The organism is Deinococcus multiflagellatus (assembly GCF_020166415.1).
GTDB classification, from domain to species: domain Bacteria; phylum Deinococcota; class Deinococci; order Deinococcales; family Deinococcaceae; genus Deinococcus; species Deinococcus multiflagellatus.
Genome location: NZ_JAIQXV010000028.1, coordinates 1 through 44,552, shown reverse-complemented (window position 1 = coordinate 44,552; position 44,552 = coordinate 1). Strand labels below are relative to the sequence as shown.

Annotated in this window: 31 protein-coding genes; 14 read left to right on the top strand and 17 right to left on the bottom strand. The window is 68.8% G+C overall.

Annotation, left to right across the window (positions count from 1 at the left end; genetic code table 11):
- Positions 1-200 (bottom strand): hypothetical protein (locus K7W41_RS21850; protein ID WP_224612545.1); only part of this gene is annotated, 200 nt, incomplete at its 3' end.
- A gap of 204 nt (positions 201-404) precedes the next feature.
- Between K7W41_RS21850 and K7W41_RS21845 the strand changes: the two genes are divergently transcribed.
- Entirely contained in the window at positions 405-2,267 is a 1,863-nt protein-coding gene (locus tag K7W41_RS21845; protein ID WP_224612543.1) for an Ig-like domain-containing protein, read from the top strand.
- 81 nt (positions 2,268-2,348) lie between these two features.
- On the opposite strand, the gene K7W41_RS21840 is transcribed toward K7W41_RS21845, so the two are convergent.
- The 3 genes from K7W41_RS21840 to uvrA form a co-directional block, all read right to left on the bottom strand.
- On the bottom strand, positions 2,349-2,528 hold the full coding sequence (locus K7W41_RS21840; RefSeq protein WP_224612541.1) for a hypothetical protein: 180 nt from the start codon (positions 2,526-2,528) through the stop codon (positions 2,349-2,351).
- A gap of 58 nt (positions 2,529-2,586) precedes the next feature.
- The gene (locus K7W41_RS21835) at positions 2,587-3,252 is read right to left on the bottom strand and encodes a phosphoribosyltransferase (protein ID WP_224612539.1); all 666 of its coding nucleotides are present in this window, start codon (positions 3,250-3,252) and stop codon (positions 2,587-2,589) included.
- Between the two features lie 689 nt (positions 3,253-3,941).
- Positions 3,942-6,458, bottom strand: a complete 2,517-nt coding sequence (gene uvrA / locus K7W41_RS21830; protein WP_224612537.1) for an excinuclease ABC subunit UvrA — start codon at positions 6,456-6,458, stop codon at positions 3,942-3,944.
- Between the two features lie 128 nt (positions 6,459-6,586).
- Here uvrA and K7W41_RS21825 point away from each other — a divergent pair, with 128 nt between their 5' ends.
- Positions 6,587-7,714: a M42 family metallopeptidase gene (locus tag K7W41_RS21825; protein WP_224612535.1), complete on the top strand. Its 1,128-nt coding sequence runs from the start codon at positions 6,587-6,589 to the stop codon at positions 7,712-7,714.
- A gap of 290 nt (positions 7,715-8,004) precedes the next feature.
- Here the strand turns inward: K7W41_RS21825 and K7W41_RS21820 are convergent, their stop codons facing one another.
- From K7W41_RS21820 to K7W41_RS21795, 6 genes are all read right to left on the bottom strand, one after another.
- Positions 8,005-9,288 carry a DUF945 family protein gene (locus K7W41_RS21820; protein ID WP_224612533.1) on the bottom strand — a complete coding sequence of 428 codons (1,284 nt, stop codon included), beginning with the start codon at positions 9,286-9,288 and terminating at the stop codon, positions 8,005-8,007.
- 94 nt (positions 9,289-9,382) lie between these two features.
- Positions 9,383-10,642: a glycerate kinase type-2 family protein gene (locus K7W41_RS21815; protein ID WP_224612531.1), complete on the bottom strand. Its 1,260-nt coding sequence runs from the start codon at positions 10,640-10,642 to the stop codon at positions 9,383-9,385.
- A gap of 329 nt (positions 10,643-10,971) precedes the next feature.
- Positions 10,972-12,207, bottom strand: coding sequence for a DUF790 family protein (locus K7W41_RS21810; RefSeq protein WP_224612530.1), 1,236 nt, complete (start codon positions 12,205-12,207; stop codon positions 10,972-10,974).
- Entirely contained in the window at positions 12,194-13,588 is a 1,395-nt protein-coding gene (locus tag K7W41_RS21805) for a DEAD/DEAH box helicase family protein (RefSeq protein ID WP_221091533.1), read from the bottom strand. The genes K7W41_RS21810 and K7W41_RS21805 overlap by 14 nt, the downstream gene beginning before the upstream one ends.
- Positions 13,589-13,652: 64 nt before the next feature.
- On the bottom strand, positions 13,653-14,816 hold the full coding sequence (locus tag K7W41_RS21800; RefSeq protein WP_224612528.1) for an acyl-CoA dehydrogenase family protein: 1,164 nt from the start codon (positions 14,814-14,816) through the stop codon (positions 13,653-13,655).
- Positions 14,813-17,989 (bottom strand): GAF domain-containing protein, encoded by a 3,177-nt coding sequence (locus K7W41_RS21795; protein ID WP_224612526.1) that lies wholly within the window; start codon positions 17,987-17,989, stop codon positions 14,813-14,815. Before K7W41_RS21795 ends, K7W41_RS21800 begins: the two co-directional genes overlap by 4 nt.
- Positions 17,990-18,441: 452 nt before the next feature.
- Here K7W41_RS21795 and K7W41_RS21790 point away from each other — a divergent pair, with 452 nt between their 5' ends.
- Positions 18,442-19,386 carry a DUF808 domain-containing protein gene (locus K7W41_RS21790; protein WP_224612524.1) on the top strand — a complete coding sequence of 315 codons (945 nt, stop codon included), beginning with the start codon at positions 18,442-18,444 and terminating at the stop codon, positions 19,384-19,386.
- Positions 19,387-19,688: 302 nt separating this feature from the next.
- Positions 19,689-20,102, top strand: a complete 414-nt coding sequence (gene trxA / locus K7W41_RS21785; RefSeq protein ID WP_224612522.1) for a thioredoxin — start codon at positions 19,689-19,691, stop codon at positions 20,100-20,102.
- An 83-nt stretch (positions 20,103-20,185) separates the two neighbouring features.
- Here trxA and K7W41_RS21780 read toward each other — a convergent pair whose 3' ends face one another.
- The gene (locus K7W41_RS21780) at positions 20,186-20,503 is read right to left on the bottom strand and encodes a GNAT family N-acetyltransferase (RefSeq protein ID WP_224612519.1); all 318 of its coding nucleotides are present in this window, start codon (positions 20,501-20,503) and stop codon (positions 20,186-20,188) included.
- A 100-nt stretch (positions 20,504-20,603) separates the two neighbouring features.
- Between K7W41_RS21780 and K7W41_RS21775 the strand changes: the two genes are divergently transcribed.
- Complete coding sequence (locus K7W41_RS21775; RefSeq protein ID WP_224612517.1) at positions 20,604-21,968, top strand: DUF2252 domain-containing protein; 1,365 nt, start codon at positions 20,604-20,606, stop codon at positions 21,966-21,968.
- 654 nt (positions 21,969-22,622) lie between these two features.
- On the opposite strand, the gene K7W41_RS21770 is transcribed toward K7W41_RS21775, so the two are convergent.
- Both K7W41_RS21770 and K7W41_RS21765 read right to left on the bottom strand, forming a co-directional pair.
- Positions 22,623-23,066 (bottom strand): MerR family transcriptional regulator, encoded by a 444-nt coding sequence (locus K7W41_RS21770; protein WP_224612515.1) that lies wholly within the window; start codon positions 23,064-23,066, stop codon positions 22,623-22,625.
- Positions 23,063-24,037, bottom strand: a complete 975-nt coding sequence (locus K7W41_RS21765) for an NADPH:quinone oxidoreductase family protein (RefSeq protein WP_224612514.1) — start codon at positions 24,035-24,037, stop codon at positions 23,063-23,065. Before K7W41_RS21765 ends, K7W41_RS21770 begins: the two co-directional genes overlap by 4 nt.
- A gap of 90 nt (positions 24,038-24,127) precedes the next feature.
- Between K7W41_RS21765 and K7W41_RS21760 the strand changes: the two genes are divergently transcribed.
- The 3 genes from K7W41_RS21760 to K7W41_RS21750 all read left to right on the top strand — a co-directional run bounded on the left by K7W41_RS21760 (position 24,128) and on the right by K7W41_RS21750 (position 28,157).
- Positions 24,128-25,924 (top strand): acyl-CoA dehydrogenase, encoded by a 1,797-nt coding sequence (locus K7W41_RS21760; RefSeq protein WP_224612511.1) that lies wholly within the window; start codon positions 24,128-24,130, stop codon positions 25,922-25,924.
- A 136-nt stretch (positions 25,925-26,060) separates the two neighbouring features.
- Positions 26,061-27,056, top strand: coding sequence for a peptidoglycan-binding domain-containing protein (locus tag K7W41_RS21755; RefSeq protein ID WP_224612509.1), 996 nt, complete (start codon positions 26,061-26,063; stop codon positions 27,054-27,056).
- Between the two features lie 9 nt (positions 27,057-27,065).
- Positions 27,066-28,157, top strand: coding sequence for a peptidoglycan recognition protein family protein (locus K7W41_RS21750; protein ID WP_224612507.1), 1,092 nt, complete (start codon positions 27,066-27,068; stop codon positions 28,155-28,157).
- Between the two features lie 334 nt (positions 28,158-28,491).
- Here the strand turns inward: K7W41_RS21750 and K7W41_RS21745 are convergent, their stop codons facing one another.
- Complete coding sequence (locus tag K7W41_RS21745) at positions 28,492-28,830, bottom strand: hypothetical protein (protein ID WP_224612505.1); 339 nt, start codon at positions 28,828-28,830, stop codon at positions 28,492-28,494.
- A 386-nt stretch (positions 28,831-29,216) separates the two neighbouring features.
- Between K7W41_RS21745 and K7W41_RS21740 the strand changes: the two genes are divergently transcribed.
- The 4 genes from K7W41_RS21740 (at position 29,217) to K7W41_RS21725 (ending at position 36,321) form a co-directional block, all read left to right on the top strand.
- Positions 29,217-31,238, top strand: coding sequence for an Ig-like domain-containing protein (locus tag K7W41_RS21740; RefSeq protein ID WP_224612503.1), 2,022 nt, complete (start codon positions 29,217-29,219; stop codon positions 31,236-31,238).
- A gap of 92 nt (positions 31,239-31,330) precedes the next feature.
- The gene (locus K7W41_RS21735) at positions 31,331-33,421 is read left to right on the top strand and encodes a S8 family serine peptidase (RefSeq protein ID WP_224612502.1); all 2,091 of its coding nucleotides are present in this window, start codon (positions 31,331-31,333) and stop codon (positions 33,419-33,421) included.
- Between the two features lie 403 nt (positions 33,422-33,824).
- Positions 33,825-34,013, top strand: a complete 189-nt coding sequence (locus K7W41_RS21730) for a hypothetical protein (RefSeq protein ID WP_224612500.1) — start codon at positions 33,825-33,827, stop codon at positions 34,011-34,013.
- 37 nt (positions 34,014-34,050) lie between these two features.
- The gene (locus K7W41_RS21725; RefSeq protein ID WP_224612498.1) at positions 34,051-36,321 is read left to right on the top strand and encodes a delta-60 repeat domain-containing protein; all 2,271 of its coding nucleotides are present in this window, start codon (positions 34,051-34,053) and stop codon (positions 36,319-36,321) included.
- Positions 36,322-36,949: 628 nt separating this feature from the next.
- Here the strand turns inward: K7W41_RS21725 and K7W41_RS21720 are convergent.
- The 3 genes from K7W41_RS21720 to nirB form a co-directional block, all read right to left on the bottom strand.
- Positions 36,950-37,783: a uroporphyrinogen-III synthase gene (locus K7W41_RS21720; protein ID WP_224612496.1), complete on the bottom strand. Its 834-nt coding sequence runs from the start codon at positions 37,781-37,783 to the stop codon at positions 36,950-36,952.
- Positions 37,762-38,121, bottom strand: a complete 360-nt coding sequence (gene nirD, locus K7W41_RS21715) for a nitrite reductase small subunit NirD (RefSeq protein WP_224612494.1) — start codon at positions 38,119-38,121, stop codon at positions 37,762-37,764. The genes K7W41_RS21720 and nirD overlap by 22 nt, the downstream gene beginning before the upstream one ends.
- A 61-nt stretch (positions 38,122-38,182) precedes the next feature.
- Positions 38,183-40,750, bottom strand: coding sequence for a nitrite reductase large subunit NirB (nirB, locus tag K7W41_RS21710; protein WP_224612492.1), 2,568 nt, complete (start codon positions 40,748-40,750; stop codon positions 38,183-38,185).
- Between the two features lie 238 nt (positions 40,751-40,988).
- Here nirB and K7W41_RS21705 point away from each other — a divergent pair, with 238 nt between their 5' ends.
- Together K7W41_RS21705 and K7W41_RS21700 are read left to right on the top strand one after the other, a co-directional pair.
- Positions 40,989-43,079 carry a molybdopterin oxidoreductase family protein gene (locus K7W41_RS21705; RefSeq protein ID WP_224612490.1) on the top strand — a complete coding sequence of 697 codons (2,091 nt, stop codon included), beginning with the start codon at positions 40,989-40,991 and terminating at the stop codon, positions 43,077-43,079.
- Positions 43,080-43,133: 54 nt separating this feature from the next.
- Complete coding sequence (locus K7W41_RS21700) at positions 43,134-44,414, top strand: MFS transporter (protein ID WP_224612488.1); 1,281 nt, start codon at positions 43,134-43,136, stop codon at positions 44,412-44,414.
- The last annotated feature ends 138 nt before the right edge of the window (positions 44,415-44,552 follow it).

Here is a 44,552-nt window from a genome sequence, read left to right as displayed (position 1 = left end):
AGTAGAGCGAGTTGCAAAGAAAAACTTCGCACTGGCAGCGGAGACGTTTCGGCACTTTTCTGAGCTGTTGGAACGGGCAGGGCAGGGTCATTCCCTTGGCTCAAGAATTCTCGCCTGCTGTCGCCAAACCTCAACATAAAGGTCTTTTTTTGAAAATAATTTTCAACACTCCTTGCGCTTGGTCCGGAGGAAAACTTCATACCTTGATATCTGTGGTAGGAAATATGTGCCCCGGACAGCTGCTATATGTACAATCTCCTTATTCCTGTCTAGATGTTCGGAATTTATTTTCACATGCCTCATTTGTGGCCATGTATGAATGGGAGCGTTCCACACACGACAACTGGATGGGGGCCCTGCCGTGGGCGCCGTCTGCCGTCTCCACTGCCAAAGGAGGGCTTCCTGTGTACCGATTTCCACGTATACGTTCACTGCTGGTGTTGACTGCCAGTCTGGCGCTGGCCGCCTGTTCGCAATTGCCCGGTCCATCGGCGCCTGCCGCGCAGAGCGGGCCGAGGTTGCAGGCGCAGGCGACAGGGCCGAGCGCGACGTTTGACAGCACGGGGGCGTGGGACAGCGGCTTTTCCGGCCGCATCACCCTGAGCAACCCTGGCCCGACCGCGATTCAGGGCTGGACCCTCAAGTTCAAGTTCAATGGCAACGCCGCTGCTGGTGCGTCCGTCTGGGGCGCGGGCGGCAGCATCAGCAAAGACAGCAGTGGGCTGTACACCATCACCCCCAACACCTGGGGCGGCGCCACCATCCCCGCCGGCGGCAGCGTGGTCATCAACTACGACGGCACCGGGCAACTCACCGGCGTCAACACCTGCACCTTGAACGGTGCGAGTTGTTCTGGCGGCACCACGCCTCCACCAACAGGCGACACCACCACCCCGACGGTCAGTCTGACCGCGAGCCCGAGTACGGTGACCAGTGCGGGTGCCGTGAGTCTGAGTGCAAGTGCCACGGATAACGTGGGGGTGACGAAGGTGGAGTTCTATCAGGGCTCGACCTTGCTGGGCACCGATACGAGCGCGCCGTATACGGCGAGTGAGACGGTCAGCAGTGCGAACAATGGCACGCGGACGTACACGGCCAAAGCGTTTGATGCGGCGGGGAACACCAAGTCGGCGTCGGCCTCGGTGACGGTCAACATCGCTGGTACCACCCCGCCCTCGCCGCCTGCAGGCAAGGCCATTTACGTGGGCTACGCGGGCACGTGGCAGACCAGCGTGGGTGACCTCACCACCAGCAATATTCCCGCCTACTACACCGATCTGAACCTGGCTTTTGCGCGGCCAGATACAACCTATGTCAAGGGCAGCTACGCCTTTGATCAGGCGGTGGCGGGCTTCGAGTTTGCCGAAGGGGCCAGCACACCCAACGGGCAGCGCAAGTTCACAGCCGCGCAGGCCCAGACGCTGCGCAACAACATTGCCGCCCTGAAAGCGCGGGGCACGCGGGTCTGGGTGAGTGTGGGGGGCTGGGCCTACAGCCAGGGCAGCCAGTGGAGCAACTTCAACGCCGCGCACGTGGTGGATCTGGCGCAGGACCTGGGCGCCAGCGGCGTGGACATTGACTGGGAATCCAGCGGCAGCACCTGCAACAAGCTGGACGCCGCGCAGTTCGCCTGCACCAAGGACGCCGAGATCAAGAACATCATTAACACCCTGGACGCCGAGATTGCCGCGCGGGGCCTGGACCTGCAGATCAGCATTGCGGGCTGGAGCACGGGCGCGTACTACGTGAAAGGCACCCCGTGGGAAGAAGGCAAGGTGCAGTGGGGCAGCCCCTTCGGCGGCACTATGTACCGTGTGGTGCGCGACCTGGCCGCCAAGATTGACCGCGTGAACCTCATGTCCTACGACGGCGGCACCTACTACGACCCGCGCGAGGGCTACGAGAGCTACCGCGCCATCTACGGTGGCCCCATTGCCATGGGCCTGGAGGTGGCCCCCGAAGGCAGCGGCGGCGCCATCCTGAAGTTGAATGCCGAGCCCGGCACCGTCTACGACGCCGAGATGAACACCGGCACCAACAACGAGGCCACCCGCTACTACAACGTGGAAACCCTGGCCACCTACATGAAGAACAAGGGCCGCCCCGGCGACGGCATGATGCTCTGGCAAGTCTGGAAGGAGCGGGTGTACGCCAAGCCCCCGGCCGGAGCAGCGGGCGTGAACGCCACCGGGCAGAAGGTCTGCCAGATACTGGCCGTCAACGCCAACTGCAGCGGCGCCGTGCCCGACCTGCCGCCCGCGCCGTAAGGCAGCAGAGGAAAGAGGCGCCCCAGGCATACGATCCTGGGGCGCCTCTCAATGGTCTGGAGAAGGGGCGATCACCGCCAACTACTCGTCGTTGCCCCCGCGCTGGCCGCCGCCACTTTCACTGCCATTGCGGCGGCCGTCGCCGTTTTTCTCGTCGGCGCTGGGCTGGCCGTTGCCGGGGTCGCGTTGTCCGCCGGGCTTGGGGTCGTTGTCACGGTCATGCTTGTGCTTGGGATCGTTCTTTTTCTCGGCCTGCGTCATAAAGCCTCCTGAAGGTGGGAACCTCGGCGGGGGTGCCGAGGCGCGAAAGGGTGTGGGCTCAGGGCCCAGCCAGCAGGGCCAGCACCTCGGCGTCGGTGGCTTGCGAGAAATCGCCGTAGAACTGACCCACAGCCTGAAAGTGGGGTGGCGTGTGCAGGCACACCACCTCGTCGGCCTCGGCGTGCAGGTCAGCACAGGTGTCAGGCGGCGCCACCGGCACCGCCACCACGATTCGCCCCGCGCCCAGTAACCGCGCGGCCTGCACCGCTGCGCGCATCGTGGCGCCTGTGGCCAGGCCGTCGTCCACCAGCAGGGCCGTGCGGCCGGTCAGATTCAGGGGACCCCGGCCGGCGCGGTACAGGGCCTCGCGGCGGGCCAGTTCCTGTGCCTCGCGGGCCTGCACCTGCGCCAGCGCGGCGGCAGAAATGCCCAGGCGGTCCATCAGCGCCTCGTTCAGCCACTGCGCGCCGCCCGAGGCCAGCGCCCCCATCGCCACTTCCGGGGCCATCGGCAGCCCCAGTTTGCGCACCAGAAAGACGTCCAGCGGTGCCCCCAGGGCCCGAGCCACCTCGGCGGCCACCGGCACACCGCCCCGGGGCAGGGCCAGGACCACGGCGCTGGGCCAGGGGCCACGGGCCGCCAGGACTGCGCCCAGCAGCTGCCCGGCTTCTGTCCGGTCCTGAAAAACCTTGGGGAGGTGAGGCCACGAGGGGCTGGTGGTCACGCAATCTCCTCTGTGGCAAAGCGCGCGGGCGGCGGCTTCCCACCTGACCAGTGAACGCCCTGACCCTGGCAGCCCCATGACAGGCGGCTTAAAGCGGGTTCCGAACTGCCCCCTGCTTGTGCGGCAACGTTGCGGTGACCCACCGCCGTAGTGCCCTGGCACCCACATCACGCCCTTGAGCCGACCCTCAAAGGCTTTATGCACCGCACTTCTCCGGTCGGTGGGTGAACAGGGCAGACGACAACCACACCAGGGTCGCTACAGACAGCATGCCTCTCGCTTCGTCGTTCGCCGCCTTGCGGGTACTGGTGGTGCGGTGCTGCGCCCAGTTGCTGGGCTTGAAGCACCGTGGGCCACAGGGCGCCCCCTTCCTCCAGAAGATCAGCGGCCATAAGCGCCTCAGCTGAAATCGATTCCTGAGGCCCATCAACGAAGCCAACTGGGAGAGGCGCCCTGTGCGGCCAACGGCGAGAGGTGGCGGATACAGGCATGCTTGATGGACAGCGCTCGTCATCCTAGTCCCGAAGAGCCGGCCACTGTGCAAGGCAGGGAACTGGAAGCCCTACCCGACTTTCCAGCGCTTGGCCCTCGGACACCGCTGACCGGCTGAGCAAGGGTTTGTTCAGGAGTCAGGGCCGCGAACACAGGCGCCTGAACCTGCCGTTGCAGCCGTCTGCTTCTGCTGCATCTCAGGTAGGGTGGGCCTGCAGCGCGCGGGCGAGGTAGGGCGCCGTGCGGCTCTCAGCGACCTGCGCCACCTCCTGCGGGGTGCCCTGGGCCACGATCTGCCCCCCCTTGTCCCCAGCGCCCGGCCCAATGTCAATCACCCAGTCGCTGGCGGTCACGAGCTGCATATCGTGCTCGACGGCAATGACCGTGTGGCCAGCCTCGACCAGCCGGAACAGCTGGCGGCGCAGCCGCTCCACATCGGCGGGGTGCAGGCCGGTGGTGGGTTCGTCCAGCACGTACACCGTGTGGCCGCGCCCGGCGCGCTGCAGTTCAGTGGCGAGCTTGATGCGCTGCGCCTCTCCGCCGGAGAGTTCGGTGGCAGGCTGCCCCAGGCGCAGGTACCCCAGCCCCACTTCCCGCAGGGTGTCCAGTGCGCGGAACACGGCCGCGTCCTCCTGAAAAAAGGTCCAGGCCGCGTCCACGGTCAGGTTCAGGACCTCGGCAATGGTCTTGCCCCGGTATTCCACCTCCAGGGTCTGGGCGTTGTAGCGGGCGCCGTGGCAGACCGGGCAGGGGGCATACACGCTGGGCAGGAACAGCAGCTCAACCATCACCCAGCCTTCGCCTTGGCAGTGTTCGCAGCGGCCCCCCTTCACGTTGAACGAGAAACGCCCGGCGCTGTAGCGGCGCTGCCGGGCCAGGGGCGTCTGAGCGAACAGCTTGCGCACATCGTCAAACAGGCCGGTGTACGTGGCGAGGTTGCTGCGCGGCGTGCGCCCAATGGGTCGCTGGTCCACCCGCACCAGCCGCGACAGGGTGCCCACGTCGCCGCCCAGCTGCGCGGTCACGCCGGCTGGGGTCTGCGGGTCTTCATCGTCTTCGGTGGGTGGGCTCTGGCCCAGGTGGGCGGCCAGGGTGTCCACCAGCACCTGGCTCACCAGCGTGGATTTCCCGGAGCCAGACACGCCGGTGACGCTGGTCAGCACGCCCAGGGGAAAGCGCACCTGCAGGTCACGCAGGTTGTGGCGTTTGACGCCGCTTAACGTGAGCCAGCCCGACGGCGCGCGGGCTTCTGGGCGCGCGGGCTGAGGCGCAGCAAAGAGGTAGCGCGCGGTCTGGGAGGCCGCCACCGCCTGCAGGCCGCTGGGCGGGCCACTGTAGAGAATCTCGCCGCCCTGTTCTCCGGCGCCGGGGCCCACGTCCACCAGCCAGTCGGCGCGGCGCACCACGTCCAGATCATGTTCCACCACGAACAGCGAGTTGCCGGCGGCCTTCAGGCGGTCCAGGGCGCCCAGCAGCGCCTCGGTGTCGGCGGGGTGCAGGCCGGCGGAGGGTTCATCTAGGACGTACACCACGCCGAACAGGTGCGAGTACAGCTGCGTGGCCAGCCGCAGGCGCTGCAGTTCGCCGGGCGACAGGGTGGGGGTGGAGCGGTCCAGCCCCAGGTAGCCCAGCCCCAGGTCCAGCAGCACTTCCAGGCGGGCGCACAGGTCGGCGGCCATACGCTGCTGCGCGGCGGCCTGCTCCGGGCGCGCGGCCTGCAACTGGGCGTGGCCGCGCTCGTTGCCCAGGGCAAAGGGGCGCAGCAGCGCCGAAAGGGCCTGAAGCGGCAGCCGCGAGAGCTCAGTGATGTCGTGCCCGGCAAAGCGCACCGCCAGGGCCTCGGGGCGCAGGCGCTTGCCGTGACACACCGGGCACGGCGCCGACACCATGTACGCCTGCGCCCGCCGTTTCATGGCGGCGCTCTCGCTGTTGGCGAAGGTGTGCAGCACATGCCGGCGCGCGCTGCTGAAGGTGCCCATGTACCCGGGGGGCAGCCCGCGCTTCACGGCCCGGCGGGTCTCTTCTGGCGTGAGGCCCGGATACACCGGCACCACCGGCTGCTCCTCGGTGAACAGAATCCAGTCGCGCGTGTCCCGCGGCAGGTCGCGCCACGGCACGTCCACATTGATGCCCAGGCTCACCAGAATGTCGCGCTGGTTCTGCCCGCCCCAGGCCTGCGGCCACGCCGCCACCGCCCGCTCCCGGATGGTGAGTGAGGAGTCCGGCACCATAGATGCTTCTGTCACCTCGTACACCTGCCCCAGGCCGTGGCAGTGGGGACAGGCCCCTTCCGGGGTGTTGGGCGAAAAGCCCTCGGCGTAGATGATGCCCTGCCCTTCAGGGTAGTCACCGGCCCGGGAATACAGCATGCGCACGAGGTTGGACAGGGTGGTCACGCTGCCCACCGAGGAGCGGGTGCTGGGCGCGCCGCGCTGCTGCTGCAGGGCCACCGCTGGGGGCAGGCCGTCAATGGCGTCTACATCCGGCGCGCCCACCTGGTGAAACAGGCGCCGCGCGTAGGGCGAGACCGATTCCAGGTAGCGCCGCTGCGCTTCGGCGTACAGGGTGCCAAAGGCCAGCGACGACTTGCCAGAGCCCGAGACCCCGGTAAACACCACCAGGGCGTCTCTGGGCAGCTGCAGGGACACGTCCTTGAGGTTGTGTTCCCGCGCGCCGCGCACCTGCACGAAGCCAAGGGGTTCGGGAAGCGTCATCGCCCCGCAGTATGTGGGGCCCGCCCGGCCCGGCACCGGGACTCACAAGATTGACTGAATGCAGGCCACTGGCCGCGCGTGAGGGCTTGCTCAAGGGGCCAGGGCGCCCCGTGCGGTCTAATGGCGGGATGTCAGACCACCCCCTGTCGCTGGCCCCGGACCGGGAGCGCAGTGAGCCCCCCGTGATTGCCCACCTGCGCCAGTTGGTTCGCCTCACCGGCCCCAGCGGCAGCGAAGGGGACGTGGTGCGGGCGGTGTACCGCGCGGCCTCCGCCCTGGCCGACGAGGTGCGCGTGGACGCCTTTGGCAACGTGATTGCGGTGCGCCGCGCCGCCGCTGAAGGCGCCCGGCGCCTGCTGCTGGCCGCCCACATGGACGAGGTGGGTTTCCGGGTGCGGCAGATTACCCCGGGCGGGTTTCTGCGGCTGGAAAAAGTGGGGGGCACCGATGACCGCATTCTGCCGGCCCAGCGCGTGTGGGTGCGCACCCAGCAGTCACGGCTGCTGGGCGTGATTGGCACCAAGAGCGCCCACCTGCTCACCGACGCCGACCGCCAGCGCGTGGTGCCGCACCCCGAACTGTACGTGGACATCGGCGCGCGCAGTGCAGACGAAGCGGTGGGCATGGGCGTGCAACTGGGTGACCCGGTGGGCTTTGTGGGCATCCTGACCGAACTGGGGGTGAACACCGGGCGCTACACCGCGCACGCGGTGGATGACCGCGCCGGGTGCGCCGTGCTGCTGGCGCTGCTGGAGCACTACCAGGACGCGCCGCCGCCCGTGACCGTGATCTTCGCCTTCACCGTGCAGGAAGAGGTGGGCCTGCGCGGGGCCCAGGCGGTGGCCCAGGCCCACGCCGCCGACGCGGCCCTGGCCCTGGACATGACCGCCGCCGACGACACCCCGGAGTTTGGGGCCTGTCACCTGGGGCTGGGCAGCGGCCCAGCGGTCAAGGTGATGGATTTCTCGGCGCTGGCCCACCCGGCCATCCGGCGGGGGCTGATCGCCGCCGCTGATGCCAGCGGCGTGCCCATCCAGCACGAACTACTGCGCGGCATCGGCACCGACGCGGGCGCGCTGCAGTACAGCGGCCACGGCATTCCTGCTGGCACCGTGTCGGTGGCCAACCGCTACACCCACAGCCCCGTGGAGGTGGTGGACGAACGCGATCTGGTCGGCGCCCTGCATCTGCTGGATACCTTCATTCAGCGCCTGCCCGGCCTGGACCTGCGCTTTGTGGCGCTGGACGAGGGCTGAGCCCCGGAGGGCCGGCTGCAGCGAAGAAACAAGTCGTTGCAGAGGATAGCGGCGCGGGCGACATTGAAGGGCGGTGGGTGAGTCCGGGCGTCGCGCTCGGTTGTGGGCTGATTCAAAAGGGGAATAGGCCGTTGCCAGACAGCGGCCGATCCCGTAGGTTCCAAGCCCCGCCTGTGCGAGGTGGCGCGAGCAGGTCCTGTGCCCTGCTGCCCAGGTCCGCTGTCAGAAGGGTCCAGACACAGCGGCGCCCAGCCGGTTGAGCCTGGCTGGGCGCGCCTTGGGAAGAACGCTTACTGCAGCGGCTGACCGTTCACCTTCAGGCCCGCCTGATCCATGTTCAGGTCGGTCACCAGACGAGAGCCCTGGCGCACCAGCAGGCCGTTCTCCTCGCCGGCCTGGATAAGCCCCTGGGCCATGCTGGGATCGGGCGCCAGGGTGGCCGCCAGGGTATTCAGGGCCTGCGCCTCGCCCTCACCGTGCAGGCGCACATCCAGCAGGCCCATCAGCCGTTCGGGACTGTCCAGCACGGCCGCCCAGTCGGTGGTGGGCGCGCCCTTGAATCCCACCTGCCCAGTGAATTTCACCTCGTCCTTACCCTGCCCCACCGACAGACGGTCCAGCACCAGGGTGGGCCCGGCCTTCAGCAGCGCGGTGATCAGGGCATTGACCGCCGCGTCCTCTGGCGTCTTCTCGGTCCGGGTCAGGGCGCTGAGCTGCTCCATGGCCTTGCGGTCCAGGTTGTTCAGGGTCACGTTCAGCTGCAGCTTGTCCAGCGTCTTGCCGGCCACTTCCAGGCGCTCGGCGCCGTAGCCCAGCGCCGAACTCATCAGCGGCCCCTGGCTGCGGGTCGTGGAGGTCACGGTCAGGCGGTCCAGCTTCAGGGCCTGCCCGCCCGGGGCACCGGCCTCCAGGCTGGCCAGGGTGAACTGCGCCCTGCCGTCGCCCAGCGTGTCCGGCTGCTGGCTGGCATTCAGCTGCCAGCTGGTCGCGCCCAGGGTCAGCCGCATGTCCTTGTCTTCAACCACCAGCCCCGGCCACCGCCCGGCCGAGAGCACCTCGCGCTCGGTGGCGCGCACCGTGCCGCTGGCGGCCTGCCAGCGCGTGGTGGTCCCCTCCGCCGTGATGGTGCCGGCCGGCACGTTAAACGTCGTCACGCTGTTGCCGCCGAACTGAATGTCGGTGCGCAGCGAGATCTTCTGGCCGCCAAACGCCCGGTTCAGCTCGGCCTGCACCTCAGGCTCGAACTGCACCTCGGTGATCACGGTGGCCGCCCCAAAGCGTTTGCCCTGCGGGAACGGGCCGTTGTACACGCGGCTGTTCAGCTTGATCACCATAGGATCGGCGGTTTCAGGCATCAGGGTGATGGTCGTGACCTGGGTGCCGCCAAAGGCCGTGCCCTGGTAGGGCTCACTGACCATGCGCGCCAGTCCGCTTTCGGTCAGGGCTTTCTGGGTGCGGCCCAGTTGGGCCTGCACGTCTTTCTGGGTCTGCTGGGCCGCCACGACGGCCACCGTGGCTCCGCCCAGCAGCAGGGCCGCGCTCAGGGCGGCGATGGTGAGTGCGCGTTTCTTCATCACCCTGCCAGGGTAGGGGGTGCCCCGAACGCGCCGGGCCGCATTTGAGGCACAGAATCCTGGACAGGGGGGTGGGGGTTCTCCGATGGCCGGGTTACGCCAGTGCCGGGCCGGGCACCAGCACCACCCGCAGGTCATTCAGGTTCTGCCCGGTGGGGCCGGTGACCACCAGGTCGCCCAGCGCGGCAAAAAATGAGCCAGCGCCGTTCTCGTGTAGTGCGCGCTGGGGGTCCAGCCCCATGGCCGCGGCGCGGGCCAGCGTGTCGGGCGTGACCAGGGCGCCCGCGCCGCCACTGGTGCCATCCACCCCGTCCGAGCCGGCCGAGAGGGCATAGACCCCCAGGCCAGCCAGCGCCAGGGCCAGCGCCCATTCGGTGTTCCGCCCGCCGTGGCCGCGGCCGCGCACCGTCACGGTGGCCTCGCCGCCCGAGAGGAGGGCCACCGGGGCGGGCCAGGGCATGCCGTGCCCCTGCACGCTGCGGACCAGGGCTCCATGAAAGGCCGCCAGCTCGCGCGCCTCGCCCGTGAAGGTGTCGCCCAGGATCACCGCCGGGAGGCCCCGGGCCTGCAGGGCCGCCTGCGCCGCCCGCAGCAGGTCGCGGTTCCCGCCGATCACCTGGGCGTGGGCATGGGGGAGGGCCGTGGGGGTGTCCTCGTGCTCGCCCCGCTCACCCGCTTCCAGAACGGCCCGGGCTTCCGGCGCTGCCACCCCAAAACGGTCCAGCACCGCCAGGGCGTCAGCAAAGGTGCTGGGGTCGGGCACGGTGGGGCCGCTGGCGATGGTGGCTGGGTCGTCGCCCACCACGTCGCTGAGCAGCCACGCACGCACCCGGGCGCGGGTGGCCGCCGCCAGCTGGCCGCCCTTCACGCGCGACAGGTGGCGGCGCACCGTGTTCAGGGCGTGGATGTCGGCCCCGGCGCGCATCAGCTCGGCGCTGAGGGCAGCCTTCTGGGCCAGGGTCACGCCGCGCGGCGCACACAGCAGGGCGCTGCCCCCGCCCGACAGCAGCACCAGCGCCTCGTCCTGCGGGCCCAGGGCGGCCAGCGCGCGCAGGGCTTCCTCGGCGGCGGCCACGCTGCGCGCGTCGGGATGCGGGTGCCCGGCCCGGCGCACGGCCACATGGGCGGGCCACGCGGGCACCGGGGCCCCGTCTGGCAATACGGCCAGGGCCGGCACGCCGGGGTAGACCGCCAGCGCTGCCGCCAGCATGGGGGCCGCCGCCTTGCCCACGGCCAGGATGAAGCTGGGCGCCGTCCCTTGCAGATGGGGGGCCAGCAGCCGCCCCGGCGCGGTGGCGGCCAGCGCCTCCTGAAAGCAGGCCAGCAGCAGCGCCCGCGCCTCGTCCGGGGTCATGCGCCCAGTGTACGGCGCGGGCAGAATGTGACGCCATGCACGACGAAATTCCCACTCGGTCAGCTTGCTGACGCCAGCCTGAAGCTCCGCTCTATGCCCGCTCAAGGGCTGCTCCAGACTGACTGAAGGTCACGTCATCTGCGCGCGCCGCCCCCGGGGCACACTGCAAGACATGGAACTGCTGTTTGCCCTGGCCGCGATTGCCCTGCCCCTGATTTCGATTCCCGTGATGTACCCCAGCCGCGTGCCCCAGGACCGGACAGCCGAGTGAGCCTTCCCATCACTGAATCCTGCCGGGCACCCTTCCACGGGTGCCCGCTTCCGTTTGTTTACTCGCCGTCGCGCACGGCGTAGCGCTCGGCCAGGGCCAGCACGTCTTTGGGGTTCAGCACGCCCTTAAACCACACCACGCGGTCGCCAAAATCGCTGGGGTCCACCCCGGCCCGTTCCAGGTTCAGGCGCTCGCTCACGCACACGATCACGTCGCGGCGCCCGGCCTTGCGCAGCAGCTCGAATTTCTTGCGCAGATACTCCGGGCGCCAGTAGCCCACGATCTCCACCAGCACCGAGCGCTCTCCCTGCACCAGTCGGAAATCCGGCAGAATCACGCCGCCCGGCACCGGCACCAGGTCCACCTCGCGTTCCAGCTGCCAGGGTGTGTCCAGCTTGGCAAAGCGTTCGGTAAACCCCGATTCCAGGGCGCTGTCGTGCTCCTGCGGTGGGGCGTAGTGGCTCACGTAGCCGTCCTCGCTGGTGAGCTGAAAGGACCACTCGGTGTCGGCAGGGTCCACCCACGCGAGGTCACGCCGGGGCTTCAGGGTCGCACTCAGGTCCCATTTGGTTACATGCAGCAGCGCGGGCAGGAACTTCGCCATGCTCAGGCCATAGCGGGTGGTCTGGCCGAACAGGCTGGCGGGGCCGTCCAGCGTAAGGGTAAAGCCCAGGTTGGCGTCGCCCTCCACGGTGGCCATCAGGCCAAAGAACTTCAGGTATTTCAGCAGTTGCTTGTAGCGGGCCGGTTCGTTGCGCCGCGCGGTGATCACCAGTTCAGAGGCGCGGTAGAGGGTCCCCTGTGCCTGCGCCAGGTCGTAGCGGTGAATCAGTTCCAGGGGCGCGGGCGGCTCGAAGGCCACCAGGGTTTGCTGGTCCGGCAGGTCGGCGTAGAGGGCGGCCGTCAGCTCATCCGGGCTCAGGGGCCGCTCCAGGCCCAGCGAGCGGCCCGCCTGTTCCAGCACCAGCGTGGTCGTGCGGCGGCTGGGCACGCCCGCCTGCGCCAGTTCGAACACGCGCGCGCGCACCACCCCCGGCTCCACGGGCCCGGCGGCCTCAAAGGTGCCCAGGTTGGTCAGCAGATGGGCCAGCCCGCGCAGCACCTTGAAATCCTGGCGCCCGGCTTCGAGGGTGCGCAGTTCGTCGTCCAGCTCAAAGCGCCGCTTGCCGATGTGGGCTTCAAAAGCGCCGATCAGGGTTTCGGCCAGCGCGAGGTTCTGCGCGGTGGGTTTCAGGCGCCGGGGCTCCACCAGCCCGGCCTTGACCCGGAACATCAGCAGCTCAGTCGGAAGCATTGAGCACCCCGAAGTCGTCCTCGGCGGGGGCCTTCCACTGGCCCCGGCGCTGCTGGCTGACCCGCTCCTCGCTGGTGCCCTGGGTGATCACCTCGTACAGCACCGCCTGTTTGCCGGGCGCGCGGCGCAGAATGCGCCCCAGGCGCTGAATGTGCTCGCGCTCGGTGGCGGTGCCAGACAGCACCACCGCCACGCTAGCTTCGGGCACGTCCACGCCCTCGTTCAGCACGCGGCTGGTCACCAGCACCCGGTACGCCCCAGAACGGAACTTCTCCAGCAGGGCGTGGCGCTCTTTCACCGGCGTCTGGTGCGTGATCGCCGGAATCAGGAACTCGCGGCTGATCCGGTACACGGTGGCGTTGTCGTCGGTGAAAATCAGCGTGCGCTCTTTCGGGTGGTTGGCCAGCACCTCCTCCAGCACCCGCAGCTTGCCGCCTGTACCGTAGGCCAATGAACGGGCCTCGCGGTGGGCCAGCATGGCGCGGCGGCCGTGGGGGGTGCCGCTGCTCATCACGAACTGTTTCCAGCCGTCAATGGACCCCAGCCGAATGCCGTTCAGGCGCAGGAACTCGTTGCGCTGCGCGATCAGGTCGTCGTAGCGGCGCTGCTCGAAGGGGCTCAGCGACACGCGGATCACCACTTCCTTGTAAGGCGCCAGCGTTTCGCCTGCCAGATCCTCGGGGGCGGCGTGAAACACCACCGGGCCAATCAGAGTGTCCAGGTCGCGCTCGCGGCCGTCGCTGCGCTTGGGCGTGGCGGTCAGGCCCAGGCGGTAGGGCGCGAGGCCCATCTCGGCAATCACGCGGGTAAAGTCGCTGGGCAGGTGATGGGCTTCATCGAAAATCTGCAGGGCGTAGCGCCCGGCCAGCGTCTCGGCGTGAATGGCCGCCGAATCGTAGGTGCTGACCAGCAGCGGGGTCTCGTCGTGGCTGCCGCCGCCCAGCAGGCCCACCTGCCCGTCTGGAAAGGCGGCCACCAACCCGGCATACCACTGGTGCAGCAGGTCCAGGGTGGGCACGCAGATCAGCGCGCTGCGGGGGGTGTCGCGCAGCGCCAATTGCGCCACCAGCGTCTTGCCCGCGCCGGTGGGCAGCACCACCACGCCCCGGCGTCCGGCCCGTTTCCAGGCGTTCAGGGCCCGGGTCTGGTGCACGTAGGGGGTCACCTCGCGCGCAAAGCCCAGGTCCAGCTTCTCAAAGGCGGCGGCGCTGTCGCGGAAGGGCACGCCGGCTTCCCGCAGGGCCTCCACCACGGCGCGGTAAGCCCGGCCCGGCGCCCGCCACGACTGGCTGCGCGCGTCCCAGAGAAAGTGGTCACGCACGGGCGCGGGCACCTCGGTCATCACGAGGGTCCCCCGGTCCAGGCGCAGCGCAGGCGTCATCCTGCGGGGCATCGTACCCGGGGGGCGGGGGCAGGTGCCGTGCGCCGGGGCGCATTTCGCGCGCCTACGGGGTGGGGGATGGGGGCGGGCCCTGGCTCGCCAGCAGCGCCGCGCCCAGGGCCTCATAGGCCCGGTCGTCGGCCGGGGGATGGGTCAGGCCTGCCCGGGCGTCGCGCAGCAGCCGTTCCAGCGGCAGGGCCGGGGTCAGCGCCGCGCCGCCCGCCAGCCGCAGCGCGTGGTCGGTGGCGTCCACGGCGGCGTTCGTGCACAGGGCCTTGGCGGCGCCCAGCAGGGGCAGGGCGTCTGGGCCCGGGGCCGCGTCCCAGCAGGCGGCCGCGTGAAACAGCAGCTCGCGCGCCGCCAGCAGCCCGGCGCCGAGGCGTCCCACGCCCTCCTGCAGGCGCGGCAGGGTGGCCAGCGGGGCGCCCAGGGCGGTGGGCACGCGCTCGTGGGCGTAGGTCGTCAGGGCGTGCAGGGCCGCGAAGCCCACGCCCAGATAGGTGGCGGCCACGGCGGTCCAGAACCACGCGCTGCTGGCCGGATGGGGCTCGGCCGGGGCCCACAGCGGGGCCGGCGCGCCCTCAAACACCACGTCGTGGCTGCCGCTGCCGCGCAGGGCCAGGGCGCCCTGCCACGTGGGCTCAAGGTGCACCCCTTCGCCCCGCAGGTCCACCCAGAAACGCCCCACGCGGCCGTCTGGCAGGGCTGAGTGCACCAGCGCCCAGTGCAGGGCCCGCGCGCCCGTGCTCCAGGTTTTGCGCCCGCTGATCCGCCAGCCTGCGCCGTCCGGCGTGGCGGCCGTGCGGGGCAGGCCCCCACGCGACGGGCTGCCCAGTTCCGGTTCGCTGGCCAGGGCATTGACGAGTTCGCCGCGCCGGCACGCCCCCGCCAGGGCCGCGAGCAGCTCGTCCGGCAGGGTGCGGCCCTGAAACGCGGCGCCCGTGACATGCCCGTGCATGGCCAGCACCAGCGCCAGACTGGCTCCCTGCTCGCCCAGGGTCAGCTGCGCCTGGGCAAAAGCGGCCAGCGAGGCCCCCAGGCCGCCCTCCGCAGGGGGCAGGGTGAGGCGGGTGTAGCCACTCCCGCGCAGCGCCTGGGCGGCGTCCGGGGTCACGTCCTGCGCGGCTTCACAGGCAGCGGTGTGCATACGGACCGCTTCGGCGGCGCGCGAGACCACGGCCTGCTGCTCCGCGCTCAGGACAGGGGCGGCCCGCCCAGCCGGTGTCATGCGGGGCCGGTGGTCCCGCCCGCCGGCCCGTCTTCGGCCGCCTGCAGCGTGAAGGTGAAGGTGCTGCCCTGCCCCGGCACCGACTGCGCCCAGATCTGCCCGCCGTGGTGTTCCAGAATCTTGCGCACGATGGCCAGCCCCATGCCGGTGCCCTCGTACTGGTCGCGCCCGTGCAGGCGCTGGAACATCTGAAAAATCCGCTCGGCGTAGTGCGGATCAAAGCCAATGCCGTTGTCGCGCACCTGAATCTGCCACTGCCCCTCGGCCGGCTGCACCTGAATCTCAATGCGCGGCGCGGCGTCCGGGCGCCGGAACTTGATCGCGTTGCCCAGCAGGTTCTGAAACAGTTGCGCCAGCTCGGAGCGCACCCCCAGCACCTGCGGCAGCGCGCCCCAGCTCACCTGCGCGCCGCTGTGCTCAATGGCGCCGTGCAGGCTGTCCAGGGCGTCTTGCAGCGGCGCGGCGAGGTCCAGCGGCGTGGGGTCTTCGCGCACCACGTTCAGGCGCGAGAACACCAGCAGGTCATCAATCAGCACCTTCATGCGCTCGGCCCCGCGCGTCACGAAGGTCAGGTACTGCCGCCCCCGGTCATCCAGGTGTTGGCCGTAGCGGCGCTCGATCAGCTCCGCAAAGCTGGCGATGGTGCGCAGTGGCTCTTGCAGGTCGTGCGACGCCACGTAGGCAAAGCGTTCCAGGTCGGCGTTGGAGCGTTCCAGTTCACGGGTCCGCTCCTGCAGCACCCGGGTGTTCTCGGCCCCTTCCAGCGTCAGGCCCACGCTGCGCATCACGGTGGCGAGCACCGCGCGGTCGGTGCTGGTCCAGTGCCGGGCGCCAAACAGCCCCACGACGATCACGCCGTGCACCCTGCCCCCCGCCTTGACCGGCAGCGAGGCGGTGGCACTGATGTGCCCCACCGTGCTGCCCAGGTTGTCGTTGCGGCGGTCGTACTCGTCCTGAAACAGCGGCTCACCGCTCTCAAAGGGAATGCGCACCGTCCGCGTGACGCTGTAGGGCAGCCCGGCGTCCACCTGCCGCTGCAATTCGGCGTTGCGCAGGTCGCCCAGCTGGGTCTTGGCCTGCCACATGTCCCCCTCGCGCTCCCAGTAGATCGAGTAGCCCTCGGGCAACAGGGACAGCATGATGGCCTGGGCGCGCGTGATCAGGGTGTAGGGGTCGGCCTCCAGGGTCAGGTTGCGCGTCAGGCCCTCAAAGGCTTCCAGGGCCTGGGTGCGGGCCTGCAGGGCGTCGCGCTGCTTTTGCAGCTGCAGCGAAACAGCCGCGCGTTCCAGGGACAGGTTGAGGCTGCGCCCTGTGGAGCGCACCACCGCCTGCCCGTGCCCCGACCACCGCTGGGTGCCCTTGAGCCCCACCGCCAGCAGCCCGGCCACCTCGTCGCCCACCACCATGGGATACAGGGCCACGGTGCCGTAGGCCTCGGTGGCGGCCACCTGCTCGCGCGCCGGGTCCCAGCCGTCCACAAACACCGGGGCGCGCGACGCCACGGCGCCCGCAAAGGCCGGGGCGTCTGCGGGCACGCCCGCCGTGATGCTGGCCACCACCGCCGGCTCAATGTCCTCGGTCCACACCTTCGCGCGCCACATCTCGCCGTCCAGTTCGTAGTAGGCGGCGCTGCACTCGGCAAAAAAGCCCCGGAACACCGTCATGGCTTCGCGCGCCAGCGTGTAAACATCGGTGCTGATTCCGGCGGCTTCGGTAAAGCGCACAAAGGCTTCGAGGGCCGCGGCCTGGGCTTCAAGTTCGTGGGTGCGGGCTTCCACGCGGTGTTCCAGCAGCCGGTGGCTGTCTTGCAGTTGCTGGTAAAGCCGGGCATTGTCCATGCCCACGGCGGCCTGGGCCGCCAGGGCCAGCACGAGTTCCTCGGCGCGCGCCGTAAAGACCCCAGGCGCCTCGTGGCCGAAAAACAGCCCGCCCATGACCTCGCCGGAACGTGACACCACCGGCACCGCAAGGTAACTGCGCACGGGCAGGTGCCCGGCCGGCATGCCGCGGTGTGGGTGGTTGTGACCGTACCGGGGATCCTTGGTGATGTCGTCTGAGCGGACGACCCCCTGGGCGTTGAAGGTGGGTGCAAAAATGTGCGTGTTGCGCGGCATGGGAAACGAGGAAAAAGCTTCGCGTGGCACGCCCGACAGCGTGTACAGCATGTAGCTTTCCTGCTGCTCGTTCATGACGTTGTAAAAAAAGGCCCCGAACTGCGCGCCGCTGAGTTCCACCCCGGCGTCGGTGACGGCCTGCACCATGCGCCCCAGGTCCAGTTCGGCGGCCACCGTCTGCCCAACGCGGTTCAGGCGCCGCAGGGTTTCGGCCTGTTCTTGCAGGCGGCCCTGGGCTTCCAGGCGCCCCAGGGCCTGCACGCACTGCTGCACCAGCGCCTGCAAAAAGGCGCGCTCCTGCGGGCCAAAGGCGCGCTCCTCGGTAAAGCTCAGGGCCAGCACGCCCCACAGGCTGCCCCCCACCTGCAGCGGCAGCGCGGCGAGGCTGCGCGTCTGCGCGGCGCGCACCCCCACCGAGCCGGGAAAGCGCCGGTCAAAGGCCTCGCCCGACACGTAGGTGGGCTGCCCGGTGCGGACCACCTCGCAGGGGGGAATGTCCAGGCTCAGTGGAAAACGGGCAAAGCGCTCCCGCAATTCGGGGGGATACCCCACCTCGCCGCGCAGTGCCAGGTGGCCGTCGCGGGTGGGCTGCACCAGGGCCGCCATGGCCGCGCCCGCCGCCGCCCGCGTGCCGCGCAGCACCACGTCCACCACCTCGTCCACCGTGCCCGCGTGGTCCAGCGCCGCCGTGATCTCCTGCAGCGCCGCCGAGCGCCGCGCCGCACTCACGTCGCGCAGCTGCACGGCGAGGTGCCCGCCGTGGGGCGCGACCTGCACCCGCACCCAGCCCCCCAGCGAGGGGTTAAAGGCGTCATAGTCCACGCGGCGGCCCTCGGCGCGGGCGCGGCGGCTTTCGCTCAGCCAGCGCGGGCTGAAGGCGTGGGCAAAATCGGCCTCCAGCGACAGCCCCAGCAGTTCGGCCGCTGGGCGGCCCACCAGGGCCCCCGCCGCGTCATTGGCGTACACAAAGCGCCCCTGTTCATCCAGCACAAACAGGGCGTCGTCGCTGGCCGCCAGCAGCGCGCCCAGCGCGGGCAGCATGTCGGGGGCGGCCGTCATTCCAGAACCTGGGGGAGAGGGGCAGCGTGAGGCAACAGAGCGTCATTCTAGGGCACAGCTGCGCTTGCGACGAGGGCACGTGGCCGTGGCGGACCCCAGGGGCCCTCCACCCAGAAACACACAGCACGCTTTCGCCCGGATGAACTGAAATCGCTCGCTGCTGCTCTTGAGCTCAACCGGGCGAAGCGCGTCCCCAACCCAGGACGCTCCACCGGGCATGGAGCCTGTGCGGCGCTCGCCTGCACAGGCGTCGCCCGAGGGGCAACGGCCTGACCCCGCCTCTCCTGCACCGGGCTGCGCCCACTGGTGTCATCCGGGCCAGCAGCGAGCGGCCCGGGTGAGCCGGCCCTCAACGTCTTCTGGTCGCGCAAAGGCAAGCGCTGCTTTAGGCTGATCAGGATGTCTGGTCTTTCTGCTCCTGTTCTGCACCCGCACCCCGGCCGAGGCCCGCAATGAGCGGCGGGCTGGTGGCCCTGCTGGACGACGTGGCGGCCATTGCCCGGTTGGCCGCCGCGTCCATTGACGATATTGGCGCGGCGGCGGCCAAGGCGGGGGTCAAAGCCGTGGGCGTGGTGGTGGACGACACCGCCGTGACCCCGCGCTACGTCACCGGCTTCCGGCCTGAACGCGAACTGCCGATCATCTGGCGCATTGCGCGCGGCTCGCTGCGCAACAAGGTGCTGTTGATTCTGCCGGTGGCGCTGCTGCTCAGCGAGGTTCTGCCCCAGGCCATCACCCCGATCCTGATGCTGGGCGGCGCCTACCTGTGCTTTGAGGGGGCCGAGAAGGTGATGGAGGCCTTCGGCGGTCACCACGACAGCGCCGCCGAATCCGAAGCCAAGCTGAGCAGCGAGGCCCATGAAAAGCAGATGGTGGCCGGGGCCATCCGCACCGACTTCATTCTGTCGGCAGAGATCATGGCCATTGCGCTGGCCGAGGTGGCCACCGAGCCGCTGTGGTCGCGCGCCCTTATTCTGCTGGTGGTGGCGCTGGTGATTACGGCGCTGGTCTACGGCGTGGTGGGCCTGATCGTCAAGATGGACGACTTCGGGCTGCGGCTGGCCGAGCGGCCTTCGGGCGGCGCGCAGGCCCTGGGCCGGGCGCTGGTGCGCGGCATGCCGGCCGTGCTGGGGGCGCTGTCCGTGATCGGCACAGCGGCGATGCTGTGGGTGGGCGGCCACATCGTGGTGGACGGCCTGGAAAAGTTTGGCCTGGGCGGCCCCGAACACTTTATCCATGATCTGGCCGTGGCCGCCGGGCACGCGGCGCCGTTTGCCGAAGGCTTCGTGGAGTGGCTGGTGGAAACCATCGGCTCTGCCGTCGTCGGGCTGGTGATTGGCAGCCTGATCGTGGCGGCGCTGCACCTGCGCCCTGGCAAGGGCAAAGCGGCCCACTAAGCAGGTGTTGGCTGGACGTCAGGGCCCGCGCCGCGCAGGGTGACGGGCGCTGTCCACAGACCGGGGAGCCGGACAAACACGCCAGAAGCCTGGGGCGCTCCTCATACGGTGTCCGGATCATCCGTCACCGCCCCTGCGCGCCGCTTCATCACCGTCCTCCCTCGCCCCCTGGCTGGGTTCATCCGTGCTGGAAGAACCGATGAACCCGAACCCTTGTCAGCCCCCTTTGTCCCGGCAGGCCCAGCCGCAGGTCAAGAAAGCGGCAAGGGCGTGAAGCCCCCTGGGCTGGCAGACTGGCCCCCATGACGCCCCTGACCTGTTCCCAGTGCGGCGCGCGCAACCGCGCCGCCCAGGTGCCCACGGGCCAGGTGCCGGTCTGCGCCCGGTGCGGCGCGGCCCTGCCCTGGCTGCATGAGGGCACCGACGACTCGCTGGACACCGACATTCAGGCCGCCGTGCCCGTGATCGTGGACTTCTGGGCGCCGTGGTGTGGGCCCTGCCGGGTCCTGGGCCCGGTGCTGGAAGAGCTTGCCCGTGAACGGGCCGGGCGGGTGCGGGTGGTCAAGGTGAATGTGGACGAGCATGGCCGCCACGCCTCGGCGCTGGGCGTGCAGGGCATTCCCACGCTGCTGCTGTACCGCCAGGGCCGCCTGGCTGGCCGCTTGGTGGGGGCCCAGCCCAAGGCGGCCCTGCTGAACTGGCTGGATCAGGCCTGAGCACGGCGGTCGCTGACCTGATGGCCCCCGGTGGGGACGAGGGCGAGTCAAGGGCCCCCCTGGCGCCCACTCCCTGGGCCGCGCTACAGCCCGAATACACCACGCTGCTGTGGGTGCACCAGATCGGTGTATTCCGGGTGACGGCGGATGTAGGCGGCGATAAACGGACACATAGGCACCACCCGTTTGCCCTGGGCCCGCACGTCGTCCAGGGCGCCGCGCGCAAGCAGGCTGCCCAGGCCCTGCCCCTCGTGGCCCTCATCGACCACCGTGTGCGGCAACATCACGGCGTCTTCGCCCGCCGGGCGGAACTCGGCGTAGCCCAGCACCTGCTGGCCCTGGCGCAGTTCGTAGCGGGCGGCTTCGTCATTGCGAATCACTTCGGGTTGGGTCTGGGTCATGGCGCCTCCGTGCGGCCCCCATGATGCCGGGCGCGGCAAGGCGCGCGCCACGTCCTGTTTCTTTACCCTGTCGCCGCGCGGGCATGGCACGATAAAGCCCATGCACGATCCCTTCTCGCCCACGCCGCTGCCCAGCCGGGCGGAACGCCGCGCGCAGGGCCGGGCGCTGCGCGCGGCGCTTCCCCGGCGTGCCCACGCCACTTTTGCGGCGCCCGGGGACCGCCCAGACACGGTGCTGGACACCCTGCGGGCTGCGGCCAGTGGGTGCCTGCCCCACCTCGTGCCGCTGCGCTACGGGCGCATGGTCGCCAGTCCCTTTGCCTTTTTCCGGGGCAGCGCCGCCCTGATGGCCGCCGATCTGGCCACCACGCCCACCACCGGCGCGCAGGTGCAGGCCAGTGGCGACGCCCACTGCGCCAACTTCGGGGCCTTTGCCACGGGCGAACGCAACCTGGTGTTCGATCTCAATGATTTTGACGAAACGCTGCGCGCCCCCTGGGAATGGGACACGCGGCGCCTGTGCGCCAGTCTGGTGCTGGCCGGGCGCGAGGCCGGGCACGGTGAGGCCGACGCCCGTTTTGCCGCCCGCAGCGCGGCGCGCGCCTACCGCCTGCACCTGCGTGCCTACGCCCAGCAGCCCCATATTGACGTGTGGTACGACCGCATTGACGCCTCTGAGGCGCTGGCCGATATGGCCGCCGACGCCCGCGCCCACGGCCGGGCCATGTTCGACAAGGCCAGCACCCGCACCCACCTGCACACCCTGAAAAAACTGGCGGTGCAGACCCCAGCTGGCTGGCGCCTGCGCGATGATCCGCCGCTGCTGGTGCACGCGGCCGACCCCCAGGCCGAGGCGATGCTGGAAGGGGTCAAGGCCTGTTACCTCGACAGCGTGGCGCCGGACCGCCGCATGTTGCTCTCGCGCTACCACCTCGCCGACTGGGCGCTGAAGGTCACCGGGGTGGGCAGCTGTGGGCGCCGTGTGCTGGTGCTGCTGCTGGCCGCCGACGGCGACGACGTGCTGTTTTTGCAGGTCAAGGAGGCCCGGCCCAGCGTGCTGGAGCCCCACGCCGGACCCAGTGTGGCCCACAACCCCGCGCACCGCATCGTGCGGGGCCAGCAGCTCATGCAGGCCGCCACCGATCCGTTTCTGGGCTGGTGTTCGGGTGGGGGGTTTGCCTACGTGCGGCAGCTGCGCGACCTCAAGGGCCGCTTTGAGCTGCACGCCGTGACGCCACGCACCCTGGAAGAAATCGCCGAACTGTGCGGCTGGGCCCTGGCGCGTGCCCACGCCCGCACCGGAGACGCGGTGGCGCTGGGCGCTTACCTGGGCGGCGGCGAGAACTTCGATGAGGCCACCGCCGCGTTCGCGGTGGCTTACGCCGATCAGGCCGAGCGCGACCACGCCGCCCTGGCCCGCGTGGTGGCCCGCGGCGACCTTGAGGTCGAAACTGGGCCTGCCTGAAGGCCGCCACCGGGCCACGGCGCGCAAGACCCAGGGACGTGATCAGCCTTCCGGCTCAGCCGTGATGGAAGGACGGGTGAACCGGACCGAAGGGGGAAGGCAAAACGGGGACGGAGAGGCGTGCAGGAAGTGAAATGGGGGGTGTGGGGCTTGGTCTTGACCCCGGCCACTGCGCCGCGTCCTTGGAACAGCAGATGGCCTTTTTGGTCAACCCCAGCTTCCCAGCGCTGAAGGGGCGCAGGGCGCGGCGGGTAGCCCATACGGGGCTTGCAGAGCCTCTTGGAAAGGGCACAGGGGTGCCTTTCCAGTGCCAGGGGCCCTCTTCTCTCGTGTTCGCTCTGCTCAATGGTACGGACAGGTTCAGCAGCCCATAGAGGACAGTCTAACCAACATGCTGTTTTTCCCCTGCCCCCTCGTGGGGGACTCGTAGAGCGGCGTAGCAGAGGGGGAAGCGAGGCGAGCAGCCCAGACGACGTTTCTTTCATAAGTCACTCGCCACGCTTGAACACCGTCCGCACCATTGGTCATACGGCTTCCGGATGATCCGTTCCAGCCCCTCCGCTGCGCTGCTTCCACTCCTCTCCGTTGCCGCTTTTTCTTCTCCCTCCGGTCGGGTGAACCCGTTGTTCCACAACGGATGAACCGGAAGCCTGATCAGCTGTTCGGTGGGTCGGTCGGCTCCAGAGCGCCACCTGTAAAGCGCTTGGTCAGCCAGCGGTCAAAGCGCGCCAGATTTTCTGCCTGCCGCTCGTAGGCCCCCTGAATGGCGCGCAGGCGGCTTTGCAGGGCCTGCAGGCGCTCGTCATCGATGGGGACATCGGCCCGGGTCCAATCGTGGCGGTAAGCGCCCGTCACGTCGTGGGTGGCGCGGCGCAGGGTCACCATGTCGCGCGCCTCTTCCAGGGTCATGCCCAGCGCGCGCAGGTCCAGCAGGTCACGCAGCAGGCGCAGGGCGTAGGGCCCATACAGCGAGCGCCCAGACGCCGTGACCTGATCGGGCGCCAGCAGGCCCAGTTCGGCGTAGTGCATCACCGTGCGCCGGGTCACGCCTGCGGCGCGCGCCAGCTCGGCGGTGGTGTAAAAGGGCGGGGTCGTCACGGCACGATCACCACTTTGCCCGTCACCCGCCGCTCCAGCAAGTCGCGCAGGGCCTGCGGGCCAGCGTCCAGCGCGTAGCGGGCGCTGATCAGCGGGCGCACAGCGCCGCTTTCAATCCAGGCCAGCAGCCGCGCCAGATGGGCGGCGTTCCCGGCTGGGTCACGCCGGGCGTACTCGCCCCAGAACACCCCCACCACGCTGGCGCCCTTGAGCAGCGGCAGGTTCAGGGGCAGGCGCGGAATCTCGCCGCCTGCAAAGCCCACCACCAGATACCGCCCGCCCCAGCCCAGGGCCCGGAACGCTGTTTCGGCCCCCGGGCCACCCACAGGGTCCAGCACCACATCCACCCCTGCGGCGCCGCACAGGTGCTTGAGGGCCTCTTTTACATCGGCCGTCTGGGTGTTGACCGTCTCGTCGGCGCCGTGGGCCCGGGCGATGGCCAGGCGCGCCTCGCTGCTCGCCGCCGCAATCACCCGCGCGCCCAGCGCCTTGCCAATCATCACGGCGGCCAGCCCCACGCCACCCGCCGCGCCCAGCACCAGCAGCGTCTCGCCGGCCCTGAGTGCGGCGCGGTCCACCAGCGCGTGCATCGCGGTGCCGTAGGCCAGCGGCAGGGCGGCGGCTATCTCAAAGGGCAGGGCCTCGGGCAGGGGGAAGACAGCGGCGGCCGGGGCATTCAGGTGGGTGGCAAAAGCGCCCAGGCCGGTAAATGCCGCCACGCGCTGACCGGGGTGCAGGCCCCGCACGCCCTCGCCCACAGCCAGCACCTCGCCCGCCGCTTCGGCGCCGGGCGTAAAGGGCAGCGGTGGGCGCACCTGGTAGAGCCCCTGCACCATCAGGGCGTCGGGGTAATTCACGCCGGCGGCGCGCACCGCCAGCGTCACCTCGCCGGGGCCAGGCCGGGGATCGGGGCGCTCGTGGACGGTCAGGGCTTCAGGCGGGGCAAAGGCGGTGCAGATTAGGGCGCGCATGGGCATACCTCCGGGGTGGGTTTTATCTTAACGCAGGCGTTCATAATGCACGTTGACGGACATCACCGCTGCCCCCAAAGGAGACTTGTCATGCCCCCCGTGCTCAACCGCCGCGACCTGCAGTTTCAGTTGTTCGAGGTGCTCGACACCGCCGCCCTGCCCGCCCGCCCCCGCTTTGCCAGCCAGACCCGCGCCGATTATGAGGCGGTGCTGGCCCTGGCCGCCGAGGTGGCCGAACGTTTTTTTGCCCCCCATGCCCGCGAGGCCGACGAACACGAGCCCGTGGTGCGTGAGGGCCGGGTGGTGCTGCCCGCGGCCGCGGCGCGCGCCATGCAGGCGTTTCGCGAGGCGGGCTTTTTCAGCGCCCACCACGACGAAGAGTTCGGCGGGCTGGCCCTGCCCTGGGTGGTCACGCAGGCGGCCATGGCCCACTTCCAGGCCGCCAACCTCGCCTGGAGCGGCTACCCCTTCCTGACCATCGGCAACGCCAACCTGCAGCGGCAGTTCGCCTCGCCGGAGCAGCAGCGCCGGTACCTTCAGCCGCTGCTGGAGGGGCGCTGGTTTGGCACCATGGCCCTGTCCGAGCCGCAGGCGGGCTCCGGGCTGGCCGATATCGCCACCACCGCCACCCCCCGGGGCGACGGCACCTACGCCATCCACGGCACCAAGATGTGGATTTCCGGCGGCGAGCACGAACTCACCGAGAACATCGTGCATCTGGTGCTGGCCCGTGTGGCTGGGGGCGAGGCGGGCGTGCGCGGCATCAGCCTGTTTCTGGTGCCGCGCTACCGCCTGAACCCCGACGGGTCCCCAGGCGACAGCAACCATGTGGTGCTGGCGGGCCTGAACCACAAGATGGGCTACCGCGGGACCGTGAACACCCTGCTGAATTTTGGCGAGGGCGGGGAAACGGTGGGTGAGCTGGTGGGGCAGCCGGGGCAGGGGCTGGCGCAGATGTTTCACATGATGAACGAGGCGCGCATTGGCGTGGGGCTGGGCGCCGTGATGCTCGGCACGGCGGGCTACCTGCACAGCCTCGCCTACGCCCGCGAACGCCGCCAGGGCCGCCGCCCCGGCCAGCGTGATCCCCTCTCGCCGCCTGTGCCCATCATTGAACACGCCGACGTGCGCCGCATGCTGCTGCGCCAGAAAGCGGTTGTGGAAGGCGGGCTGGCCCTGGCGCTTTACGCCTGCGCCCTGGTGGATGACCTGCACACCGGCCCAGAGGCGGGGCGTTCAGACACCGCCCTCCTGCTGGACCTGCTGACCCCCATCGTGAAAAGCTGGCCCAGCCGCCACGTGCAGGACGCCCTGAGTGAAGCCATTCAGGTGATGGGCGGGGCCGGCTACACCCGCGACTTTCCCGTCGAAATGTACTACCGCGACAACCGCCTGAACCCCATCCACGAAGGCACCGAGGGCATCCAGGGGGCAGACCTGCTGGGGCGCAAGCTCACGCAGGCAGGTGGGCGGGGGTTCGCCGTGTTCCAGGCGCGTCTGACCGCCGATCTGGCGGCCAGTGAAAGCCTGGAGGGCCTGGACGAGATCCGCAGCGGCGTGCGCGGGGTCCTGGCCGCTGGGGGGGAAGCCCTGCAGGGCCTGCTGCGCCGCGCCGCTGAACTGGGCCCAGAACGCACGCTGGCCGGAGGCCACAGCGCCCTGCAACTGTTGGGCGGCGCCGTGGTGGGCTGGATGTGGCTGCGGCAGGGCGCGGCAGCGGCGCGCGCCCTGGCCGGGGCGACGGGTGAAGAGGCCGACTTTTACCGGGGCAAGCTGCAGGCCGCCCGTTTCTTTGCACTCCATGAACTGCCGGCCCTGCGCGTGCACATCGATCTTCTAAACGCTGCAGACCCCACTGCCCTAGACATGTCGCCCAACTGGTTCTGACCACCTGTGCGGCCCCCGGCAGCCGTGTAGGGTAGGGTGGGCCCACACGACAACTTCAGCTGCGCCTGTGACCGGTTTCACCCCGGCATGGGGTCTGAAGTCGCGTGCTGGCGCGCCCCCCGCGCCCGGAGGTGACATGACGAATGCCCGTTTGACCGTCCTGATCCCGGTGTTGCTGCTGGCTGCCTGCAGCGCGCCCTCCTCGCCCGCCGTGGCCCAGACGGACCCCGCCCGCCTCGGCGCGCAGTCGGTGCTGACGTGGCAGGCGCTGCGGCAGGGTGACAGTGGCCGCGACGTGGTGACCCTGCAGTACCTGCTGCGCCACCGCGGCCAGACCCTGAGTGTGGACGGTTCGTTTGGCCCCGGCACCGACACGGCCGTGCGCAACTTCCAGGGCGCCAACGGCCTGGTGGTGGACGGCATCGTGGGCGGCAACACCTGGGAAAAACTGATCGTCACCGTGCGTCAGGGCGACAACAACAACGCCGTGCGCGCCGTTCAGGACCAGTTGCGCAGCGGCTACGGGTACAGCAGTGTAACCGTGGACGGCGTTTTCGGGTCGGGCACCAACACGGCGGTGCGTGATTTCCAGACCAAACGTGGCCTCAGCGCGGATGGCGTGGTGGGCCTGAACACGTGGCACGCCCTGGTCACCGGTAGTTCCACCGGAGGCTCCGGTACCACCGCCAGCCTCGCGCAGCAGATTCTGAACAACGGGCGCATCACGCTGGGCACCAGCAGTTCCACGGCGGGCGGCAATCCCCGGCAGAATATTGTGGACACAGCGGCCGGCCGCCTCGCCACGCGCGGCTGCGCCAGCAACGCCAACTGCGGCCTGACCGTGGCGCTCAAACGCTCCATGCTGCAGGGCCTGGCGAACCTGGGGGCCAACAACTCGCTGTACATCACCTCCATTGCGGGCGGCGTGCATTCCACCTACTCGGACCACTACGCCGGGCTGGCCCTTGATATCGGGGTGTGGAATGGAGTCAGCCTGAGTACGCCCAACAGTGCCCACACGGCGGCGCGCAACGCCTGCATTGCGATGGGCAGCGATCCTTCGCAGACCTTCAACGCCTACTACGACCCGCCCGGTGGCCACAGCAACCACGTCCACTGTGCCTGGAACTGAGGGGGCGCCGTGACCACACACAACACCTTCAGCCGGCGTGACGTGCTGCGCCTGGGAGCCCTGCTGGGTGGGGGCGCCTTCCTGAGCAGCTGCGGCCTGAACGTGACGCATCCCGCGCTGCCCGCCGCGCCGCTCAACGAGCTGGCACTGACCCAGCCGTCGGTGGCGGGCGCCGCGGTCTGGGGCGCGCAGGCGCCCAAATCGCCCATTGTGCTGCTGGCCGCCCGGCCCACGCGCATTCTGGTGCACCACACCGACAGCGCCAATACCGCTGATCTGTCGCGCACCCAGGCCTACAGCCTGGCGCGCAGCATTCAGGAAAGCCACTTCTCGCGCGGCTGGATTGACTCTGGGCAGCAGTTCACCATCAGCCGGGGCGGCTACGTCATGGAAGGCCGCCACCGCAGCCTGGAAGCCGCCCAGGGTGGACAGCAGCATGTGCAGGGGGCCCACTGTGACGGCTTTAACGATGTCTCTGTGGGAATTGAGAACGAGGGCAACTACATGACGGTGGCGCCCCCAGGCGGGCAGTACAGCGCCCTGGTGGCCATGTGCGCGTGGCTGTGCCAGCAGTACGGCATTCCCGCCACTGAACTGTACGGGCATCGGGATTTCAACAACACCGACTGCCCCGGCGACGTGCTGTACGCCAAACTGCCGCAGCTGCGTGCCGATGTGGCCGCCCGGCTGGGGGTCACGCTGCGCATCTGGCCCACCACCCGCGCGCCCATGACCGGCGAGCGCGTGCGCAATGCCCAGCGGCTGCTGATCGCGGCGGGCCAGAGCCTCACGGCCGACGGCAGTTACGGCAGTGGCACCGCCAGCGCTGTGCGCGCCTTTCAGCAGGGCGCAGGCCTGACGCCAGACGGCGTGATTGGCTCGGTCACCTGGGAACGCCTGATCCGCACGGTGCGCCGAGGCGACAGTGGCCCGGCGGTGCAGGCCGCCCAGGGCCAACTGGCCGCGCGCGGCTACAGTGTGGCCGCCGACGGGCTCTTCGGGGCAGGAACCGAAACAGCCGTGCGCAGTTTCCAGAGCAGCCGCGGCCTGAGTGCCGACGGGGTGGTGGGCCCCAACACCTGGCACGCCCTGGAGAGTTAGGGCCCAGGGAACCGTCATCTGCCTGCCGGGCCGCTGGCCGACAGCGTCTGAAAAAGGCCGTCCTCTTCGACGGCCTTTTCTCAGTCAGATGGACCCAGCGAGTGGCCTGGAAACTGGGATAGGGCTTCCAGGCGGTGCGAGACCTCAGCGCCTTTAACGGTTGCTGCCTATGGGCGGCCCGGACCAGGCGTGGCCTGGGCCAGATGTTCAGACACATAAGAAAGGCAGGCGCCGCCTGCCTTGTCTTCTGGTAAGAACCTCAAAGGTGCTCTTGAGAGCAGCCCAGCGAAGCGGGTCTCAAACCCAGGACGTTGCACTGGGCAGGGCGGCGTCCTCAGCTGGGCTTGTAGCCGCAGGTGAGCCCGTTCAGGTAAATCGCGTCGCGGTGCTGGCGCTGTCCGTTGCCATTCTGGTGCTCATGGGCGAGGTGGGCGTCCAGCGCGGCCTGCGAGATGCTGACCACCACGTACGCATTGTTGTCCACGGCGCTCGTCGCGTGGCAGACCAGCACCTTGTTGTCGTGGCCCTCATAGGAGCCGCCGTTCCCGCGCAGGTAGCCGGGCAGCACCTCCTTGACCACCACGCCTGAAGGCAGGGTCACGGGATCATTGGCCTGGGCACCGGCCAGTGGCCCAGCAGCCAGCAGCGTCAACAGCAGAGCAACTCGTCTCATACAACCTCCTGGTGCAGATGGTGTAGACACCCACACGGCCTGGGTCAAAGTGTAAGGTTTTTCACGGCTCGCCAACAGCCACCCGTTGGGGTTGTTCGCTTGGCCGTTGGTTGGGCGCAGAGGCTGCGGAACAGATCAGCATTCAATGGTGACCTTCAACACGGTATAAAGCTGTCTAGACATATGGCTTTCATGCAAGAGGGGGAAATGGGACGCGTTCATTGACCTTCTCCAGAGCGCGCTCTAAGATTCCCTTCACGAGCTACATCTCAATTTCATCTGCACTCGTTGTCTCCGAACGAACGGTTGTTTCACGTTTCACTCCGGTTGTCTCGTGGGGTTGACCGTTCTCCGCCTCCTCTCTTCGTAAGGAGTCACTTTCACCCATGGCCCTGAAACCTCTGTCTATCGGTTCCGCCTTCGTGCTTGGCACCCTTCTGATCGGCTGCAACCCGCCCACGGCACCTACGGCTGATACCACTGCCCCCACCATTACCCTGACGGCTGCGCCCAACCCTGTGACGGCTGCTGGGACCACCACGCTGAAGGCTGACGCCAAGGACAATGTGGGCGTCACCAAGGTGGAGTTCTTTGAGGGCAGCACCAAGCTGGGCGAAGACACCACCGCGCCCTACGAGCTGAACGTGAGCCTGAATGCGGTGCAAAACGGCAAGAAGACCTACACCGCCACCGCCTACGACGCTGCAGGCAACAAGACCAGCGCCAGCACCGACGTGACCGTGGCCATTACGGCTGCCACTGCGCCCCTGCGCGGCACCGTGGTGGACCAGAACATCGGCGCGCCTGTGGCGGGCAGCGTGATTACCGTTATGCAGGGCAATACCACCCTGGGCACCGTGACCACCGATGCCAACGGCCAGTTCACCCTGACCGGCCTGAGCGCCGGCACCTACGACCTCAAGGCCCGCAAGGCCGGCATGGCGGGGTCGGACCTGTACGGCGTCGTGGTGGGCACCGACACCCCCAGCGTGCAGCTGGTGCAGCGCCCGGCCTTCGATACGGCCGTCAGCCCCGAGCCCGCCAAGATCAGCTTCACGCGTGCCGACGGCAGCCCGCTGGCCGGGGCGACCTTCACGAACAGCGTGGACTTCAAGCTCGTCACGAACGCCGACTACACCGGCCCCATCCGCATCATGTATGCCCAGCTGGGCCGTACCCCGGGTTCGGGCGCCATCACGGCGTCCTCCACCGCCAACAACTGGAACTTTGCGCCGCCCCAGGACAAGCAGGGCGTCATTGATACGGGCGCGGTCACAGTGCCCAGCGCCGCGTCCCCCAACTTCATCGCGGGCTTTGGCAGCGCCGCGGGCGAGACGGTCTACCTGCAGATCATGGTGGTGGACTTCAACTACAACTACTCGCGCTACATCGTGCCGATCAAGCTGATCAACACGAACGCCAACCAGAATGTGACCGTGGCCGCCCCAACCGCCGCCACTGCCACGGCCTTCACCCTGAAACAGGAAGGCTCGTGGACCACCCCCTACGACGCCCCCAGCCCCGACGCGGCGCCGAGCGGCTCGGGCGTGTTTGTGGAACTGCGTTGGTGCTACACCAACACGGCGGCCGTGCCCTTCGCGTTTGACATCGAGCGCTCGGACAACGGCACAACCTTTACCAAAGTGGGCACGGTGGGCGGCGGCGCCAACGCGGCCTGCAGCGCCACCAACCAGGCGGCCCGGCCCTTCAACTTCCGCGACACCAGCGCAGACCTGATGGTCGGCAAGACCTTCACCTACCGTGTGGTGGCCCGCGGCGCCAATACCGTGGCCAGCAACACCACCCAGACCACGCCGCTGGCGCAGTTCACCCCCACCCTGGTGGCGCCCGCCGATGAAAGCACCGGCGTGAGCCTGAACCCCACCTTCGTGCTGGGCCAGAACCAGACGGCCATCGGCGCCGACGGCGCGGCTTACAACCTGCGCCTGCGCGACCTGATGACGCTCAACGGCTACAACCTGCCCGGCGCCGCCAGCAACGCCCTGATCCGCGTGGAAGAAGGCACGGGCCCCACGGGCAACGGCATCGCTGTGGGCCAGAGCGCCGTGTTCACCAGCGCCGGTGCAGTCCTGGGCGCGCCGGCCAGCGCCGCCAACGTGCTGACCGATACCAGCGGCAAGTTCGGTGCGGCGAAGAACTCGGCACCTGTTGATACGGCGGCCCACACGGTGAGCCTGCCCCTGAACGTGCTGGGTGTCCCGGCCCTTCAGCCCCTGCGCCCCTACAAGTGGGAAATGCAGTCGGGCTTCGCCTACAAGTACGCACCCAGTGAGGGCAACCGCATCTCGGCGTACTCGGTGTACACCTGGCCCGCCAGCACCGACGCGCCCATCCTGCAGACCCGTCCCGTCAACATGAACTGGGACTTCATCACGGGCGAGAAGTAAGCGCCCCCACCTGGGGCCCCGCCACGGGCCCCCCAGGTTCACTCTTCTGTTTTCCTCTGCGGCCCTTTTTTCTTCACAGTGAGGCTTCAATAATGCGCAAGAACCTTCCGCTGACCCTGGGCGTGCTCGGTCTGACCGCCATGCTCGCCGCCTGCTCCAACCAGTCTGCCCCCGTGGCCACCGCTCCTGCCGCCGCTGAGCAGCAGCTTGCCCGCATCGGCAACCTGCAGTACGTGCAGAACGAAGTGGTGGTGGGCTATGACACCGAAGCTGGCCTGAGCGCCGCCGTCAAGGCCATGGGCGGTGAACTGGTCCGCACCATCCCCGAAATCAAGACCGCACTGGTTCGCGTCTCTGGCGACGCCATGAAGCTCACCAGCCGCGCCAAAGTGGACGGCGTGCGGTACGCCAGCGTGAACCCTGTGGTGATCCCCGACCGCGGGGCGCCCACCATCACCAACAGCAGCCTGGCCCCCCAGGCCGCCAACGCGGACCAGGTGTTCGACGTGCTGCCCCAGTACGCGCTGGACCCCCGGCACCTGAACGCCAAGGCCGCCTGGGACAAGGGTCTGACCGGTAAGGGCGTGCTGGTGGCCGTGATTGACGACCCGGGCGACGTGACGCACCCCGACCTGGCGCCCAACTGGGCGGGCAAGGCCTTCGATCCCCGCCAGAACAAGGTTTACACCGACGGTCAGGCGTGGAAGGACTACTTCAAGAAGCCCGAGAACTCGCACGGCACCTTCGTGGCCTCCAGCATTGTGGCGGCCAAGAACGGCAAGGGCATTGTGGGCCTGGCGTACGAAGCCAAGTGGATGCCGGTCGTGATGTTCAACCCCGGTGGCTACTCCAGCTTCGAGATCGCGCTGGGCGCCGTGTGGGCCACCAACAACGGGGCGCGCGCCATCAACAACTCCTGGGGCGGCGGCCTGAGCTTCGGTCCGGTCAAGGATGCCTTCGACTACGCCATGGCCAACGGCACCACTGTCGTGGCTTCCATGGGCAACTCCTACCACGACGAGTTCCAGTACCCGGCCGCCCTGCCCGGTCTGATCGCTTCCGGCGCGCTGGACGCGAGCAACCGCAAGGTCACCTTCAGCACCAGCGGCCGTCACATCTCCACGGCGGCCCCCGGCCAGGACACCATGCTGGTCAACCCCACCTGGCAGGACACCAACCCGGAAGGCGGGTACGCCCTGATCTCGGGGACCTCGTTCTCCTCGCCGTACACCACGGCGGTGGCTGCACTGATTCTGCAGAAGTGCCCCGCTGCCACCCCCTACCAGGTGCGCCGCGTGATGGAAATGAACGCGGACGGCAGCATCGGGACCAACCCCAACGGCTTTGACCGTGAAACCGGCTGGGGCCGCCTGGACGCGGGCAAGATCGCCCAGAACCTCACCGACTGCGCCGCGCTGCCGGCCAAGGGCGCCAACGTGCTGATTGATGTGGACTACATCAGCAACTCCAACGGCGTGCAGACCGGTATCCTGGGTGACGTGATCCTGCGCGGTCAGGGCATGCGCGCCGGGGCCAGTGACGACCCCACCCCGCTGTACCTGAGCCCCACCGACAACAACGGCCAGGCCCGCTTCAGCGAAATTGCCCCTGGCACCTACGACATCTACGTGGCTGGCCCCGACCTGAGCACCACCGGTGGCAAGACCGAGGACCGCGGCACCTTCATTGGGACCCTGACCGCCACCAGCGGCTCGACCTACTACCGCCCCGACGAGAAGCGCGTGATCGTGCCTGCCGGCGTGGTGAACCTCAACCCCACCGATCCTTACGAGCCCAACGATGACATGGCCAGCGCCAAGACCATCGCCTACGGCCAGACCACCCAGACGGCCTACATCTACGGCAAGCCCCGCGACTTTGACTACTTCAAGTTCACGGGCGCAAGCGGCGATCAGATCAAGGCGGAGATGCTCGCGGCGGCGCAGCTGGGCGGCCAGCTGGATTCCTTCCTGTCCCTCGTCGACAGCACCGGCAAGGTGCTGGCCACCAACGATGACCGCGGCACCCCCCGCATCGACAGCGACTCGGAAATCACCTTCACGCTGCCGGCCGCTGGCACCTACTACCTCGTGGCCACCAGCTACGAAATTGCCAGCAGCGCCACCACCACCGACGACAGCCCCTTCAACAAGTACCAGCTGAAGCTGTCCAAGACCAACTAACCCCAGCACTGAGCCCCGCTTGGTTCACGAAGGCCCCGAACTATCGGGGCCTTTGGTCTGTTCGGGGGGTGAAGACTGGCAGACGTGACCCTTCTGCCAACGTCAGAAGGCTTCAGGTCAAGCAGGGGGTGTTTTAAGGATGCTGCTACCAAGCGAAGAGTGAAGGGATTCACGAATCGTGCTGCGGCAGCGTCTTGGCACAATGGGTGCCTATGAGGCCTCGCGCGAGCAGTGAAACAGAGACCCGCGCTGAGGTCTTCCAAACAGCACTTTTCTGCGTCCTCGGGGTGCCTTAAGCGTTGGAACAGGCCGGCCCGCTTCCGGGCCTGGCGCTGTGTCAACCGGCGGTGCCCGGCCTGTCAGATTCGGGGAAGCCGCGAGCCGTTAAGCTGCGCTTCATCCTATGACAACGCCTGAGACGAGCTGCTCCACGCCGGCCCCGGTGTCCACGCCCACCCGTGTCTACGAACCCCCGCGCCTGGAGCCCCTGGGCCGGTGGGAAGTGACTACTCTGGCCCAGAGCGTGCCCATCGGTCCTGGCCCCGGTCGCCTGCCGCTGCCGGGTGTTGGCACCGAAGACACCACCTTCTAGCCGCTTCCCTGACGACCCCCCTTCTAAGGAGCCCCCCATGCGCCGCACCCTGTCCGCTGCCCTGCTGCTCACCGCCGTGCTTACCGCCTGCGGTCAGCCCAACGCGACCGTGCAGCCCCCGGTCCCCGCCCCCGTCGCCACCACTCCGACGGCCCCATCCCGCTCGCTGGGCCGCATGGAAGTCACCTTCAGCGGCGTGGGCACCCTGTTCTACGCCACCAGTGTGCGGCCCGTGGATGGTGGCCTGAGTGGTCAGGCGCTGACCGTGCAACCAGCTGGCCTGCAACTGCGCTTCAATTCCAAGGGCAGCTTCGATGTGGGCATGGCCGGGACAGGCACCCGGTACCTGTACGCCACCTACGACGTGCGCAACGCGACGGCCGATGGGGTCACCGCGTTCCCAAGAGCACGGAGCAACCTGACGTTTATGGCCGTGGACGCCAGCACCCCGGCCACGATTGCCGGTTCCGCCGTGCGCAACCTCAAGCGCCTTGACGGGTCGCCCGCTGACCCCACCCTGGTAACCCGGATTCTGCCCGTGCACGGCATGATGCAGGGGAATGGCCAGCCTGAGGTGAACCCCAATCAGGCGGACTTTATGGCGTTCACCGAAGCCGAGGCCAGCAGTCTGGGCCTGCCAAGTGGTGTGAGGGGGGTGCTGCCGTACGGCTACGTGGTGCGCAGCAAGGTCAGCACGGCCAACCGCACCCTGGCGGCGAACCCAGCCCCAGATCAGTTCGACGGGCAAATCACCTTCGCAGTCAAATTGCCGCTGCAGGCCGACCCACAGCATGATCCATACACCTTCTCGCTGGTCTTCGAGATCGTGGAAGACACCCAGACCCGGGTGGCCAAAACCGCGGAAGAGACCAAGGCGGCCGCGCAGAGTCGGGCCGCGGCGCTCGCTGCAACCCAGGTGGATGCCGACACGATATGCAAGGTGCGGGTCACCGGCACGGCGGGCAGTCCCACCAGCACGCTGACGGGGCTGGGGATCTCGGCCGCCGCGCCGGGGGCCCTGGATGCCTGCTTTGGGAGTGGTGGGAAGGTCTTCACCCCGAGCTCCGGCGGAGACGTCGCCGTCGCCCTGCAGGTGCAGCCTGATGGCAAGCTCGTGGTGGCAGGGTCGACGGGCGATCCACGTGCCGCGACGGGGCTTGACAGCTTCCTGATGCGGTACAACGCGGACGGCACGCTAGACGCCACATTCGGCAGTGGGGGCAAGGTCATCACGGCGGCGGGCCCAACCAACAGCCATGATTTTCCCAACGCCCTGCAGATGCAACCCGACGGCAAGTTGGTGGTGGCGGGGTACACCACCAATTCGGGCGGCGCAACGGGCGATGACAGCTTCCTGGTGCGGTACAACGCGGACGGTTCGCTGGACCCGACCTTTGGCAGTGGTGGGAAGGTCATCGCCTCTGTGGGGGGCACCAGCAGCCATGACTCAGCCAACGCTCTTCAGGTGCAATCCGACGGCAAGCTGGTCGTCGCGGGATACACCACCAACGTAGGTGGCACGACGGGCCAGGACGTCTTCCTGGCTCAGTACAACGCGGACGGCACGCCGGACGCCACCTTTGGCAGTGGGGGCAAGGTCATCACGGCGGTGGGCCCGACCAGCAGCAGTGACTCAGCCTACGCCCTTCAGGTGCTCCCTGACGGCAAGCTGGTCGTCGCGGGGAACACCGCCAATCAGGGCGGCACAACGGGCAATGACGTCGCCCTGGCGCGGTACAACGCGGACGGATCGCTGGACCCGACCTTTGGCAGCGGTGGGAAGGTCATCACCCCCGTGGGGGGTACCAGCAGCCAGGACTATGTCTTTGCCCTCCAGGTGCAATCCGACGGCAAACTGGTCATCGCGGGGTACACCACCAATGTGGGTGGCACAACGGGCAATGACAGCCTCCTGGTGCGGTACAACACGGACGGCTCGCTGGACCCGACCTTTGGCAGCGGTGGGAAGGTCATCACGGCGGTGGGCCCAACCAACAGCACGGACGATATCAGGGCCCTCCAGGTGCAATCCGACGGCAAACTGGTCATCGCGGGCCGCACCACCAATGTGGGCGGCACAACAACCAATGACATCGTCCTGGTGCGGTACAACGCGGACGGCACGCTGGACCCGACCTTTGGCAGCGGTGGGAAGGTCATCACCTCTGTGGGGGGCTCGACCGACAGCATGGACTATGCCAACGCCCTGCAGGTGCAACCCGACGGCAAGCTGGTCGTCGCGGGGCACACCGCCATTACCGGCAGCGGGGTGGGCAATGTCGTCGCCCTGGTGCGCGTTCAGCCGTAACTGCCTCTCCCTCTGGGGCCCTGGGGCCAGCCATGAAGGGGATGCGTACGGAAAGCAGCGCTGTGCTGCCACTGACGGACACGGACCCCCGGTCAAACCGCCGGGGATCAGCCCAGGAACTAACCCTGAAAGCCGGCGTGCCCAGTTGACGTCCCTTCTCCCCCCGGCCTGCCACCTGTCAGGTCGGATCTGAATTCCAGCGGGACACGGTCAAGCCGTGAGCGGGAAATTCTGGTGTAATGCTCGCGGCACCCCGACCTGCAAATCGGCTTTATGACCAGACCAGCCGCCCCAGTGGGAGGTGTTTTAAGGAAGCTGCTACGAAACGTAAAGTGGCGAATTTCCTCTGTAGGACGCGACAAGCGATGATTCAGCTCGAAAGTTGGAAGTGCCGAATATGACGAGAGCGCTGGCACTTCGGGCCTAGCAAGCCACTTTCTACCTGGTCTGCCTCTAGAAATGCCCAGGCGGCACCTGAAGAAAGTGCCGACACTGCCTGGAATAGGTACTTTTTCAGGTCCTTGCTTGTGAAAACATTTCACTTTGCACTTGGTAGCAGCTTCCTTAAAACACCCCCAAGCAGGGCGGCGCTCCCCTTCTGAGGAGCGCCGCCCTGCTGCGTGACCGCTTAGCCCGCTCGCGCCAACCGCTGCGCAATCAGACCGGGGGCGTGTTCTGCGGCCACGCGCACCAGAATGCCCATCTTGTGCGGGTTCGCTTCCAGATCAATGCGCAGACCCAGGTCGGCGGCGGCCTCGCTGCAGGCCGGGCCGATGCTCACCACCACCAGCCGGGCGAGCCCCGCGCGCGCCTCAGCCAGCAGGCCCAGTTTCTCGGCGTATTTCAGGAAATGCAGCAGCTGGGTCCCACTGGACAGGAGCAGGATGTCTGGGCCGCCCAGCACCACATCCCGCACCGCGCGGGCCAGCGGGCCGGTGTCCTGCGGAAAGGCGCAGCGGTACACCGGAATGCTGGTCACGCGAATGCCCGCCTCGCCCAGTTCCCGCCGCATGGCCAGGGGCAGGGCCTCGCCGTATTCCAGCACCACCGCGTGCTGCCCGCGCGTCAGGGTGGCCAGCAGGTGCTCGGTGACTTCATGCCACGTGCAGGGCTTGGGCACCAGGAGGCTGGGCAACCCAAACGCCTTGAGTGCCTGCGCGGGTTTGCTGCCCCGGGCAATCAGGGGCAGGTTTCGCAGGGCGTCCAGATGTTTCGGGTCCCGGGCGGCCAGTTCCTTGAGGAACATGCGGGTGCCCACGCCGGTCAGGCAGGCCACCGCGTGAATGTCACCGGCGTTCAGGTCCCGCTCAAAGGCGGTCAGGGGGCCACTCAGGTCCAGTTTGACTTCCCGCATGCTGGGCGCCACCTGCGGCGTGCCGCCGTACTTGCGGATCAGGGCTTCCATTTCTTCGCTGCGGCGGGATTCCAGACTCAGGACGTTCAGATGGGCGAACCAATCCATACGTCACCTCCTTCAAGGCGGGTGGCATACACAGGCAGGCGCACGCCTGGGTCGTCCAGGCTCTGCCCTGTGGCCAGATCGAAGCGGTGTTTCAGCAGCGGAGACGCGACGGTGTAACGCAGGGCCCCGCCCTGCACATCGCTGCCGGTCAGCCCGCGCGACAAGACGTTGGCGCCCGTGAACGGATCGCGGTTGGCGGTGGCGTACAGGGCGCCTGCCACCCGGAAGACCGCCACCTGCACGCCGCCAACCAGGGCGCAGACACCGCTGCCGGGCAGAATGTCGCTGACAGAGCACACGCGCGTCCAGGGCAGTGGGGGAGAAGGCAAGAAGGTCATGGGCGCTCCTTGGGCCAACGGTGAGCGTTGATGGTCAACGTGGCGTCAGTGGAACCGGGCATCAGTCACCCCCGTGCAGGGGCAGTTGGGGCAACCCGCTCAGGATGTCGGGCAGCTCGGCTGGGCGGATCTGGCCGCGTTCATCCACCCACACCACCCCGTCGTCCCGCTCTTCGGCGTTGACGAAAGTGCGGAAGCGGGCGCGCACCCCAGGATCAGCCAGGGCCGCAGCCCACTCGTCCTGATACGAGGCAATGTGGCGGGCCATGTCGGCTTCCAGTTCGGCGCACAGCCCCAGGTGGTCATCCACAATCACGCGGCGCAGGTACGCCAGGCCGCCGTCCAGCCCCTCCAGCCACGCCGAGGTGCGCTGCAGGCGGTCTGCCGTGCGGACGTAGAACATCAGGTACCGGTCGAGGAGCCGCACCACCTCGTCCTCGCTGAGCCCTTCGGCCAGCAGCAGGGCATGTTTGGGGGTCACGCCGCCGTTGCCGCCCACGTACACGTTCCAGCCATGTTCCGTGGCAATCAGGCCAAAGTCCTTGCTGCGCGCCTCGGCGCATTCGCGCGTGCAGCCAGAGACCCCACTTTTCAGTTTGTGCGGGCTGCGCAACCCCCGGTAGCGCAGTTCCAGCCGCACCGCCAGCCCGGTCGAGTCCTGCACGCCGTAGCGGCACCACGCCGACCCCACACAGCTTTTCACGGTGCGCAGGCTCTTGCCGTAGGCGTGCCCGCTCTCAAAGCCCGCCGCAATCAGGTCCTCCCAGATCAGGGGCAGGTCGTCGCGGTGTGCGCCCAGCAGGTCAATGCGCTGCCCGCCGGTCAGCTTGCAGTACAGGCCGTACTTCTGGGCCACCGCGCCGATGGCCATCAGGCCGGCGGGGGTGATTTCCCCGCCCGGCACCCGCGGCACCACGGAGTACGTGCCGTTCTTCTGAATGTTCGCCAGAAAAGCGTCGTTCGTGTCCTGCACGGCAGCGTGAGCGGGGCTGACCACCAGTTCGCCGTGCAGGCTGGCCAGAATGGAGGCCACGGCCGGCTTGCAGATTTCGCAGCCGTGCCCGCTGCCGTGGGCGGCCAGCACCTCGTCCCAGGTGCGGTGGCCGCGCACGCGGATCAGGTCAAACAGTTCCTGGCGGCTGTGGGCGTAGTGCCCGCACAGGTGATTGGTCACCACCTGCCCCAGGCGGCGCAGTTCCGTCTGCAGCAGGCCATGCAGGGTGGGCACGCAGCCGCCGCACCCGGTGCCCGCGCCGGTGCAGCGCTTCAGGCCAGCCACATCCCGCGCGCCTCCTTGCACCGCCGCGCAGACGGCGCTTTCACGCACGTTCTCGCAGGAGCACACCAGGGTATCCGCCTGGGGCAGCGCCCCGGAGGCCGGCAGGGCCGGCACCAGCAGGGTTTCGGGCGGCGCCGTGAGCGGTGTGGCCGACAGCGTGAGGTCCAGCAGTTCGCTGTACCGGGCAGTGTCCCCCACCAGCAGGCCGCCCAGCACCCGAGAGCCGTCCTCGGCCAGCACCAGTTTGCTGTAGGTGCCGCGCACGTTGTCACTGAGGGACACAGTGCGGCAGCCCGGCGTCTGGCCGTGGGCGTCACCGAACGACCCCACCTCCACGCCCAGCAGCTTCAGCTTGGTGGACAGGTCTGCACCCTGAAACAGGGCGGGCGCGGTGTTCAGCAGCCCCAGGTCGCGCAGGAGGTTGGTGGCCACCACGGCCGCCATGCGGTACCCCGGCGCCACCAGGCCATAGGTGCGCCCAGCATGCGCGGCGCACTCGCCCGCCGCATAGATGTGTGGGTCCGAGGTGCGCCCCAGATCATCAATCTTTACGCCGCCGCGCTCCCCCAGCGCCAGCCCAGCGGCCCGCGCCAGGTCATCGCGGGGCCGGATGCCGGCCGAAAACACAATGAGGTCGGCCGGCAGGTGGTCATCGGCAAAGCGCAGGCCCGTGACCCGGCCAGCCCCGTCGGTGGTGATGGCCTGCGGCGCGCGGCCGGTATGAACCCCGAGCCCCATAGCCTCCACGGTGCGCCGCAGGGCCGCGCCGCCTTCGCTGTCCAGCTGCGCGGGCATCAGGTGGGGCGCGGCCTCCACCACATGGGTCTGCAGCCCCAGTTTGCGCAGGGCGCCCGCCGCTTCCAGCCCCAGCAGGCCTCCGCCGATCACCACGCCCGTGTGGGCGGTGTGGGCGGCGGCGCGAATGGCGTCCAGATCCGCCAGGGTGCGGTACACGAAACAGCCCGCTGCGTCCCGGCCCGGCAGGGGCGGCACAAACGGCACGGAACCGGTGGTGAGCACCAGGGCGTCGTAGTGCAGCGTGAGGTCGCCCACGGCCACTGTGCGGGCCGCCGGGTTCAGGGTGTGGGCGCGGCCCCAGACCACGGCCACCTCCAGCACGGCGTAGTCGTCGGGGCTGGCCAGGGCGAGGTCTGGGCGGGGGTCATCGAACTGACGCGACAACTGCACCCGGTCGTAAGCGAGGCAAGGCTCTTCAGAAATAACAGTCAGCCGCATCGTCTGGGCAGCGGCACCTTCGCGCAGGCGCTGCACCAGGCGGTGACCCACCATGCCGTTGCCCACAACCACGACGTGGGGCAGAGAAGCCGCAGAGAGAGAAGGGGTGAACATGTGCAACCTCCCAGAACAGGGCGCAGGCACAGCGGGAAAGACGAGAGAAGACCCAGTGCCTGCTGCGCCCCAGTTAAAGGCTCATGCTGAAAAATGTCAACAAAAATATAGACGGGAAGCAAACTAAGTGTAGTTATTCCTAGCCTCTGCCCCAAAATCCTGCTCAAAACCAAAAAATACTCGAACACTTTGCAAATTTGGCCTTGACATCCCTGGCCCTGCCCGCCAAGGTGGCGGCATGGTTCAGAGGCCCCCTTTTTCTCCGACGGTCCGCACCACCTGCCCGTACTGTGCGGTGCAGTGCAACTTCGACCTGCACCTTGAAGGTGGCCTGCCGGTGCGCGCCACCCCCACCAAGGCCTGCCCGGTGGCCCACGGCACGGTGTGCAAAAAGGGGTTGGCCGCGCTGAATGATCTGCGCCACCCCGAGCGCCTGACCACACCGCTGCTGCGGCACCGCGGTGAACTGGTGCCGGTGGGCTGGGACGACGCCCTGGCCTACGTCGAGTCCGCGCTGGGGCCGCTAATGCGTGCCGCGCCGGAACGAACCGGTGTGTTCGGCAGTGGGGCCCTCACCAATGAAACCGCCTACCTGCTGGGCAAGTTCGCGCGGCTGGCGCTGCGCACGCCCAACATTGATTACAACGGGCGGTACTGCATGGCCAGTGCCAGCGCGGCCCTGACCCGCACGCTGGGCTACGACCGGGGCCTGGGGTTTCCTCTGGATGACCTGCCCCGCAGCGACCTTGTGCTCCTCGTGGGCGCCAACATCGCCGAAACCCTGCCCCCGCTGGCGCAGTACCTCAAGGCCAGCAAGGACCGGGGCGGCGCGGTCTGGGCCATTGATCCGCGCGCCACCCCCACCGCCAAAGTCGCTGGGCACCACCTCGCCCTGCAGCCGGGCACCGATGGCCTGCTGGCCCTGGGGCTGCTGCACCTGATGGACCGCTGGGGCCGCCTGCAGCCCACCGCCCCAGCGCACGGCGTGGCGGCCGTGCTGGCGCAGGCGCAGGCCTACGACCCGGCGCGGGTGGCGCGCGCCTGCGGCGTCCCTGAAGCCGAGGTGCTGCGGCTGGCCCGCGCCTACGCCGAGGCGCGCACCCCCCTGATCCTGACGGGGCGCGGTCCGGAACAACACCTGCACGGCACCGATACGGTGCAGGCGTGGCTGAACCTCGCGTTCCTGAGCGGGCATGTGGGCAAAGCGGGCGGCGGCTACGCGCCGCTCACCGGCCAGGGCAACGGCCAGGGCGGGCGCGAGCACGGCCAGAAGACCGATCAGTTGCCCGGTGGCCGCTCGCTGCGCAGCCCCGTGCACCGCGCCGAAATCGCGGCCCTGTGGGGCTGCGCGCCCCAGGACCTGCCCGCCCCGGGCCTGAGTGCCCAGGAGCTGCTGACCGCCTGCGGCACGCAGCTGGACGCCCTGGTGGTGCTGGCGGCCAATCCGGCGGTGAGTGCGGCGGGGGCCGGACAGGTGGCCCAGCACCTGCGCCAGTTGCGCCACCTGATTGTGATTGACGTGCTGCCCAGCGAGACCGCGGCCCTGGCCACCCTGGTCCTGCCAGGGTCCATGTGGTGCGAGACCGAAGGCACCACCACCAACCTGGAGGGCCGGGTGCAGCGCCGGCGCCGGGCCACGTGGCCGCCGGGCGCCGCGCGCGAGGACTGGCGCATTCTGTGCGACCTGGCGCGCGCCGCAGGGCAGGACCAGGGCTTCACGTATCCCCACTTTCAGGCCCTGCAGGATGAATTCTTTCGCGCCACGGCCGGGGGCACCGCCGACTACAGCGGTCTCAGCGCGCAGCGGCTGGACGAGGAGAGCGTGCAGTGGCCGGTGCCCTCGGCGCAGCGGCCCGGGACCCCGCAGACCTATGCCCCGCCGTACCCCACGGCCGACGGCCTGGCCACCCTGCATGTGCCCCAGCTGCCAGAGCCGCCCCACGCCCCGGGCACGCTGCACCTGACCACCGGGCGGCTGGGCGCGCAGTACCAGAGTGGCACGCAGTCCCGGCGCAACCCTGCGCTGAAGGCCGACTTCGCGGTGCAGCTGCACCCCGACACCGCCCGCGCCCACGGCCTGCGTGCGGGCGACCGCGTGCTGCTGCGCACCGCCCACGGGCAGGCCCAGGCCCCGGTGGCGCTGGCGCCCGGCCTGCGGCCCGACACGGTGTTTGTGCCCTTTCACTGGCCAGACACCGCCAATCTGCTGACCGATCCGCAGGCCCTGGACCCCCACTCGCGCATGCCCGGCTTCAAGCTCACAGCGGTGCAGCTGCTACCGCTGCGCCAGCCGCTGCCTGTGCCGCCGCCGGGCGTGGCGCTGTTCTAATCCCCCCTGTCCGCGTCGCCCTCTTCGCCCCCCCACCCTGCACAGGAGGTTGCCATGTCCACCCACCCCACGCCTGCGCCCGCCCCTCTTTCCTCAGCCACAGTCCCCTCCACCGCAGGGCCCTCTGCTTCTGGGCCCCTCAGCCCCGACGCCCGGCGCGTGGTGACGGCCGCCACCAGCGGCTTTACGCTGATGTTCGCCGTGTGGGTGATGTTTGCCATCGTGGGGCTGCCCATTCGTCAGGCGCTGGGCCTGTCCGACGCACAGTTCACCCTGCTGAGCGCCATTCCGGTGCTGACCGGCTCGCTGCTGCGCCTGCCCGCTGGCCTCTGGGCCGACCGCTATGGGGGCCGGCGGGTGTTTGTGGCGGCGCTGGGTCTGACGGCGGCCTTTGCCCTGGCGCTGGCCTATGCCCAGACCTATCCCCTCCTGCTGGCGCTGGCCCTGGGGGTTGGGCTGGCCGGCGTGAGTTTCGCGGTGGGCAACGCCTGGATTGCCCAGTGGGTGCCGGCCGGGCGCCTGGGGCTGGCCCTGGGCACCTTCGGCGCGGGCAATGCCGGCGCCAGCCTGACCAAGCTGCTGGCGCCTCTGCTGGTGGCGGCAGTCCCGGCCGGCTTGCTGGTGCCGGGAGGCTGGCACTTTGTGCCCTTCGTTTTTGGGCTGCTGCTGCTTGGAGCCGCCGCCCTCACCCTGCGCCTGGCCCCGGCGGACCGGGCCGCCCCCACGGGCCGCACCCTGGCCGACTGGCTGCGGCCCCTGCGCCGGGTGCAGGTCTGGCGCTTCGGGCTGTACTACGTGGTGTTTTTTGGGGCTTACGTGGCCTACAGTCTGGTGCTTCCCAAATACTATGTGGATCACTACGGGGTGCCGCTGGCGCAGGCGGGGCTGCTGACGGCGCTGTTCATCTTTCCAGCCAGCCTGCTGCGGCCCCTGGGCGGCTACCTGTCAGACCGCTTTGGACCGCGCGGGGTCACGGTGGCCTCGTTTCTGTGCATGGCGGCTGGTCTGCTGCCGCTGCTGCGCGACCTGCCCCTGGCGCCCTTCCTGGCCCTGACCACCCTGGTGGGGGCCGGCATGGGCATTGGCAAGGCCAGCACCTACGCCCTGGTGGCGCAGTGGCACCCCGGGCAGATGGGCGTGGTGGGGGGACTGGTGGGCATGCTGGGCGGCCTGGGCGGCTTTGCCCTGCCGCTGCTGTTCAGCGCCCTGAAGCCAACCCTGGGCCCCCAGGTGGCCTTTGTGCTGCTCTTTGCCCTGACGCTGGGCGCGGGCGTGGTGTTTGTGGCCAATATGGTGCGCCTGAAAGTGCTGGGGGTGCAGCCGCAATACGCCTGATAAGAGTTCCGGTTCATCCGTTATCCCATAACCGATGAACCCGACCGGAGGGAGCAGGAAAAACGGTGACGGAGCGGCGTGGACGCACCGCAGCGACGCGGAGGGGCTGGAACGGATTATCCGGAATCCGTATGAGAC

Coding starts and splice junctions, on each gene's coding strand:
- K7W41_RS21840 (WP_224612541.1), bottom strand. CDS start 2,528: ATGACGCAGGCCGAGAAAAAGAACGATCCCAAGCACAAGCATGACCGT.
- uvrA (WP_224612537.1), bottom strand. CDS start 6,458: ATGACGCTTCCCGAACCCCTTGGCTTCGTGCAGGTGCGCGGCGCGCGG.
- K7W41_RS21825 (WP_224612535.1), top strand. CDS start 6,587: ATGTCAGACCACCCCCTGTCGCTGGCCCCGGACCGGGAGCGCAGTGAG.
- K7W41_RS21820 (WP_224612533.1), bottom strand. CDS start 9,288: ATGAAGAAACGCGCACTCACCATCGCCGCCCTGAGCGCGGCCCTGCTG.
- K7W41_RS21815 (WP_224612531.1), bottom strand. CDS start 10,642: ATGACCCCGGACGAGGCGCGGGCGCTGCTGCTGGCCTGCTTTCAGGAG.
- K7W41_RS21810 (WP_224612530.1), bottom strand. CDS start 12,207: ATGCTTCCGACTGAGCTGCTGATGTTCCGGGTCAAGGCCGGGCTGGTG.
- K7W41_RS21805 (WP_221091533.1), bottom strand. CDS start 13,588: ATGACGCCTGCGCTGCGCCTGGACCGGGGGACCCTCGTGATGACCGAG.
- K7W41_RS21800 (WP_224612528.1), bottom strand. CDS start 14,816: ATGACACCGGCTGGGCGGGCCGCCCCTGTCCTGAGCGCGGAGCAGCAG.
- K7W41_RS21795 (WP_224612526.1), bottom strand. CDS start 17,989: ATGACGGCCGCCCCCGACATGCTGCCCGCGCTGGGCGCGCTGCTGGCG.
- K7W41_RS21790 (WP_224612524.1), top strand. CDS start 18,442: ATGAGCGGCGGGCTGGTGGCCCTGCTGGACGACGTGGCGGCCATTGCC.
- trxA (WP_224612522.1), top strand. CDS start 19,689: ATGACGCCCCTGACCTGTTCCCAGTGCGGCGCGCGCAACCGCGCCGCC.
- K7W41_RS21780 (WP_224612519.1), bottom strand. CDS start 20,503: ATGACCCAGACCCAACCCGAAGTGATTCGCAATGACGAAGCCGCCCGC.
- K7W41_RS21775 (WP_224612517.1), top strand. CDS start 20,604: ATGCACGATCCCTTCTCGCCCACGCCGCTGCCCAGCCGGGCGGAACGC.
- K7W41_RS21765 (WP_224612514.1), bottom strand. CDS start 24,037: ATGCGCGCCCTAATCTGCACCGCCTTTGCCCCGCCTGAAGCCCTGACC.
- K7W41_RS21760 (WP_224612511.1), top strand. CDS start 24,128: ATGCCCCCCGTGCTCAACCGCCGCGACCTGCAGTTTCAGTTGTTCGAG.
- K7W41_RS21755 (WP_224612509.1), top strand. CDS start 26,061: ATGACGAATGCCCGTTTGACCGTCCTGATCCCGGTGTTGCTGCTGGCT.
- K7W41_RS21745 (WP_224612505.1), bottom strand. CDS start 28,830: ATGAGACGAGTTGCTCTGCTGTTGACGCTGCTGGCTGCTGGGCCACTG.
- K7W41_RS21740 (WP_224612503.1), top strand. CDS start 29,217: ATGGCCCTGAAACCTCTGTCTATCGGTTCCGCCTTCGTGCTTGGCACC.
- K7W41_RS21735 (WP_224612502.1), top strand. CDS start 31,331: ATGCGCAAGAACCTTCCGCTGACCCTGGGCGTGCTCGGTCTGACCGCC.
- K7W41_RS21730 (WP_224612500.1), top strand. CDS start 33,825: ATGACAACGCCTGAGACGAGCTGCTCCACGCCGGCCCCGGTGTCCACG.
- K7W41_RS21725 (WP_224612498.1), top strand. CDS start 34,051: ATGCGCCGCACCCTGTCCGCTGCCCTGCTGCTCACCGCCGTGCTTACC.
- K7W41_RS21720 (WP_224612496.1), bottom strand. CDS start 37,783: ATGGATTGGTTCGCCCATCTGAACGTCCTGAGTCTGGAATCCCGCCGC.
- nirD (WP_224612494.1), bottom strand. CDS start 38,121: ATGACCTTCTTGCCTTCTCCCCCACTGCCCTGGACGCGCGTGTGCTCT.
- nirB (WP_224612492.1), bottom strand. CDS start 40,750: ATGTTCACCCCTTCTCTCTCTGCGGCTTCTCTGCCCCACGTCGTGGTT.
- K7W41_RS21705 (WP_224612490.1), top strand. CDS start 40,989: ATGGTTCAGAGGCCCCCTTTTTCTCCGACGGTCCGCACCACCTGCCCG.
- K7W41_RS21700 (WP_224612488.1), top strand. CDS start 43,134: ATGTCCACCCACCCCACGCCTGCGCCCGCCCCTCTTTCCTCAGCCACA.